We start from the raw sequence: 54,487 nt of genomic DNA on the forward strand, positions 1-54,487 counted from the left end.
CAGACGCTCTACCAACTGAGCTAATCACCCGATAAGCCGACATTAAATCAAAAAATCAGATTACGCGCAAGGTTTTTATTTAAATAAAAATATATCCCATTGAAAGAATATAGAATATTTTATTTAACAATAAAAATAACCGTTATGCCCATCTATCAATCAAAAATCAAATGCCCCAATTTATCCGCCTTGGTATGCAGATAACGCTCATTTTCCACATTTTCGCCGACATGTAATGCAATGCGTTCAACCACATTAATGCCGGAATCTTTCAACGTTTGAATTTTCTCAGGGTTATTAGTCAGCAACCTGACTTCACGAATATGCAGATAATCATAAATCTGCTTGGCCAAAGTAAAGTCGCGCGCATCAACAGGAAGGCCGAGTGCAACATTGGCCTCAACCGTATCCAAGCCTTGGTCTTGCAAACGATACGCACGGATTTTGTTTATCAAACCAATGCCCCTGCCTTCTTGGCGCAAATATACGATAACACCACGCCCTTCTTTCTGAACGGCCTGCATCGCCGCTTGAAGCTGAGGACCGCAATCACATTTCACCGAAAATAAAGCATCGCCGGTCAAGCACTCGGAATGAATACGCGACAACACAGGCAGGCCGTCTGAAACATCGCCCATCGTCAATGCGACATGTTCCTGCCCGCCCTCTTCTTCAAAGCCGTGCATGGTAAATTCGCCCCATTCCGTAGGCAAACGGCATGACGCGACAAACTTCAAGGCCTTACTCATTTTCCGCTTCCTCGTTTTCAGCCACGCCCAAGAGGTTTTTCAAAGGTTCCGCCAAGGCTAATGCAAGGGCAATCCAGGCCACCAATACTTCGTCCGGCGCACCGTCCTTGACATCAAACTCAGCATGTACCACGCCTAAAACCGCACCGCTGGGCATACAGACAGGAACAGAAATCTGGCTCAAGCCGGGATGATTGCGTTCGGCTGACAATTCACCAATTTCCTGCCAATACGCCACATTCTGACAAACATTCATCCAACCGCTTTGCGCCGTACGCACAGCCAAAAAAGCCTGCCCGGTCGGCTCATCGATTGGAATCACATTTTCCAACGGCACGCCCCAACGGCTCAGCCGAACCAGCGACAACGCGCCATCTTTCGGAAACGCAGTATAAACGGCTGCGCTTTTCAAATGCTCGGTGCGCTCGGCAACCGAATCCAAAGCCATAAAAATCTGTTTCAGCAATAATTCATGTTCGGCATCGACATAATCCGCCAATTGCCAACCGTCTTCAGACGGCCACAAAATCGAACGCTCAACCGAAGCATTACCCATTTTAATCACAGCCTGGGCAGTCAAATAAGCAACATGTATCTCATCCGCAGGCAGCTTCAAACCTTGCGTCTGCAAAAAATCTTTAATCAATAAAGCAGGCATCAGCCCTTCCTCACCAAATGGAAAGTTGAGGCCGTCTGAAAACAAACCCTGCTTTCAGACGGCCGGAATAAGTCATTATATAAGGGATAAACCGACAAATTCAAGCAAACAAGACTTTGCGCCCCCATTAATCTTGTGTATAATCCACAACTCAAATTAGTGCGGACGTGGCGAAATTGGTAGACGCACCAGATTTAGGTTCTGGCGCCGCGAGGTGTGAGAGTTCGAGTCTCTCCGTCCGCACCACACTAAAAATAAGCAGCTTTCGGGCTGCTTTTTTTACATCTATTCCACTATATACCCTATTCAAAATCAAAACTGCTTTTAATTTTTTGACCTTTGCAAAAAAGGGTTTATTTGGGGGTATAACAGACGTTTCCATTTTATCTTTCAGACGGCCTATCATTTATGTTGAATCCATCGCAAAAACTTGTCGAATTGGTCCGTATCCTTGAAGAGCGTGCCTATATTTTTCCGGGAGATCCTGTGCAGGCGACGGAAGCGTTGCAACATATTGACGGCGGCAATGAGGAAAAACTGATACGCCGCGCTCAAATTATTGACCGCGACAAGCATTTGAAATATGTGTTGCAACAGGTGGAGACAGGCTCGTTTTGGCTTTGGATTGTTGCGGCGACGTTGTTGTTTACGGTCGGTTTTTCCAGCACTTATCTGTTGATGGACCATCAGGGACTGAACTTTTTTCTGGTGTTGGCCGGAATTTTGGGCATGAATACGGTCATGCTGCTGGTGTGGCTGGCGACTTTATTCCTGCGTTTGAAAAATGTGCACTTTATCAGCAGTCCGGCAACTTGGTTCCGAGGTAAAGACCCGGTCAATCAGGCTATTTTGCGGCTTTATATGGGCGAATGGCGCAAACCGCAAACGCGTTGGCTGATTGGCGCAACCTCACACAGTCTGTGGCTTTGTACGCTGTCGGGGATGTTGGTTTCTGTTTTGCTGCTACTTTTGGTGCGTCAATATACGTTCAACTGGGAAAGTACGCTTTTAAGCAATACGGCATTGGTGAAAACGGTTGAGGCTTTGTCATGGCTGCCGGAACGTTTGGGCTTTCCTGTTCCCGACAGTCAGGCCGTAATTGCAGGCCGTCTGAACAATCATATCGAAGATGCACGCGCTTGGGCGGGTTTACTCATCGGCAGCATTATCTGCTATGGCATTCTGCCGCGCTTGATTGCTTGGCTGGCTTGCAAGATTACTTTAAAAACCCTTCGCGAACGTTTGGATTTGAATCAGCCCTACTATCAAAACATCCTCCGCGCATGGCAAACGAAGATTGTCGATGCCGATGATTTTCAGGAAAACATCGTTCCCGTTTCATCTAAAATTACGCTGAACAATGCGCCTAAATGGGCTGTTACACTGGAAACGGAATGGCCTGAGCCGCTTTGGTTTTCCGGCGTTTTGGCGCAAGAATGGATAGACAAAGGCGTAGTCGCCGGCAGAAAAGATTTGGAACAATTGGAAGCCGAATTGAAACAAACTCCGGCGCAACTTCTCATCGGCGTACGCACGCAAACTGTTCCCGATCGCGGCATTTTGCGTCAAATCAGCCGCTTGGCCGAAGCCACGGATGGCGGTGTTATCATTCAGCTTTTGAATCAAGACAGTTTCTCTGAAGATTTGGATACCAAACTGGATTATTGGCGCGATGCGCTGGCAGAAAGAAACATTGCCTGGCTGGAGCCGACCCGTTTGGCACAAGAAAAACGGCAAAGCGCTATTTGACAGATAAACCGAAGGCCGTCTGAAAACTGATGTTTGGGTTTCAGACGGCCTTATATATTGTTGAGGATTCATCTTAATGAGGTTCGTAGTGATGCTCTTGATGATGTTTGGGCTTAGCTGCGTGGTGTCTGGCTTTAGGTGCAGGTTTTTTCATTTTTTGCGGTTTGGCTTTTTTGTGCATACACTCTTGTTTCGGATGCATGTCGTGCTTGCCATGCGCAGAAGCGACTGGAGTCAAGACCAAACCTGCAGCGGCAACCATCAAAGAGGTCATTTGAATCAGTTTTTTCATATTTATCTTCTTTCAAGAGGTTGATTTGAGGCAAAAATAAGCATTTATTCGCACTCAATCGATGGACAAATATTAATGGCTTTGACTGTCAGCTGCTGTCAACATTCGGCGAAATCTGTTCAAAATTCGACAATAGAAATATGGTAACACGATGATGTAGCAAGGTTTTGAAAGTTTACCGTCAATTTTGACAAAGCGTCTTTACATATTCCCCAAACAACAAAAAGCGCGAACCTTTCGATTCGCGCTTTTTTTCAGACGGCATCAATTATTTTTTGTCGTCTTTTACTTCTTCAAAGTCGGCATCTACAACGTCGTCGTCTTTCTTAGCAGAAGACTCGGCTTGTGCGCCCTCGCCTGCTTGTGCTTCGGCTTGCGCTTGAGCGTAAACCATTTCGCCCAGTTTTTGGCTGGCTGTGCCCAAAGCTTCGGCTTTAGCATCGATAGTGGCTTTGTCGTCGCCTTTAACGGCTTCTTCAGCTTCTTTCAACGCAGCTTCGATTTTTTCTTTCTCGGCAGCATCGAGTTTGTCGCCGTAGTCGGCCAAAGATTTTTTCACGGAGTGAATCAGGGCTTCGGCTTGGTTGCGTGAAGCGACCAATTCAGTCAGTTTTTTATCTTCTTCAGCATTGGCTTCGGCATCTTTCACCATGCGTTCGATTTCTTCTTCGCTCAAACCGGAAGAACCTTGGATGGTGATGTTGGCAGCTTTGCCGGTGCCTTTGTCTTTGGCAGAAACGTGCAAGATACCGTTGGCATCGATGTCGAAAGTAACTTCAATTTGAGGCATACCGCGTGGTGCAGGTGCGATGTCGGTCAAGTTGAACTGACCCAAAGACTTGTTGGCAGAAGCACGTTCGCGTTCGCCTTGCAGCACATGGATGGTTACCGCGCTTTGGTTGTCTTCGGCAGTAGAGAACACTTGAGACGCTTTAGTCGGGATAGTAGTGTTCTTTTGAATCAGCTTGGTCATCACGCCGCCCATGGTTTCGATACCCAAAGACAGAGGCGTTACGTCCAGCAGCAATACGTCGCTGCGGCCGCCGCTCAATACTTCGCCTTGAATTGCTGCACCTACGGCAACGGCTTCGTCAGGGTTCACGTCTTTGCGAGGCTCTTTGCCGAAGAAGGCTTTAACGGCTTCTTGTACTTTCGGCATACGGGACTGACCGCCGACCAAAATCACGTCGTCGATGTCGCTGGTGCTCAAGCCGGCATCTTTCAATGCGATTTTGCAAGGCTCGATAGAACGTTGAATCAAATCTTCAACCAGGCTTTCGAATTTGGCACGGGTAATTTTCATGGCCAAGTGTTTCGGACCGGTTGCGTCCATAGTAATGTACGGCAGGTTGATTTCGGTTTGCTGACCGCTGGACAATTCAATTTTGGCTTTCTCGGCAGCTTCTTTCAGGCGTTGCAGAGCCATGACGTCTTGTTTCAAATCAATGCCTTGTTCTTTTTTGAACTCGTCAATGATGTAGTCGATCAAGCGTTGGTCGAAGTCTTCGCCGCCCAAGAAGGTGTCGCCGTTGGTTGCCAATACTTCGAATTGTTTGTCGCCGTCGATGTTGGCAATTTCGATGATGGAAATATCGAAAGTACCGCCACCCAAGTCATACACGGCAATTTTACGGTCTTTGCTGTCGCCTTTGTCCATACCGAATGCCAAAGCGGCTGCAGTCGGTTCGTTGATGATGCGTTTTACTTCCAAACCTGCGATGCGGCCTGCGTCTTTAGTTGCTTGACGTTGGCTGTCGTTGAAGTAGGCAGGAACGGTAATCACGGCTTCGGTTACTTTTTCGCCCAAGTAAGCTTCGGCTGCTTCTTTCATTTTACGCAAAACTTCTGCGGAAATTTGAGGAGGAGACAGCTCTTTGCCTTGTGCTTTTACCCATGCGTCGCCGTTGTTGGCTTTGATGATTTCGAAAGGCATGGACTCGATGTCGCGTTGTACTTCTTTGTCTTCAAATTTGTGGCCGATCAAACGTTTGGCCGCGTAAATAGTGTTTTTAGCGTTGGTTACCGCTTGGCGTTTTGCAGGTGCGCCGACGAGGATTTCGCCGCCGTCCAAATAAGCGATAACGGAAGGAGTGGTGCGTGCGCCTTCTGCGTTTTCGATTACTTTGGTTTGACCGTTTTCAGAAATGGCCAAACAAGAGTTGGTTGTACCTAAGTCAATACCGATTACTTTTGCCATATTATGTTGCTCCTAAATAAACTTTTCTTAATTAATAATCCTGTGGAACATTTCGTTCCGATGGCTTGTAAATAAGGTTGCTTCATTTTTTTTCAAGGCCTATTTTGAATTTTTTTTAAGATTAAATTCAAGTGCTTGATTTATTTATCCACAAGCCGTTTATTCTTTTTTCAGACGGCCCGGTTTTCATTTTCCGATTCCGGTTTATCGGAATGATTTTCCAATAGCGGAACATCGGGTTTTGAAACCGGATAAGGCCGTCTGAAGATTTTATGCTTGATAAACTGTATCAAGCGATGCCTTCAATCTTCTTTTTTCGCCACGACAACCATTGCAGGACGCAGCACGCGGTCGGCCAATGTATAGCCTTTTTTCATCACGCTGACGATGGTATTCGGCTCTTGCTCGCTGACGACTGCCTGCATCGCTTGATGTTGGTGCGGATCGAGTTTGTCGCCCGGCTGCGGGTTGATTTCTTTAATATGTGTGGCATCAAATGCTTTTTGCAGCTCGTTCAAAGTCATTTGCACGCCCATTTTCAGCGCATCGAAATTGCCGCTTTGGTCCAGCAGCGCCATTTCGAGATAATCTTTAACCGGCAACATTTCTGCTGCAAATTTTTGTCCGGCGAATTTATGGGTGTCGGCGATTTCCTGCTGATGGCGGCGGCGCAGGTTTTGCTCGTTTGCCAGACCGCGCAATTCGCTGTCTTTGAGCTGGCCTTCCAACTCGGCGACACGCGCCTGAAGCTCTTCGTAAGTCGGTTCGGCCTGTTCGGTTTCAACGGTTTCGGCAGTTTCTACGGCTGCCGCTTCTTCTGCTTCGTGTTGATGTTGTTCGTTATGCTCCGTCATTTCTGACATCCTTTTAGCGTGTTGATATTCGATGTTTCATATATAAGGCCGTCTGAAAAAACTTCAAGCATTTGAATGCCGATTATCAAATGCCTTGTTAAAATACGTTGGAAAACGGTAAGATAACCATCTGATTGTATTCTTCAGACGGCCTCAAACATGAAAAAAGACCATTTGAATTCAACTGATTTTAATCTGTGGCACACCATCCGCGAAGAAACCGAAGCCGCCGCCGCGGCCGAGCCGATGCTGGCGAGCTTCCTGCATCAAACCGTATTGCGCCACCAGTCTCTCGATTCGGTATTGGCCTACCATCTTTCCAGCAAGCTCGGCAGTCCGATTATGGACGTACGTGCACTGTTTGAAATTTATCAGCAGGCTTTAAGTGCGGACACCCGCATCAGCAAATGTGTCGAGGCCGACTTGAAAGCCATTTACGAGCGCGACCCGGCTTGTGATGAATATTCGCTGCCGCTGTTGTATTTCAAAGGTTTTCACGCCGTACAGGCGCACCGCATCAACCACTGGCTTTATCAAAACGGCCGCAAAACGCTGGCGTATTTCCTGCAAAACCGCATGTCGGAAGTGTTCGGCGTCGACATTCACCCGGCTGCGCGTTTCGGTCATGGTTTAATGCTCGACCATGCCACCGGTTTTGTGGCCGGTGAAACCGCCGTCTTGGGCAACAATATTTCCATCCTCCACGGCGTAACGCTGGGCGGCTCGGGCAAAGAAAGCGGCGACCGCCACCCGAAAATCGGCGACGGCGTGATGATTGGTGCGAACGCTTCGATTTTGGGCAACATCCGCATCGGCAAAAATGCCAAAATCGGCGCAGGCAGCGTGGTGGTTGCCGACGTACCGTCTTCGATTACCGTTGTCGGCGTACCGGCCAAACCGGTCGGCCGCTCTTCCAAAACCCCGTCTGCCGATATGGATCAAAGCATTCAATTATCATCTACGGATTTTGTGATTTAAACCGTCTGTCATTAAAAAGGCCGTCTGAAAAAACAAATCTTTCAGACGGCCTTTTTATGTTTTGAATCTTGGCGTCAACCGCGTTTGCGCAAGGCTTCCAAATGCGTTTTAACCTGCTTGACTTTCTCCTCGGTAAACAGCTTGGCAATGTTTTTCCAAATGCTGTGATAACCGTAAGGCCCGTGTTGCATTTCGGCTTTTGCCTCTTCCACCGGCCAGCCTTGATAGATGATGCGGTACATTCCGGCAATCAAACCGGTACGGTCCGCGCCATGATAACAATGGATAAGCACTGCGCCGTTTTGCTGTTGTTTTTCAATCAGGTATAGGATTTCCGCAATCTCTTTCGGCTTAATGCTCCATGACAGCAACGGACGGTTTAGCAATTCAAACCATACGCCTTCAAATGGTCGTCATCGTTGCGGTCGAAAAAGCGCAGGTTGATCACGCTTTGAATGCCCAGCTTGACAATGGCTTCGCCATCTTCGGCAACGGGCTGCTCGCTGCGGTAAAGCTTGTCATCGATGCGATAAAGGTTGGCATCGTGTTTAATGGGTGTTGCCCACCGTTTGGACTGAAAGGCTTTGCCGCCGTTATCCGGCGGCGCGGATAAACAGGCAACGGGCAAGCCGGAAGCGAGAAGGCACAATAAAAGACGGCGCATAAAATTCCTGTATGAAAATCAATGGGAAAACAAATATCGAAAGATTTTATCAAAACCCGTCCGGATATTCTATCCGCGCAAACCGCGTTACAATAAAGCCTCTTTTTTCAGACGGCCTTTCATCATGACCTGCCTTGCTTGGAACACCACACCTTCCCTTGCTACCCTTTGCCGCGCCATCGAACAACATACCGCGCCGCTTTATTTGATTGTCTGCCTGCCTGAAAACCATATTCCCGATTTTCCATTATCGAATCGGCCATCCGAGCTTGAAGGCCGTCTGAACAGCCGCCTCGTTCAAGCCATGAAATGCCTTCAGTTCAACAGCGTCAATGTTTTGGAAAACCTCTTGCCTGACGTGCACCTTTGGCTGGTTCCGCCACACCGCGCCGACTGCTTGCACGAACATTTCCCTCATATCGAATGGCAAACCGAAGCCATACCCCAATCCATCCCAACTCCTCTAAAACCTTGGTTCAGACGGCCTGAACATCAAGCCGCGCCCGAACACGTCCTGATTATCGGCGCAGGCATTGCCGGCGCAGCGACCGCACGCAAACTGGCGGAACACGGCGTACGCGTTACCGTTTTAGAGGCCGGAAAAGCGGCGCAGGCAGGCAGCGGCAACCGCCAAGGCTTGCTCTACGCCAAAATCTCGCCGCACGATACCGAACAAACCGAGCTGCTGCTGACAGGCTACGGCTACACGCGCCGATTACTGGAAAACTTGCTGCCCAACTCCGACGCATGGGGAGGCGACGGCGTATTGCATTTGAATTTTGACGACAGCGAACGCAAACGCAATCAAGCCTTGGGTTTGCAACACCAGCATAAGCACCTTTACCGCAGCGTATCCGCCGAAGAGGCTGCGTCCATCGCAGGCATAGACGTATTTTCAGACGGCCTTTACTGGCCGCAAGGCGTATGGCTGAATCCGCCTGCCGTCGTGCATGCCTTATTGAACCATCCGCTGATCGAGTTACACGAACACTCGCCGCTGACCGCCGTATCACATAACGGCGCACAATGGACGGCACACACGCCAAACGCGCATTTCAACGCCAGCCATATCGTTTACTGCATGGGTGCGCACAGCCCGACTGCTGCCGACACCAATGTCTCCGCCCTGCCTTTCCGCCAAATCCGCGGCCAAACCGGCGTTGTGTCCGCCAGCCCGTTTTCACAAAAGCTGCATTGCGCTATTTCCGGCGAAAGCTACATCAGCCCGAGCTGGCAAGGCAGCCACTGCTACGGCGCAACATTTGTCCTCAACAGCAACGATGAAACTTGGTATCCGCACGAAGAAGCCGACAACCGTGCCGCCCTGCACCAGCTCAATCCGCCATTGGCACAATCCCTGTTTGAGCAAAATTCGTTTTCAGACGGCCTTCAAGACACACAAGGCCATGCCGCCCTGCGTTGCGACAGCTTCGACCACTTGCCCGTTGTCGGCGCACTCGGCGACATCGCCGCCATGCAGTCCGCCTACGCCAAACTGGCATTGGACAAGAACTACCGCCTCGACAATATTCCCTGCCCTTACCTGCCCCATGCCTACATCAATACGGCACACGGCACACGCGGCCTGGCGACAGCCCCCATCTGCGCCGCTGCCATTGCAGCCGAAATACTCGGCTTGCCGCATCCGCTATCACAAAGGCTGAGAACCGCACTACACCCCAACCGCGCCATCATCCGCGCGATTGTTCGGCAGCAACCGTTGTTATCCGATTAAGGATTTCGTTTTAACTAAAAAAGGCCGTCTGAAAGTCATCAAAACTTTCAGACGGCCTTTAGCTATCCGTTAACTGCTTAGAATTTCCATTCCAGCGATACGGCGTAATTGCGGCCGGGTGCGCGGTAGCGGTCTAAGCCTTTGCCATCGCGGTCAACCCCGTTGGTGGTGCTGTAGCTGTACAGACCGCGCAGAGAGTCCCAAGTAGTGTATTTTCGGTTGAACACATTATACACGCCCGCGCGCAGGGTCAGGTTTTTCACTGGTTTGTAGAAGCCGTACATATCAAACACATAAGCCGATTTGTTCAGCCATGGGTAATCTACTACTTTTTCTTGCAAAGGCGTACCCCAACCAGTGTTTTCAAACACGGTATATTGAGCGTCTTTGGCCTTTTTCGCTCCCAGATAGGTCAAGCGGGAGAACACACCCCATTTTTCGCTCGGGCTTTCGTAATCGACACCGGCAATCACTTTCAGAGGCTGGGTGGACAGCAGGCTGTTGTTGCCTGACAGTTTGCTCTTCGCGTAACCGACAGAACCAAACAATTTCCAGCCTTCAGGTACAAAAGAAACCACTTGACCTAAATTCAGACGGCCTGTCAGCTCAAGACCACGGATTCGGGCCTTGTCGATGTTTTGCATCTGCCATTCCAGTTTTTCGGAATAAGGATTGCTACAAATACCATAGTAGTAATTCATCTGAGTACAGCCGACATCGCCACTGGTGGTCAGCTTCTGCTCTTCAGACAAGAAGTTGCGGTAATTGCTTTGATACAGGTTCGCATCCAAAGTGCCTTTTTCGCTGCGGCCTTGCAGAGAAAGGGTATGGGTGGTGCTGCGCTCGGCTTTCAGGTTCGGATTAGGCAACCAGGTACCTGAGCCGTGGTTGTAAGTGAAATACACTTCAGACGCATTCGGCACGCGGAAACCGGAAGTTACATCGTAACCCAAACGCCATGTCTGACTCAGCTGTGCAGCCAAGCCGACAAAACCGCTCCAGCCTTTATAAGTGTTGGCTGCAGGTGGTGTTTTGTCACAAGCATGACACTCGGCATTCAGTTGCTGCGGCGTCATTTTGGTGTAGTCGTAACGGATACCTGCGCGGCTGCTGAACACGTCGTTCCATTGGATTTGGTCAGACAGCGAGAAACCATAGTTGTTGGTTTTCACCGGATGCTGAATCGTGCTGGTCGTGCGTAAAATACGGCCGCTGAAGTAGTAGTCGTCGCGGTTTAAGTTTTCAAAATCACGTTGGCTGGCAAACGTTTTGAGGGACAAACGATGTTGACCGCCGAATTGGAACGGCTGGCTGTCCATACGCAATGTAATGCGTTTGAAGGTTGTATCCATGCTGCGGTTGTAGATTTCGTCCAAATCCTTCTGATTGTAGTTGCGCGTCCAGGTAGAATAATCTATCGGGAACGAGCCTTTGTTGTTAACCGCCGCTACTTTGGTTTTCTGATAATCGAAGTCCGCTTTCAACAACGACAACCAATTCGAATCGGGCGTCCACTCGTAAAACAGGTTGGCATTGCGCCGTCTGTTTACGTCATCGGCTTCTCGCCAAGAAGAAGCGGTCAGGTTATAAGACTCTTCGATCGTGTAATTGTGGCCCTGCTGACCGTTGAGAGATGCGCCGATACGGTGGTTGTCGTTGATTTGGTAAGCAATCTTACCCAAAAAGCTGTGGTATTTATGTTTGGACGGGTCAGGAATACCGCGCGCAGAACCACGGATATTCGCTCCGCTGCCGGCGCCCTCTACCGGATAACCACGCTCGCCCGCGCTTTCAGTCTCATGACCGCGACGTTGCGAATACAGCAAAGCGGCATCCACGCGGTCGTTGTTCAAACCGAACCCAAGTGTATTTGTCCATTCGCGGTTGCGGCTGCTGTAACCGTTTTTCATCATCACGCCGAACTGACGCTCAGGCAACAGCAAATCATGGCCTTGCAGGGTTTGGTAATTCACGCCGCCACCCAATGCGCCGCTGCCGGTATTGAAAGAGTCAGCGCCCTTCACGATTTCGATGTTGCGTACGAGTTCGGGGTCGATGGACAGGCGCGAACTGTTGAAGTTGCCATAACGGGCATACAGTGAGTTTTCTTCCGAATCAGGCAGGCTCACGCCGTCAATACTGACACCGACACGGTTGCCTTCCACACCGCGCACGGCAAAGCCTTTTTGATGGCGGCCGCTGTCGCTCAGGCCGACGTCGGTGGAGTAACGCACCAAGTCTTTGTTGTCGCGTATCATTTCCTGTTGAATGCGGCCGAGGTTGACACGTTCCACGGTTGCAGGCGCATTACGCTGGCCTTTAACGCGGACTTCTTTTATCTCTGCTTTAATGGGTGTGGTTTCGGTTGCAGCTTCATCCGCTGCCAAGACTGGATTGCCGAAAATACTGCCGACCAGCGCGGCAATAGGGAGCATTTGTAATGGTTTCATATTATCAACTCAAGATGTAATGGATTGTTCATCCATCAGTTAATGCATAAAAAATTTCTGATAATCATTAATGATTAATAAGACAGCAACCCGTACAACTAAATCTGTGTCGTGTAATTAAAGGTCTCTGCAAACATCCATGCCGAGACCTTGTTTGTTTCATTATTTTTAATGTCTGTGCGGCGTCATGCCTTCGGGGGCTTCTGTGCCTTCCGGCAAACCGAAAGTTTCACGCAGAATCACTTTATAGAAGGCAAACGCTTCCTGCGCGCCTTGAATGGCTTCTGCTTCGGCTTCCGGAGTTAAGTTCAGGGCATTCAGGTGCTCGACGAAGGCGCGCCAGTGTTTGCCGCGGCCGTTGGGATGCGGGGCCAGGTGGCGTGCGCCGTGTTCGCCGTTGTATTCGAGTTTTTGAGCGTGTTTGAACAAGAAAGCGGCGCCCAAATTTGAACCTTCGGCGCAATAGAGCCAGCCGATGGCTTTATTGCCTGTTTCATGCGGCAATTCTTTGTCGAATTTGTAAGGCTCTTCGCCCAAGTCTTTTAGGTCTTGGGTTACGGCATCGTAACGCGCCATGTATTCGAGTTCGGGAATGGCTTTGTTTAATTCGGCATCTTTATAGATGTGATCGACAGCTTTGTGGAAAACTGATTGGAGTTTCAAAAATTTGATGTAGTTTTCTTTGCTGACGAAAGGCTGGACAAACATAACCAAGTTATCAACGCTGTCGTGTGTAACTGTGGTTTGCTCTTTCAAGCGTTTGGCGAAAGTCAGCTCTTGGGTTTCACTCATGATGTTTCCTTTGAATAGGGGACAAACGGCTCCAGACGGCCTCTATTGTGTTGAAATGCCGTCTTCTTTGAAAAAATCGTTTTAAAAATAAAGAATGTAACTTTTTAAATGCTTCCGGCTCAGTGTTGGCGTGCCTTTTGCAATTCAATAAGTCTCATCTTTTTTAAATATAATATATATCATTTCTATTTCAATGACAATAAATTCAATTGGGTCTTATTAATAAAATCTAACGGCCCATAGCCAGCGTCTTCTGAAACCTTTGCTGCCTTTTCAGACGGCCTTCTTATGAAGCAGCCGCCATTCAACCAAATATCTGCTAAATTTGGGCTATCCTGCTGTTTTCCTTTATAATGCGACACTCTTTGCACCTTCTTTATCCCCTGCCGAACCATGAAACGGATTCCTGCCTACCATCGCTGGTGGCGCTACAAGTCTTATCTTCCTGATGCGACGCTGCCTGCACATACGGTGGAATGCCCCGATTGCGGCTGCCGTATGGATATTCCGCGCCTGCGTCAGGGGCAGGAAGCGCATTGTCCGGTGTGCAACCATGAAATCGTGGAGGTGGAAAACAATCCGTATATCGCGCCGATCGCCTATGCGCTGACAACCTTGATTCTGATGGCGTTTGCGTACAATATGGTGTATATCCGCGTCGATTTGTTCGGCGTGACATCGATTTTGTCGCTACCACAAATGATGCGGCTTTTAATTTCGCTGGATTACGGTTTTCTGGCGGAAGTGATGTTTATCCTTACTTTCGGCGCGCCTTTACTGTTTTTGCTGCTCTGCCTTTATGTTTATACGGCTTTGATACGCGAAAAGGCCTACCCTGCGCTGCGCTTTGCGACGCGTGTATTGGTGCGGCTGCGTCATTGGATTATGGTGGATGTGTTTTTCATTTCCACTTTGGTGGCGTATATCAAACTCTCGTCCGTTGCTACGGTAGAGTTCGGCTCGGCGTTTTATCTGATGTTTCCGCTGTCGGTCATGCTGATTCGGACTTCGGTATCGATTCCGCAGCATTGGGTTTATTATAAGATTCATCGTTTAACCGGCGGCCATGCGGTTCAGACGGCCTCTGAAGACAAAATCTGTTGCAGCCGCTGCCTGTATTTCCGCGATAAAGACGAGCAGCCTTGCGGCGTTTGCGGTGCGGACTTATACCGCCGCCGCCCGAAAAGCCTGAGCATTTCGCTGGCGTTTTTAGTGGCGGCGTTTATCCTGTATTTCCCTGCCAACATCCTGCCGATTATGATTTCGTCCAACCCGACGGCTTTGGAGATCAATACGATTTTCAACGGCATTGTTTATATGTGGGACGACGGCGACCGGTTGATTGCGGTGATTATTTTCAGCGCGAGCATTATGGTGCCGGTATTGAAGATTATCGCGATGGCGGTTTTGATTTATTCCGCATACTTCAAGCCTGTAATGAGCGCGGACAAAATGTCGGTTTTGTATCGGATTACCGAATCCATCGGCCGCTGGTCGATGATTGATATTTTTGTGATTATTATTTTGATGAGTTCGTTCCACACCAATATGGCGCGCGTCGTGCCGGGTGGTGCGGCGGTTTACTTCTGCCTGGTCGTTATTTTGACCATGCTTTCGGCCTATTATTTCGATCCCCGTCTGATTTGGGACAAACAACAGCAGCTTTCAGACGGCCTTGATTCTGACCAGACCTTAAAACAATGAAAAAACACGATTCTTCACCCAATTATCACGCCCCGGCGCGTGTCAAGAAAACCAATGTCTTCACTTCTGTCGTGTGGCTGATTCCGCTGATTGCGCTGATTGCCGGCGGCTGGCTTTTGGTTAAAGACATCCGCAACCGCGGCCCTGTCGTTACGCTGTTGATGGATAGCGCCGAAGGCATCGAAGTCAACAACACCGTTATTAAGGTATTGAACGTCGATGTCGGACGCGTTACCCGCATCAAATTGCGCGACGACCAAAAAGGCGTGGAAGTTACCGCCCAACTCAGCGCCGATGCCAAAGACCTTATCCGCAGCGATACCCAATTTTGGGTGGTCAAACCGCGTATCGACCAAAGCGGCGTTACCGGCTTGGGAACCTTGCTTTCCGGCTCTTATATCGCATTTACACCTGGCAAAAGCCAAGAAACCAAAGATGTATTTGTCGTCCAAGACATTCCGCCGATTGCCGCCATCGGTCAAAGCGGCCTGCGCCTGAATTTGATCGGCAAAAACGACCGCATCCTCAATGCCAGCAGCCCGATTTTGTATGAAAACTTTATGGTCGGCCAAGTAGAAAGCGCGCATTTCGACCCGTCCGACCAAAGTGTGCATTACACCATTTTCATCCAAAGCCCCAACGACAAACTGATTAATTCGGAAAGCCGTTTCTGGTTGGAGAACGGCATCAATATCGAAACCACAGGCAGCGGCGTCAAACTCAACTCCGCTCCTCTGCCTGCCCTGCTGTCGGGCGCGATTTCGTTTGATTCGCCGAAAACCAAAAACAGTAAAAACGTCAAAAGCGAAGACAGCTTCACGCTTTATGACAGCCGCAGCGAAGTGGCCAATCTGCCTGACAACCGCTCGCTGTATTACACCGCATTCTTCAAACAATCCGTACGCGGCCTGACTGCCGGTTCGCCCGTCGAATACAAAGGCCTGAATGTCGGCGTGGTTTCCGACGTTCCCTATTTCGACCGCAACGACAGCCTGCATTTGTTTGAAAACGGCTGGATTCCCGTGCGCATCCGCATTGAGCCTTCCCGTTTGGAAATCAATGCCGACGAGCAAAGCAAAGAGCATTGGAAACAACAATTTCAGACGGCCTTAAACAAAGGTCTGACTGCCACCATCTCCAGCAACAACCTGCTGACCGGCAGCAAAATGATTGAGTTGAACGATCAGCCTTCCGCCTCGCCCAAGCTGCGACCGCATACCATTTATGCCGGCGATACCGTTATCGCCACACAAGGCGGTGGTTTGGACGATTTGCAGGCAAAAGTGGCCGATTTGTTAGACAAGTTCAACAACCTGCCATTGGATAAAACCGTTGCCGGCTTGAACGGCTCGCTTGCCGAGCTCAAGTCCACACTCAAATCTGCCAATGCCGCCCTAAGCTCTATTGACAAACTGGTCGGTAAACCGCAGACACAAAACATTCCGAACGAGCTGAACCAAACCCTGAAAGAATTGCGTCAAACCCTGCAAGGTGTATCGCCGCAATCGCCTATCTACGGCGACGTGCAAAATACGCTGCAAAGTTTGGACAAAACCTTAAAAGACGTTCAACCCGTGATTAATACTTTGAAAGAAAAACCCAATGCGCTGATTTTCAACAGCAGCAGCAAAGACCCCATCCCGAAAGGAAGCCGATAATGCGCCTCTTCCCGATTGCCGTCGCCCTGACGCTTGCCGCCTGCGGCACCGCGCAAAGCACACAATATTTCGTCCTGCCCGACAGCCAGTACATCCGTCCGGCTGCACAAGGCAACGAAATCGCGGTCAAAGTCAACCTTGCCGAACCGCTTGCCAACGGCGGCCTCGTTTACCAAACCGACGCCTATCATGTGAATCTGGCGAAAAACCACCTTTGGGCGGCGCCACTCGATGGCGCGTTGGCGGCCAACCTCAGCAACAAGCTCAACCGCCTCAATCCGCGCTATACTTTCGTCCCTGCTTCACGCAGCCAAAGCAGCCAAACCCTGAAAGTCTATATCGAAGCCTTCCAAGGCAGCTATCAGGGGCAGACCACCATCAGCGGTTATGCACAATGGCCGGACGGACGCAGCAAACCGTTTAACGCCATCACGCCACAACAAGGCGACGGCTATACCGCCATGCTTGAATCGTTGGAAAACGGTTTGTCACAGGTTGCCGATACGATTGCCTATTAAACCCAAAGGCCGTCTGAAAGATGTTCAGACGGCCTTTTTTATGTTTCAAACATTCATCACAACGCACGGTCAAAATACAGAGCCACGCCGGATCGCTCGCTCATCGCCAGCAAATAATCCATCAATTTTTGCGGCCATTGAATACCGCGCACAACGGTCAGATTGCGCAAAATAGGGAAAGTCAGGATATCTTCCAAACTGATTTCACCGCCCAAACCCTCGCCTTCGCACACCAGCGTTTTCAGTTCGGCCAAGTCTTGATGCAAACGCTCCAGATACTGCGCCGTTTTGTTCAGATTAGTCTCGAAATTGCCGATATTTTTCTCTTTTTTGTCAATATAGTATTGTTTCGCTTCATCGGTCTCAAATTCGGGCAGGCCGATTTTGACCATGCGCGGCTGTACCAATTTGTTATTGTATTCGCCCACTTTGTCCAACCAAGCCTGAACCTCAGGACGAACCTCTTCTTTCAGACGGCCTTGATCGATATAGCGGACAATATCCAAACTCTCGCCCATAAACGAACCGTCTTCTTTTTGCAAAATCGGCACTTGTTTTGAGCCAATCATGCCAATCGGCGTAGCTTCGTCATCGTTCGCCAAAACAACCTCTTCCACCGCCACATCGCGCAAGCCAAAAATCATCCGCGCACGGACGCAAAATGGGCAATGGTCGTAAATATACAGTTTCATGGCAATGCTCCTTAAAATTTCAAAACGGTTAACCATAACACCCAAGGCCGTCTGAAACAAGGCTTCCTGAAACATAGTGCAGCATTCGCATACAAATCTAGGGCTGCCCGCAATAAACTGTTACAATAGCAACGTTTTTATCAAAAAGAAAAAAACGCACGCCATGACCACTATTCGCCAAACGCCCCAAACATCGAGCGTAACGCTGGAAGGCCTCCTCGCATGGTTCGACGGCTATGTTGCCGCGCTGCCTGATCCCGATAAAAACCTGATTCAGACGGCCTTTGACCTGGCTAAAGAACATTATCCCGCCGATGCCCTAACGACTTACGGCGAGCCTTTAATGGAACATTTTCTCGGCTCGATGCAAATCGTCAGCGAACTAGACCTCTTGCCCGATGCCGTAGCCGCTACGATTTTGTCCGACATCGGCAAATACGTTCCCACTTGGCAAGAATTGGTTGCCGAACGCTGCAACAGCACCGTTTGCGAGCTGGTCAAAGGCGTAGACGAAGTACAAAAACTGACCCAATTCGCACGCGTGGACAGCCTTGCCACGCCGGAAGAGCGCGCCCAACAAGCCGAAACCATGCGTAAAATGCTGTTGGCGATGGTTACCGACATCCGCGTCGTCCTGATCAAACTGGCGATGCGCACGCGCACCCTCCAATTCTTAAGCAACGTTCCCGACAATCCTGAAAAACGCGCCGTTGCCAAAGAAACCCTCGACATTTTTGCCCCGCTCGCCAACCGCTTGGGCGTGTGGCAACTCAAATGGCAGCTCGAAGATTTGGGCTTCCGCCATCAAGAGCCGGAAAAATACCGCGAAATCGCCCTGCTTTTGGACGAAAAGCGCACCGAGCGCCTCGAATATATCGAGAATTTCCTCAATATCCTGCGTACGGAACTGAAAAAATACAATATTCATTTTGAAGTTGCCGGAAGACCGAAGCATATCTACTCCATTTATAAAAAAATGGTGAAGAAAAAGCTCACTTTTGACGGCCTGTTCGACATCCGCGCCGTACGGATTTTGGTCGATACCGTTCCCGAGTGTTACACCACGCTGGGTATCGTCCACAGTCTCTGGCAGCCGATTCCGGGCGAGTTCGACGACTACATCGCCAACCCGAAAGGCAACGGCTACAAAAGTTTGCACACCGTTATCGTCGGCCCGGAAGACAAAGGTGTGGAAGTCCAAATCCGCACCTTCGACATGCACCAATTCAACGAATTCGGTGTCGCCGCCCACTGGCGTTATAAAGAAGGCGGCAAGGGCGATTCCGCCTACGAACAGAAAATCGCCTGGTTGCGCCAACTCTTGGACTGGCGCGAAAACATGGCCGAAAGCGGCAAGGAAGACCTCGCCGCCGCCTTCAAAACCGAACTTTTCAACGACACGATTTATGTTTTGACCCCGCACGGCAAAGTCCTCTCCCTGCCTACGGGCGCGACCCCCATCGACTTTGCCTACGCCCTGCACAGCAGCGTGGGCGACCGTTGCCGCGGTGCAAAAGTTGAAGGACAAATCGTACCGCTGTCCACGCCTTTGGAAAACGGACAACGCGTTGAAATCATTACTGCAAAAGAAGGCAATCCTTCCGTCAACTGGCTCTACGAAGGCTGGGTCAAATCCAACCGCGCCATCAGCAAAATCCGTGCCTTCATCCGCCAGCAAAATGCGGATACCGTGCGCGAAACAGGCCGGGCCCAACTGGACAAACAGTTGTCAAAAATCTTCCCCAAACCCAATCTGCAAGCATTGGCGGAAAAACTCGGCTTCAAAAAAACTGACGAACTCTATACGGCCATCGGTCAGGGCGAAATTTCCAACCGCGCCATCAGTAAGGCCTGCGGTGCTTTGATCGAACCGGCTCCGGTACCGGTTGACGAGACCAATATCGTCAAACAGTCTAAAATCAAAAAAGGCGGCAAAAACGGCATTCTGATTGACGGCGAAGACGGCCTGATGACCACGCTTGCCAAATGCTGCAAACCCGCGCCACCCGATGATATTGTGGGCTTTGTTACCCGCGACCGCGGCATTTCCGTCCACCGCTGCACCTGCCCTTCTTTCCGCCACCTTGCCGAACAGGCTCCGGAAAAAGTGTTGAACGCAAGCTGGGCAGCCTTGCAGGAAGGACAAGTATTTGCCGTCGATGTCGAAATCCGCGCCCAAGACCGCTCCGGTTTGCTGCGCGACGTTTCGGATGCGCTGGCGCGGCACAAACTCAACGTTACCGCGGTGCAAACCCAATCACGCGATTTGGAAGCCAGCATGCGCTTTACCCTTGAAGTCCGCCAAGTCAACGACCTGCCGCGTGTATTGGCCAGTCTGGGCGACATCAAAGGCGTTTTAAGCGTAACGCGCTTATAATTCCCATTCCCCCATCTAAAGGCCGTCTGAAAGTATTGCTTTCAGACGGCCTTTCACACATCGGCTGCCAATATATAACCTACGCTTCTATCCTTACAATCAGCCGTTATTTCCTGTCCGCCATATTCTCAGGCAAACTCGCCATCCGCATGATAAAGAAAGATATTTTTATTCTTATATTAACCTTAAGGAAACTTCATGGATACACGAGACCTGTTCCCTCATGAAATTTTGCAGGACGCCATCGGCAAGAGTTGCGCCAAATCTGAATTCAGCATCAAGATGTTGGTGATTTTGAGTTTCTTAGGCGGCGGTTATGTCGGCTTCGGCTATCTTGCCTGCCTGCGCGTCATCAGCGGCATTCCTGCCGAATGGAACGGTCTGGCCGCCCTGTTGGGCGCATCCGTGTTCCCTATCGCACTGATTTGTATCTTAATCGGCGGCGGCGAGTTGGCAACAGGCAATATGATGATTATGGCCTTGGGTAAGCTGACCGGCCGCGTCAGCACCCACAAACTGGTGCGCAACTGGCTGATTGTCAGCTTGGGCAATCTGGCAGGCGCCGTAGCTATGGCCTATTTCCTTGGCCACTACGTCGGCCTTGCCGAAGGGCCGGCCGCAGCGAAAACCATTGCCATTGCCGAAGCCAAAGTCAATATGGACTTCGGCCGCGCATTCGTCTCCGCCATCGCATGTAACTGGATGGTGTGTATGGGCATCTGGTTTTACTTCGGCGCACGCCATACTTCAGGACGAATCTTGGCCATGTGGTTCCCGGTTATGATCTTCGTATTAATCGGCTTTCAACACTTTGTTGCTAATATGTTCATCATTCCGGCCGGCATTTGGGCGGGCGCAAACGTCAGCTGGGGTCAATTTTTCTACAACATGATTCCTGTTTTCTTAGGCAACGTCCTGGGCGGATCATCCTTTGTCGCGGCCTCTTATCTCTTTGCTTACAAACACTTATTAAAAGACGATTTTTCTATTTAATATAGTCTTTTTCTCTAAAAACCCCCGTATCTGCCCGACACAGATACGGGGTTTCTGCACAAGGCCGTCTGAAAGTCCAAGTCGTTTAATTACTTTTTCTCTTTAATCCCCAAAAAACATCAGGAAAGATAGTTTCACACACTTTCCTTCGTCATCATCGGTAAAAATTTATATATTTTTATGTTTTTAAATGACTTAGCCAAAAGACGGCATCAATTTTGAATAAAGGCAGGGTTCTTCGCTTTGCAAAAGCGACTTTTTACGGTATGCTGGTTTAAATTATTTACAATTTAATGCATTAAGATTTCGTATCTTATTGTATTTGAAAATAATTTATCCTGTCTCTCTCGCAAAAAACAGGATTTTTAAGCTGTATTTTTATTAGAAAAAAGTTTGGGTATGAATTGCTTGCAATTTCAAACCCCTTTTAAAAGTTAGATGAGGAATAAGTACATGAATCCCATGTATATCACTTTCGCGATCTATTTGGTCGCCGTACTACTGATCGGCCTTGCCGCCTATTTTTCAACCCGCAACTTCGACGACTACATCCTCGGCGGCCGCAGCTTGGGCCCGTTCGTGACCGCGATGTCTGCCGGTGCTTCCGATATGTCAGGTTGGCTCTTGATGGGTTTGCCCGGTGCCATTTACCTGAGCGGTTTGAATGAAGCTTGGATTGCCATTGGTCTGATTGTAGGCGCATACTTCAACTGGCTTTTGGTTGCAGGCCGCCTGCGCGTGCATACCGAATACGCCAACAACGCACTGACGCTGCCTGACTACTTCTTCCACCGCTTCGGTGCCGGCGGTCACTTGATGAAAGTGGTTTCCGCACTGATTATCTTGTTCTTCTTCACTATTTACTGTGCTTCAGGCATCGTGGCCGGTGCTACCCTGTTCCAAAGCCTGTTCCACGGTATGTCTTACAATCAAGCCATGTGGCTGGGTGCCGGCGCAACCATCGCCTATACCTTCTTGGGTGGTTTCTTGGCCGTAAGCTGGACCGATACCCTGCAGGCTTCTTTGATGATTTTTGCATTGATCCTGACCCCTGTAATGGTGTACTTGGGCTTGGGCGGTGCAGATCAAATGAATGCCGCTATGCAACAAGTTGCCGCTTCTACCGGTAAAGAATACGGCAGCCTGTTTGCCGGAACGACCGTCATCGGCATTATCTCCACCGCGGCTTGGGGCTTGGGCTATTTCGGCCAACCGCACATTTTGGCCCGCTTCATGGCTGCCGAAAGTGCCAAATCCTTGGTTTCTGCACGCCGCATCGGTATGACTTGGATGATTCTGTGTATGGCCGGTGCCGTGGCTGTCGGCTACTTCGGTATCGCTTACTTCGGTGCCAACCCTGCCCACGTTGATGAAATGAACGGCAACCACGAACGCATCTTCATCGCTTTGGCCACCCTGCTCTTCAACCCTTGGGTTGCCGGTATCATCTTGAGCGCGATTCTCGCCGCCGTAATGTCCACCCTGTCTTGCCAATTGTTGGTTTGCTCCAGCGCGATTACCGAAGACTTCTACAAAGGCTTCCTGCGTAAAAAAGCACAACAAGCCGAGTTGGTATGGATTGGCCGTCTGATGGTTTTGGCGATTGCCGTGATTTCCATCCTGATTGCTTCTGATCCTAACAGCAAAGTATTGGGCTTGGTGGCTTACGCATGGGCAGGTTTTGGTGCCGCATTCGGTCCGGTTGTTATCCTGTCTGTACTGTGGAAACGCATTACTGCCTACGGTGCACTCTCCGGCATGATTGCAGGTGCGCTGACTGTAGTGGTTTGGGCCGAATGGATCAAAAAACCTGCTCTGGCTGCACAAGAAACAGGCTTCTCTACCGTCTATGAAATCGTCCCCGGCTTTATCATTTGCACACTCGTGATTGTTTTGGTGTCCCTGATCGACAAAAAACCTTCACGTGAATTGCAAGAACGCTTTGAAAAAGCAGACGCAGAATACCGCGCCTCTAAATAAGGTGTTTTCAGACGGCCTGCATGATTCCGTGCAGGCCGTTTTTACGACATAAACTGTTTCAAAATAATCTGATACTTATCAGAAAAAACAGCAATTTATGCGGATGCATCTTGTATCCGCATCATAAATTTATTACGATATTACTATCCTTCAGAATACCTGTTTTAGCAATCCTATCCAGGCCGTCTGAAATCATGAAAAAACCTCTGGAGAACTTAAATAATGTTTAACTTTGCTTTTCCAACACAAACTCCTCTGCGCCAAGCGATAACCGATGCCTACCGCCGCGATGAAATCGAAGCCGTACAGGATATGTTGCAACGTGCACAGATGACCGACGAAGAGCGCAACGCCGCTTCCGAGCTTGCCCGTCGTTTGGTTACCCAAGTCCGTGCCAGCCGTACCAAAGCCAGCGGTGTAGATGCCTTGATGCATGAGTTTTCCCTCTCCAGTGAAGAAGGTGTTGCACTGATGTGTCTGGCCGAAGCCCTGCTGCGTATTCCGGACAATGCCACCCGTGACCGCCTGATTGCCGACAAAATCTCTGAAGGCAACTGGAAAAGCCACTTGAACAACAGCCCTTCCCTCTTCGTTAACGCGGCCGCATGGGGTCTGCTGATTACCGGCAAACTGACCGCGACAAACGACAAACAGATGAGTTCCGCATTGAGCCGTCTGATCAGCAAAGGCGGCGCGCCTCTGATCCGTCAAGGCGTTAACTACGCTATGCGCCTGCTGGGCAAACAGTTCGTCACCGGTCAAACCATTGAAGAAGCGCTGCAAAACGGTAAAGAGCGCGAGAAAATGGGTTACCGCTTCTCCTTCGATATGTTGGGTGAAGCCGCCTACACCGAAGAAGATGCCAACCGCTACTACAACGACTACGTTCAAGCCATTCATGCCATCGGTAAAGATGCCGCAGGCCAAGGCGTTTACGAAGGCAACGGTATTTCCGTCAAACTTTCCGCCATCCACCCACGCTACTCACGCGCCCAACACGAACGCGTGATGAGCGAACTGCTGCCGCGCCTGAAAGAATTGTTCCTTTTGGGTAAAAAATACGATATCGGTATCAACATCGATGCCGAAGAGGCCAACCGTCTCGAATTGTCTTTGGACTTGATGGAAGCTTTGGTTTCCGATCCTGACTTGGCCGGCTACAAAGGTATCGGTTTCGTTGTTCAAGCCTACCAAAAACGTTGTCCGTTCGTTATCGACTACCTGATCGACCTGGCCCGCCGCAACAACCAAAAACTGATGATCCGTTTGGTTAAAGGCGCATACTGGGACAGCGAAGTAAAATGGGCTCAAGTAGACGGCATGGAAGGCTATCCGACTTACACCCGTAAAGTCCACACCGACATCTCCTACCTTGCCTGTGCACGCAAACTCTTGGATGCGCAAGATGCCGTGTTCCCACAATTTGCCACCCACAACGCCTACACTTTGGGCGCAATCTACCAAATGGGTAAAGGCAAAGACTTCGAACACCAATGTCTGCACGGCATGGGCGAAACCCTGTATGACCAAGTGGTCGGCCCGCAAAACTTAGGCCGCCGCGTACGCGTGTATGCCCCGGTCGGCACACACGAAACCCTGCTTGCCTACTTGGTACGCCGTCTGCTGGAAAACGGTGCGAACTCTTCTTTCGTGAACCAAATTGTTGACGAAAACATCAGCATCGACCGCCTGATTAAGAGCCCGTTCGACACCATCGCCGAACAAGGCATCCACCTGCATCCGGCCTTGCCTCTGCCGCGCGATTTGTATGGCAAAGGCCGTCTGAACTCCCAAGGCGTCGATTTCAGCAACGAAAACGTATTGCAAAACCTGCAAGAAAAACTCAACCAAGCTTCTTCCGAAGACTTCCACGCCGCGTCTATCGTCAATGGCGAAGCGCGTAACGTGGGCGAAGCGCAACCCGTCCGCAACCCTGCAGACCACAACGATGTTGTCGGCACTGTCAGCTTTGCCGATGCAGCCTTGGCTCAAGAAGCTATTGGCGCAGCCGTTGCCGCCCTGCCGGAGTGGAGCGCCAAACCTGCGTCAGAACGCGCCGACTGCCTGCGCCGTTTTGCCGATTTGTTGGAACAACACACGCCTGCATTGATGATGCTGGCCGTCCGCGAAGCCGGTAAAACCCTGAACAACGCCGTTGCCGAAGTACGCGAAGCCGTTGACTTCTGCCGCTACTATGCCAACGAAGCTGAGAACACCCTGCCTAAAGATGCCAAAGCCGTCGGCGCAATCGTTGCCATCAGCCCATGGAACTTCCCATTGGCCATCTTTACCGGCGAAGTGGTTTCTGCATTGGCAGCCGGTAATACCGTTATCGCCAAACCTGCCGAACAAACCAGCCTGATTGCTACTTACGCCGTTTCCCTGATGCATCAAGCCGGTATTCCGACTTCTGCGCTGCAACTCGTACTCGGCGCAGGCGATGTCGGCTCCGCCCTGACCGGCGATGCCCGCATCGGCGGCGTGATCTTCACCGGTTCTACCGAAGTAGCGCGCCTGATCAACAAAGCGCTGTCCAAACGCGACGACAGCCCTGTCCTGATTGCCGAGACCGGTGGTCAAAACGCGATGATCGTAGACTCTACCGCCCTGCCGGAACAAGTCTGCCTTGATGTATTGAACTCTGCCTTCGACAGCGCAGGCCAACGTTGTTCCGCTCTGCGTATCTTGTGCGTTCAAGAAGATGTTGCCGATAAAATGGTCAACATCATCAAAGGTGCAATGGACGAATTGGTTGTCGGCAAACCGACCCAACTGACCACAGACATCGGCCCTGTCATCGATGCTGAAGCCCAACAAAACCTGTTGGCCCACATCAACCGAATGAAAGGCGTAGCGAAGGCTTACCACGAAGTCAAAACTGCTGCCGACGTTGATAGCAACAACTCTACTTTTGTTCGTCCAATCCTGTTTGAATTGAACAACTTGAACGAGTTGCAACGCGAAGTATTCGGCCCTGTATTGCACGTTGTCCGCTACCGCGCCAGCGAATTGGATCAACTCATCGACCAAATCAACGCCAAAGGCTATGCTTTGACCAGCGGTGTACACAGCCGTATCGAAGGTACTGTCGACCACATCCGCGACCGCATCGAAGCCGGTAACATCTATGTTAACCGCAACATCGTCGGTGCCGTTGTCGGCGTACAACCTTTCGGCGGTCACGGCTTGTCCGGTACCGGTCCAAAAGCAGGCGGTTCATTCTATCTGCAACGCCTGGTCCGTACTCCTGAATGGGTTGCCCCAACCCTCAGCCGCATCGGCCAAGCAGACGAAGACGCGCTCAAACGTTTGGAAACCCTGGTTCACAAACTGCCGTTTAACGCAGAAGAGAAAAAAGCCGCAGCCGCAGCTTTGGGTCACGCCCGCGTCCGTACCCTGCGCAAAGCCGAAACCGTATTGGTCGGCCCGACCGGCGAACGCAACTCATTGAGCTGGCGCTCTCCAAAACGCGTTTGGGTACATGGCGGCAATCTGCTGCAAGCCTTCTCTGCCCTGACCGAGCTGGCAGCCGCAGGCATCCAAACCGTTGTTGAGCCTAACAGCCCGTTGGCTTCCTACTCAGCCGATTTGGACGGTTTGTTGCAAGTCAACAGCAAACCTGAAAACGCAGGCATCAGCCATGTTGCCGCTATCGAACCTTTGAGCAGCGAGCGCAAACAAGAGTTGGCCGGCCGCGACGGTGCGCTCATCCGCATCCTGACTTCCGAACAAGGTCTGGACATTCTGCAAGTATTTGAAGAAATCTCTTGCAGTATCAATACTACCGCTGCCGGTGGTAACGCCAGCCTGATGGCAGTTGCCGACTAATCACAGCCAAATCAAAGGCCGTCTGAAATTCAGACGGCCTTTTTTATCTGTTTTTATTTACAGTTTTGCCGGATATTCGCACAAATCATTAATCAAACATTTGCTGCATTGCGGTTTCAAAGCCTTACATGTATAGCGACCGTGCAAAATCAACCAATGATGGGCATCCATCAAAAATTCTTTGGGAATAAAGCGCATCAGCTTGTCTTCAACTTCACGCACATCCTTGCCCGGCGCGATTTTGGTGCGGTTGGCCACACGGAAAATGTGGGTATCGACTGCCATAACAGGTTGCCCGAATGCAGTATTCAATACCACGTTGGCAGTTTTTCGGCCGACACCGGGCAAAGATTCCAAAGCCTCGCGGTCGGCAGGCACTTCGCCATTGTATTTTTCCAGCAAAATACGGCAAGTCTGCATGATGTGTTTGGATTTGGTTTTGTAGAGGCCTATGGTTTTGGTGTATTCCATCACGCCATCCAGCCCCAAATCCAACATGGCTTGCGGCGTATTGGCAACGGGAAAGAGTTTGGCAGTCGCTTTGTTCACGCCGACATCAGTCGCCTGAGCAGACAATAAAACAGCGATGAGCAGCTCAAACGGCGAGCTGAAATTCAACTCGGTAGTCGGATGAGGATTGGCAGCGCGGAAACGCTCGAAAATTTCTTGGCGGATTTGTTTGTTCATGGTTGGAATTGTTTTTATATGGCGCGGCAATTATATCCGATGGGGCTGTTTTAAACAAAGCAGGCCGTCTGAAACGCATTCAGACGGCCTGATGATCAAACAGCCTACTGTTTATTTTTTACTCAAAGTCAGCCCTGTCCAGCCAAACACCAGCGTCAGAGCCAAGCTCAAGTAGCAGAAGAAGGCGTAAGGCAGGTATTCCCAAACAGGCACGCCCAAAGCATGGCTGATGAATACGCCGCAGACGCTCCAAGGCACCAACGGGTTGATAACCGTACCCGCATCTTCCAGCGTACGGGCAAGGTTGCGCGAATGCAGGCCGAGTTTGTCATAAACCGGCTTAAAGGTTTCGCCGGAAAGCAGAATACTCAAATATTGCTCGCCAATCAGGAAGTTGACACCGACCGATGTCATGGCCACGCTGAAAGTAGCACGTCCGGCATTGGTCAGGAACGCACGAATGGCTTCCAACAAAGACGGAATCACACCAATACTGAACAACAGGCCGCCCAAGCTCATGCCGAGTATCACGATGGTTTGCGTAAAGAACATGCTTTCCAAGCCGCCGCGCGAAATCAAGCGGGCAATGTCTTTGAATGCTTCGCCTTCGAGTTTGTATCCGCTGTAAAACCACGCGCCCAGCTGTTTCAAATCAGGCGTACTGTGGAAGTAAGTCACAATCAGCGCCACCACAACGGTAAACAACATGGCCACAATGGCATTGACGCGCATCAGGGCAAGGATAACCAATAAAGCAAACGGAATCAATGAATAAGCATGCACCAAACCGGTTGCTTCCAATTGTGCGCGGAAAGCCTCGACGCTGTTCATGTCATGCGCGGCCACATTGGGTAAAAGCCACAACATCAAGGCCGCACTGATCAACCACGCAGGCACAGTGGTGTACATCATGTTTTTGATGTGCTCGAACAAATCAATGCCGACAATCGAAGCAGAAATACCGGTCGTATCGGAAAGCGGCGACATTTTATCGCCGAAGAACGCACCCGACACAATCGCACCTGCCGTCATCGCCATATCGGCATGAAACGCAGCCGCCATCCCCATAAATGCCACGCCGACAGTCGCACAAGTCGTCAAACTACTGCCGATGGAAATACCGATGACCGAGCAAAGCGCAAACGCCGAAAAATAAAAATAAGTCGGCGAAATCAATCCGAAACCGTAATACATCAGCGTCGGAATCGCACCGCTCATCATCAGTGCGCTGACCATCAGGCCGATAAAGAAAAACAGATAAATCGCGCCCATGCCCTGCCCGACCGCACCGATCATACCGTTTTGCATGTCTTGATATTTCAAGCCGCGCATCAAACCGTACAAAAGCAAGACCACAATCGCCGTCACAATCGACATATGCGGCAGCCATTCAAGCGAAATAATCGTATAACCCATTGCCGCCACCAAAGCCAAGGCCACCGCAATGGCCTCGAAACGCGGCATATTGAGTAAGGATTTGAAAGCAAACATTGTTCTTTGCCTTTTTAATAAGTATTTAACAGATTTTAGCATAACAGGCCGTCTGAAAAACCAGTTTCAGACGGCCTGCTGATTATTTTAAGAAAACAACGCTCACAAATCCTTGCCATTTTCTTTAAAATAAACAAATTATTTAGAATAAAATATTTTTTAATCAGAATAAATGGTGTTTTATTGCTTTTTAAAATATCCATCATGCAAAAATGCCACCACCTGTCCGGCAGTTTTGCGGTTGAACAGCATACCGCTATGGCTGACCGGCAAAACGACATGATCGCGCATATTCGGACAATGTGTTTCACTGACCAAGACCGTACCATCATGTTCGCCGTGCAAACCTAAAACACGGCCCAGCCCATACGGTTTGTTGCCGGCGATACTGCCCAACTCAACACTTACGGGCAATTCAGGCATACTGCCGTCCAACGCCCCTTTGTAAGAGCCGCCCAATACCGGCTTTTGCAAACCCAAATTGAGCACGCGTTGCGCGGCACGGCTGCCTTGGTGCGGCGTACCCATGGTAACGATACGGCCGCTGACTTTATCCGGATACGCCGCCGCAAAATTGCGTAAAACCAAGCCGCCCAAACTGTGGCCGACAAAGTGCAGCGTTTCATCAGCATGGTTCTCATCAATCCATCGGGCCAAGTCCTCAACATGCCGATTCATCGAGTGCAACACACTGCAATAATCGAACAATGCAACTTCAAAACCTTCTTGTTCCAGCAAATACGCCAGCGGCTTCATGACCCACGAATGCATATGCAAGCCATGCAGCAAAATGATTTTGGCCATTTTTTCCTCCTGTCATTTAAATCATTATGCCACAAAGTCAAAAGGCCGTCTGAAATCCCATAGGGTTTCAGACGGCCTTTTATCATGATGAATTATTCGTCAGCTTTGTAGCCTTTTATAGCAAAGAAGACAATGTATACGTAACAAATCGCTGATACAACGAAAGAAATCATCAAGCCGTAAGTATCCGCTGCCCAACCTTGTACCACAGGCACAACCGCACCGCCGACAATCGCAGTACACAATACGCCGGAAGCGCTGCTGGTAAATCGGCCAAGACCTTTGGTTGCCAAAGAGAAAATCGTTGGGAACATGATGGAGTTGAAGAAGCCGATGGCCAACAATGCCCACATCGCAACATCTGCACTGGCTTTACCTGCCAACATAGCAACGCCCAACAGGGCAACAGCAGCGGTAGCATTGAATGCCAAATAGCGGTTAGGCGCAATTTTCGCCATGATGGCAGAGCCTAAGAAACGGCCGACCATTGCACCGCCCCAGTAGAACGACAGATATTTTGCGGCAGATGCGTGGTCCAAACCTTTCAGATAGCCCAACACGCTGACCAATAAAGAACCGATGGATACTTCCGCACCGACATAACAGAAAATACCGGCCGCACCAAAAACCAAATGACGGTATTGCCAAACACTGTGTTTGCCATCATGGTTATGTTCGCTCTCTTCTTCGGCAATTTTACGCGCATCAGGCAAACGAATCATTTTGACAAACACAGCCAAAATAATCAGTAAACCGGCCAACCCTAAATACGGAATTTGAACAGAAGAAATTTGCTCGGCTTTGCTGACAGTTTGTGTTGCATCAGCCAAAATCATGAATGCGCCGATTTGCGGAGCAATGGTCGTACCCAAAGAGTTAAATGCCTGAACCAAAGTCAGTGTTGCAGATTCTTTACCCGGTTTGGACAGCAAAGTCACATAAGGGTTACCCGCTACTTGCAACAGTGTTACACCTGAAGCCAAAATAAACAGCGCACCCAAGAAAGTAGGATAAGAATGGCTGCCGGCGGCAGGATAGAACAACAGACAGCCGATGGCAGTCAATAAGAAACCGCCGATCACGCCGTTTTTATAGCCGATTTTGCCGACCAAATAACCCATAGGAATCGACATAATCGCGTAAGCGGTAAAGAAACAGAATTGAATCAGCATCGCCTGAACATAAGTCAGGTCGAAAATATCTTTCAAATGCGGAATCAAAATATCGTTCATGCAGGTAATGAAACCCATCATGAAAAAGAGTGTGGTTAGGACAACCAGCGCAGGAGTATGATTTTGTTGTGAATGCGCAGACATGATTTGCCTTTCGTTTTGTTAAGATTCGCTGGGGAAATGAGCTTAAATCAGTTCATTAAACTTAACACCCATTAACAGCCGCCCGTATCATACTGATAATCCGTCACTTTGAAAACTATTTTCTAACAGCCGACTACATTATCCTTCAACCGTTTAATTTTAAAAAATTCAATAATATTGGATTTATCTTTTGATAGATTAAAAAATAAAGGCATAATCCTCTTATTAAGCCTGTTATTTCTTTTTTACAATACTCCTTGATATAACTCAAAATATGCCTCTTCTTTACGCTTACCTTGGCCTGATTGCCTCTGCCTTTACTTCTGCCACACTACTTCCGGGTACATCCGAGGCGGCATACGCCGCATTTGTGTACCAATATCCGCAACATGCCCTCGGCGCATGTTTGTGTGCCGGATTGGCGAATGGCTTGGGCAGTATGGTTTCGTATTACATGGGCAGGATGTTTCCAAATAAAAAAAGGCCGTCTGAAAAAATGTTGGAAAGGCTTAATCATTGGGGAATTTGGCCGCTGTTGTTCGCATGGTTGCCGATTATCGGCGATGCCCTCCCCCTTGCCGCAGGCTGGCTCAGGCTCAATGCCCTGCATTGCGCCATTATTCTGATTGCAGGCAAACTGCTGCGCTATGCTATGATTTATTGGGGGATGAACGCAGTTGCCGGATAAGCTGACAAGTCAAAAATAAAGGCCGTCTGAACGATTCAGACGGCCTTTGCCTTTAATTCGACAATTACAACACTTTTACAATGCTCTCGCACAAATAATCGATATTGTCATCAGTAATGCCGGCAACGTTGATGCGGCCGGAGCGGACGGCATAAATGGCAAACTCGTTTTTCAAACGGTCAACTTGTTCAGGAGTCAAGCCGCTGAAAGAGAACATGCCGTTTTGTTCGATAATGAAATCAAAGTCTTGGCTTGCGCCTTTTGCTTTAAGCAATTCGACAAATTTTTGACGCATGGCTTTGATGCGGCCGCGCATTTCATCGAGTTCAGCAATCCATTGTGCTTTCAAATCATCATTTTTCAACACCAGCGCAATGGTGTTCGCACCGTGTGAAGCCGGGTTGGAATACAAGGTACGGATGATGGTTTTGACTTGGCTGTGGGCGCGGGCTGCAGTTTCTTCATCTTCGGCCACCAAAGTGAACGCGCCGACACGCTCATTGTACATACCGAAGTTTTTGGAATAAGAACTGGCAATCAGCAATTCTTTATTGTATTTCAAGAATACACGCAAGCCGTAGGCATCTTCTTCCAAGCCGTTGCCGAAGCCTTGGTAGGCAAAGTCAAACAGCGGCAACCAGCCTTTTTCAGCAGAAAGTTTAGCCAAAGTTTCCCATTGTTCGGGCGTAGGGTCGATACCGGTAGGATTGTGGCAGCAGCCGTGCAGCAGGACGATGTCGCCTTTTTGCGCTTGGCTCAAGTCTTCAATCATGCCGTCCCAATCCAAACCGTGTTTGGCGGCATCATAGTAGCGATAAGGTTTGTCTTGGATACCGACCGCTTTGGCGATTGCATTGTGGTTTGGCCAAGTCGGATTGGAAATCCAGATGGTTTGCGCGTTCAACTGACGTTTGGCAAACTCGGCCGCAATACGCAATGCGCCTGTACCGCCAAGGCTTTGCGCTGTTTTGGCGCGACGGCTTGCAATGATTTCGTGGTCTTTGCCAAACAGCAGAATTTGGGTTTGTTCGTTGTAGTCGGCAACACCGTCGATGGTCAGGTAGTTTTTGGTTGTTTCACTTTCCAACAGGCGTTTTTCAGCCTCTTTGACGGCTTTGACAATAGGCGTTGCGCCGGATGCGTCTTTGTACACGCCGATGCCGAGATTGACTTTTTCGGGACGGGTTTCGGCTTTAAACGCTTCACCCAAACCTAAAATCGGATCAGCAGGAGCTGCTTCGATATGCTTGAAAAACATGATTTTTCTCTTTACAAGTAGTAAAACGGTTGAAAAAATACAGATTCATGTAATTTTACGCCGTTTCAGGCCGTCTGAAAACGGATTATTACAGGGTTTTAACGCAAGATTGCCAACAAATCCAAAGGCGTGGCAATACGGAAATCGGCAAGCCAGTTTTCGGTTTGGTCTTCGGCAGAAATATAGCCCCAATCGGCAAGCACGGTTGTCATCCCGGCATTCTTGCCTGCCTGCATATCGCGCTCGGCATCGCCGACATAAAAACATCGCTGCGCTTCGACACCCATCTGTTCGCACGCATAAAACATGGGCTTCACGCTGGGCTTGGGTTCATCGCATGTATCGCCGCTGACAATGACGGCAGGATGCACGGTAAACCCGAGCTTAGGCACGAGGACATCGGTAAAGCGCATAGGCTTGTTGGTGATAATGCCCCATTGGATACCGCGTCGAACTAAGGCTTCCAGCATTTCGTTTACGCCGTCGAACAAGATGGTTTGGTCGGCATAGCAGCGGCTGTATTCGTCCAAAAACTCTTTGCGCCATTGCATATAGTCCGGATGCTCGGGCGTAATGCCTGCACCGAGTTTGAGCAAACCGCTCGCACCGTGGCTGGCCTGCGGACGGATTTCATCCATGCTTTTTTCAGGCAAACCGTGTCGGCGCAATACCGTGTTGAGCGCGCCACCCAAATCAAGTGCGGTATCGGCAAGCGTGCCGTCAAGGTCGAATAATACGGCTTGGGTCATAAGTGTTCCTTTGATGATTTTAGAAGGCCGTCTGAACAATCCAACAAGTTTCAGACGGCCTGAATATGGTTAATGGTGATGATGTTCATGCATTTCCTGTGAACACAAGACTTCATCTTTATGCGGGTGCCGTTCGCTTTCAATCTGAATCGTACAATGCCCGATGTTGTGATGCGCCAATTCATGTTCGATGCGGTAGGCGATTTGTTCGGATTCGGCAACCGTCATGCTGCCATCTACGACAATATGGCAGGATAAAACGTGGATATTGCTGGTAATCGTCCAAACATGCAAGTCGTGAACGGATTTTACGCCTTCCGTATTGCGGATCACGCTGAGCAACTCATTGGTATGGATGTTTTCCGGCGCGCCTTCCATCAAAATGTGCAAAGTCTGTTTAAACAGCGTCCAGCCGCTGCGCCCTACCAAAGCCGCCACCAATACGCTGGCAACTGTATCCGCCCATTGCCAGCCATACGCCATTATCAGCACTGCTGCGACAATCGCCCCTATCGAGCCGAACAAATCGCTGATTACATGCAGATACGCGCCGCGCATATTAACGTTTTCTTCGGTATCACTATTTTTCAACATATAAACGGCGACGCCGATGTTGACCAGCAACCCGATAATACTGACCACCAACATGCCGCCCGTCAAAATTTCCGGCGGATAAAACAATCGTTTGACTGCTTCATAAAAAATCATCGCCGCAATCAACACCAGCGACAATCCGTTAAACATTGCCGTCAAAATTTCAAAACGCTTGTAACCGAATGTCTTTTGCAGCGTGGTCTGTTTCTCGCCAAGTTTGAATGCCCACAATGCCATGCCCAACGAAAACGCATCGCTGAACATATGCCCCGCATCGGAAAGCAGGGCCAAAGAATTGGTCAGCCAGCCGCCGACCGCCTCAACCAGCATAAATCCGGCAATGACGAAAAATGAAATGCGCAATACCTGCTTGTTGGCGGTATGCGTATGCGCGTGCGAATGATCGTGATGATGTGCCATGATGGTTTTACCGTTTCAGACGGCCTTTTTATCCTGTTTCAAACTTTTCTCAAAATCTTCCAACATATCCAGCTCGAAACGGCTGAATCCAGCACGTTCCCTCGCTTCGATATTGACGTAACCGCGGAAGATAAACATATCGTAACGCGCAATCAGGCTGCGGAACAGGGCGACCGGTTCCAAACCGCGCTCACGGCAAAGATGCTGATACCAATGATTGCCGATAGCGACATGCCCCACTTCATCGCGGTAAATAATATCCAGCACATCGCAGGTTTCCATATCGCCGCGCTGCGCCACTTTTGCACGAATACCCGGCGTAACATCCAAACCGCGCGCTTCCAACACCCGCGGCACCAAAGCCATGCGTAGCAAAGGATCGTAAGCGGTTTTATACGCCATGTCCCACAAATGCCCGTGCGCTTCAAAATCGCCGTAATCGTAGCCCAAGCTGTTCAGACGGCCACGCATCAAGCCGAAGTGAAACACTTCTTCTTTCGCCACCCTTACCCAATCGCGTACAAACTGAAACGGCATATTGTGGAAACGATACGCCGCATCCAAAGCCAGATTAATCGCGTTAAATTCAATGTGCGCAATCGCATGCAACATCGCCGCATAGCCTTCGACCGTATTCATCTTGCGCGGCGTAACCTCCGAAGGCGCAACCAACCGCGGACGCAACGGATGGCCTGCAAAACGGCAATCCACGGGTTTCGACGCTTCAGCCGTCAAGCCTTCCGCCTCGCCCAACTGCGCAAACAAGGCCTGCGTCAATTTTCCTTTTTCATCCGGATTGTCCGACAGCAAAGCCTGCTCCAATAAAGGATAAGGATTCAGATACATACAAAACCATTGTTTTCAAAAGATAAATATTATAACCGTTTTAAAAAGCAAACAGAAAGACTATAATTTCACGCTTTCCGTAAAATGACATTAAATACCACACCAAGCCCTTATGCGTTTCATTAAAAAAACGTCAAAACCAAATACAGGCCGTCTGAAGAAATAAAATTATTTCAGATACTTGCTTGGATTTTTCATATTTACACAAATTAAACCCGCCCTTCAGCCCCTTGCCTGTTACACCATAACGTCTATACTGAACCCATCTCTCCGAACAAGGAACCAAAACATGAAAACCAACCAACTGTTCACCCTGACCGCTGCCGCGCTGCTTTCTTCAGCCATCGGCTTTGCACAAGCCGGCGCAGTGGACGCCCTGAAAAAATTCAATAATGACGCCGACGGTATCAGCGGCAACTTCAGCCAAACCGTTCACAGCAAAAAGAAAACCCAAACCACATACGGCACATTCAAAATCCTGCGCCCGGGTTTGTTCAAATGGGAATACACCAAACCCTACAAACAAACCATCGTTGGCGACGGCAAAACCATTTGGCTCTATGACGTAGATTTGGCGCAAGTAACCAAGTCCTCACAAGACCAAACCATCGGCGACAGCCCTGCCGCCATTCTCTCCAACAAAACCGCATTGGACAGCAGCTACACGCTGAAAGAAGACGGCTCTGCCAACGGCATCGACTACGTTTTGGCTACGCCTAAGAAAAACAACGCCGGCTACCAATACATCCGCATCGGCTTCAAAGGCGACAACCTTGCCGCCATGCAGCTGAAAGACAGCTTTGGCAACCAAACCAGCATCAGCTTCAGCGGTTTGAACACTAAGCCTAACCTTTCCAGCGGTATGTTCAAATTCACCCCTCCTAAAGGCGTTGATGTCTTGAGCAACTAAGCTTCTAATGAAACACAAAGGCCGTCTGAACAACAGACGGCCTTTTATTTAGTTCAATTCAAAATCAAACACACTGTTACTTTTGACCTTGAATGGCAGCGGCAATTTTTTCTGCGCCTTTTTTCGCCCAGTCCGCCTGTTTGGCTTCCACCATCACACGCACGACAGGCTCGGTACCGGATGCGCGCAAGACCACGCGGCCTTTGCCTTCGAGTTCTTTTTCCACTTCGGCCAAAGCCTCTTTGGAAGCATCCTGCCAGTTTTGGCCTTTTTTGATGCGGACGTTAATCATGGTTTGCGGATACGGCTGCCAATCGGCGCAAACGGTGGCAAGGTCTTGATTCAAGGTTTGCAATGCAGCCAAAACTTGCAGCGCGGAAATGATGCCGTCGCCGGTATTGTGTTTGTCCATGCACAAAATATGACCGCTGGCTTCGCCGCCAATCAGCCAACCGCGTTGATGGAGCTGTTCCAACACATAGCGGTCGCCCACTTTGGCGCGGCAGAAATCAACGCCCTGCTCTTTCAAAGCAACTTCCATCGCCATATTGGTCATTACCGTACCCACAACGCCGCCGATTTCCACGCCTTCGTGCGCGCGTGCTTTGGCAATCACATAAATCAAGCTGTCGCCGTCATACACTTTGCCATTGCGGTCAACCATCATCAAACGGTCGCCGTCGCCATCCAAGGCAATGCCGTAATCAGCTTCATTTTGCAACACAGCGGCTTGCAAAGCTTTCGGATGGGTCGCACCGCATTTTTCATTGATGTTGTAGCCGTTCGGCTCATTACCGATACTGACCACTTGCGCACCCAATTCATGGAATACTTTAGGCGCAACCGCATAGCCCGCACCATTGGCGGTATCGACCACCAATTTCAGACCGCGCAAGTCCAAATGGCTTGGGAAAGTGGATTTACAGAACTCGATATAGCGGTCATCCGCACCATTAATCCGGCGCGCACGGCCAAGACGGCTGGAGGGCTGGGTTTTCATTTCCTCATCGATTTTGGCTTCGATTTCCAACTCGATTTCATCGCTCAGCTTCACACCGCCTTCGGCAAAGAATTTAATGCCGTTGTCGGAATAAACGTTGTGGGAAGCAGAAATCATCACACCGGCAGACAAACGCAAAGCACGGGTCAAATACGCCACGCCCGGAGTCGGCAGAGGGCCGGTTTGAATAACATTAACACCGGCGGCGGTAAAACCGGCAATCAGCGCGGCTTCCAGCATATAGCCTGAAATACGCGTGTCTTTACCGATCAAGACAGTCGGTTTGATTTCGCCTTCGTGCTGCACCAAAACCTGACCTGCCGCATAACCCAATTTCAAGACAAAATCAGGATTGATAGGAAACTGACCGACTTCGCCGCGCACACCGTCAGTACCGAAATATTTTTTTGCCATGAGATAACTCCGTGATTGTTTTGTCGTATGTGAGTATTGTTGAACTTCTTTAAAAGAATCTTGATTGTATTCGAAGGCTGTCTGAATCTTTCAGACGACCCTTGATCATGAGAATAATTTACTACTTCAGTATTATAGCAAGATCCGGATTTCCTGCACGAAAAAAGCGCATCCTTTTGCAGAATGCGCTTTCTATTCGAGATTCAAAATCAAATCTTAGAATTTAGCACCAGACTGATTAGCCATGTAATCAACTGCAGCTTTCACTTCATCATCGCTCAGGCTACCGTTACCGCCTTTGGCAGGCATTGCGTTAAAGCCTTCGAGTGCGTGTTTGTGCAGGGTGTCTTTACCTTGTTTGATACGAGGAGCCCAGTCTTCTTTTTTACCTACATGAGGAACACCTGGAACTGCACCGCCATGACATGCTTGGCAGTTGGCTTCGTAAACTTTTTTACCGTCTGCACCGCCGGCTGCCGGAGCCGCTGCACCTTTGTCATCTGCTTTGGCCGCATCTGCTTTAGGGGCTTCTGCAGGAGCTGCACCTTCAGCCGCCGGAGCTGAAGCGGCTTCGCCGGAAGCGGCTTCGCCGGAAGCGGCTGCATCGGCAGGAGCTGCGGCATCCGGATCAGGGAAGGTACCGCCGCTCTTGTTCGCCATGTAAGTGATGACGCGTTTGAGTTCTTGGTCGGTCAAATCGGCTGCGCCGCCTTTTGCAGGCATGGCGTTAAAGCCGTTCAGAGCGTGTTGGAAAAGGGTATCGAAGCCTTGTGCGATACGGGGAGCCCATTCGCCGTTATTTTCGATTTTCGGCGCGTTGGGGACGGATTTGTCTGCGCCGTGACACTGGATACAGATTTTGTTGAAAATCTGATCGCCTTTGCGTTCGCCTACCGGAATGCCGTCTCCCAAGGTAAGCTGTCCTACGGGTTGGATGCGGGTTTGGGTAGCAGTTTCGGAAGATTGGGCAACGTCTGCATACGAGCCGCTGCCCGCCAATTTGATGAGGAAGTAAATGACTGCAATGGCAATAACGATACCGCTCACAAGGGTAAACAATGCAGAGCCTTGGGCTTTGGAGTCGCGGAGTTGTTTCATTTGGTAGGCCTCGCCGTTAGGTTAGGTTGTGCTGTAAGTTATAGTTTATGTGTTAAACGCAGTTAACAATATTTTGCTGGATTATACTGAATTCGCAAAGGCTTTCCAATCCATCTTGAGAAAAAGATACGCAAAAATCCTCAAAAAGGCCGTCTGATTCTTGTAAACCTTTGTAGTTATTTGAATATTCCACCCATGCAAAAGCGTGACCGCCAATGCCACTTTCTGACACTTTCAAGATAAACTTTGCCAACGGCGCCAATATGCGTTAACCTTACGGCTCTCGCACCCATAGCTCAGTTGGAAGAGTGTCAGTTTCCGAAGCTGGAGGTCACAGGTTCGATCCCTGTTGGGTGCGCCAATTATAAAGAGGCCGTCTGAAAGATGAAAATTTTTCAGACGGCCTTTTGATTTACTTCAAATAAAACTACATTCAATTTCAGATTAAACGGCTATTGCAACACTTTGGCAAATGCTTCGGCCACATAATCGATATTCGATGCATTCAACCCTGCCACACACATCCTGCCCGAATCCAGCAGATAAACGGCAAACTCGTCACGCAGGCAGTATACCTGCTCTACGGTCAGGCCTGTATAGCTGAACATGCCGCGCTGTTTGATAAAATAGCGGAAATCGCGATTGGGGATTTTGGCCGTCAAAACATCATAAAGTTTCTGACGCATGGCACGGATGCGGTCGCGCATGGCGTAAACCTCGTTTTCCCACAAAGCGCGCAAATCATCGCTGTTCATCACATCGGAAGCGATATATGCGCCATGCGCGGCAGGGCTGGAATAAATGCGGCGGACGGTAAATTTCAACTGTCCGAACACCAGCTCTGCTTCTTCCTTATTGGGACACACTGCGCTCAAACCGCCGACGCGCTCGCCGTACAGTGACAGGTTTTTCGAAAAAGAATTGCTGACAAACAAAGGCAGGCCCATTTCAACGGCTTTACGGATTGCATAGGCATCGCTGTCCAAATCCTCGCCGAAACCTTGATAGGCAATATCCATAAACGGAATCAGCTTGTGCGTTTTGATAATATCCAACACTTCATCCCATTGCGCTTGCGACATATCGACGCCGGTTGGGTTTTGACAGCATGGGTGCAAAATCAAGACGCTGTTTTCCGGCAAGGTTTTGAAAAACGCAGTCATTTCTTCAAATTTTACGCCGACGGTTTCAGGGTTGTAATAAGGATACGTCCCCACTTCAAAACCGGCGCCTTCAAAAATACCTTTATGGTTGTCCCAAGTCGGGTCGCTGACATAGGCTTTCGCTTCAGGGAACCAACGGTGCAAAAAGTCGGCACCGACTTTCAACGCCCCTGAGCCGCCCAAAGTCTGTATGGTTGCAACGCGCCCTTCTGCCAGCGCCTGATTATCCTGCCCAAACAGCAAACGCTGAACAGCACTTCGATAAGTGTCCAAACCTTCCATCGGCAGATAAGGCGATGGGCGCGGTACGGCCGCACGCTCTGCTTCTGCCCGGCGGACAGATTCTAAAACCGGCATTTTGCCTTCGTCATCAAAATAAATGCCGATGCTCAAATTGACTTTTTCAGGACGCTCGTCGCGTTTAAAGGTTTCAACCAAACTCAAAATCGGGTCACCCGGATAATACTCGACATGACGGTACATGGTGCTTCCTTTGTTTTTAGACAGAATGGGGAAGATTGTGGCACTAAAAGACCTTATTTGCAAAATCAGGCCGTCTGAAAAAATTCAGACGGCCTGATTATTTTTAAAGGCTACCAATCTACCCGTTTCAAATCGTTTTGCGCCAATACATCCGCATGCTCGCTGCGGCTTTGATATTCCCTGTCCTGCAAAATGCGGCGGGCGACATAATTCAAATGCAGCTTGGCCGCTTCCGCCGCCTCGGCCGGTTTGGCCTGGGCAATGGCTTCAAAAATAGTGCGGTGCTGGGCAATCAGCGTCGGGCGCGGGTCTTCGGTTTGATGGATATAGATAATGCCACTGCGTGTTTGCTGATAAAGCATTTTGAGTAGGCTGCTGGAAAGGTGGCTGAACAGGATATTGTGTGCGGCATCGGCAATGGTTTGATGAAAGCTGACATCCGCCTCTGCTTGATGCTCCAAATTTCCGCTTTCGCAGGCCGCTTCAAATTTCTGCCGCCAAAAATCAATGCGTTTCAAGTCGGCATCAGTCCGTCTTTCAGCGGCCAGCGCCGCCATACAGCCTTCAACGTGACAGCTGAAATCGAATACGTCTGTTTCCCAATTGGTATGTTTGCCGAGCAAATCCTGCCAGCTTTGCAAAAAATCCTGCTGCGGCTTGACGGAAACATAATAGCCATCGCCTTGCCGCGCTTCCAAAACCTGCTTGGCAATTAAAATATTCAACGCCACCCTGACCGACGGACGCGACACGCCGAATTCTTCCGCAAGCGTACGTTCGGGAGGCAATTTACTGCCTTCTTCATAAATGCCGGTCGCGATACGTTCTTCCAAAACGGCTAAAACCTGATCGCTGATTTTTTGCGGACGAACCAATTTCGTCATGTTGTATTCCTGATGATTGAAGGACAGTTTTATTCAGACGGCCATAAATTGGATTGACCAATTGTCCGCCCATTCTAATCAATCCCCTATTTTTTCGTCAAGAAATGCCATTCTCCCCATCGCAAGCAGTTTAATTCAAACACATTCATTTTTATTGACTAACCTCACCAATGCCTTCAAATCAATATTTTGGTATGACCAATCTTAATAAACAACCTATACGCCCAAAACCTAAAAATATTGATTTAGATTAAAATCCCACTGCTTCTATTTTACTAGACTTTATGTATAATACTTAGGTATTAGTTAACATAATTCCTAATAATAGAGAGAAACAATATGAAATACCCACCATTACTTATCTTACCCATTGCCTTAGCCGTATCCCAAGCATGGGCAGAGACTAACCCTACACCTGAAGAAACAGTTACCCTTTCCCCTGTCACCGTCACCGGCACACAACAACAAAAAGCCAATCGCGTTACTTTCAACCCCAAAGCTGCTTTGCAACCCCTCCCTGCCGGAGACGGGGCAGACCTTTTACAATCCGTGCCCAACATGAGCATCATCCGCAAAGGCGGCAGCTCGGGCGATCCGCTGTTCCGTGGTTTGGGCGGCTCGCGCCTCTCCGTCAATGCCGACGACCAGTTTATTTATGGTGGTTGCGGTATGCGCATGGACCCGCCGACTGCCTATATCCACCCCAATTCGTTTGATAAAGTCGTCGTCACCAAAGGCCCGCAAACCGTTACCCAAGGCATGGGCTTGGTCAGCGGCTCGGTGCAATTTATCCGCAAAGACCCTGATTTCACTGAAAAACCTTACAACATCAACGCCACCCTGACAGCAGGCAGCAACGACCGCCGCGACGGCTCGTTGGAAGCCGAGTTCGGCGGCAAATACGGCTACGTCCGTACCAATATTTCCCATAACGAAGCCGACGATTACAAAGACGGCGACGGCAACCGCATTCACTCCAACTTCAAACGCGACAGCCAAATGGTGCAACTGGGCATCACCCCGACCGAAAACACCACCATTGCCGGCACATACGAGCGCAGCAGGGCCAAGGTTGCCTACGCCGACCGCATGATGGACGGCAGCAAATTCGACCGTGATGCGTGGAATATCCGTTTTACCCAACGCAACCTTACCCCATGGTTCAGCGAGTTGGAACTGCGCTACGGTAAAAGCGAAATCGACCACGTGATGGACACATACAGCCTGCGTACCATCTACAATCCTGCCGGCAAGCAGATTAAAAATGCCAACAACCCTAAACGCAATACCGATACAGGCCGTCTGAAAGCCACTTTCGACTGGGACAAGCTCAACCTGCAAACCGGTTTGGATTATTTGGATGACGTCCACGTCGCGCGTCATGAGCGTGGTGGCGACGGTTACAGCCACAAGCCTTACATGCCCAACCAAAGTTTCAAACAATGGGGTATCTTCACCGAAGCCTCTTGGCAGCAAACCGACAATCAACGCTGGGTAGCAGGTTTGCGCCATGATCAAGTCAAAGCGCATTACGATACCGCGCGCGTAACCGACCCCGTTTTGAAACATCAAAAATTCAATTTGAACTCAGGCTTCCTGCGTTGGGAAAGAAATACGGACAACGGCCTGAAATACTATGCCGGCTTCGGTATTGCCGAACGTGCGCCTGACTACTGGGAACGCCTGCGCTCTGAAAACAAAGCCATCCGCGCAGAGCAAAACCGCCAAATCGATGCTGGTGTAATCTGGAAACGTCCTAACCTCCACGCATCCGTATCCGTATTCGGCAGCGACATCAAAGACTTCATCATGATGGAACGCCAAGGCATGAATTTCAACGTGCGCAACATCAACGCTTCACGCTTTGGCGGCGAAGCCGAAGTCAAATGGACATTTGCGCCTAACTGGGAAGTCGGCACCAGCCTCGCCTACACCCACGGCAAAAACCGTACCGACGGCAAACCTTTGGCACAAACGCCGCCGCTCGAGTGGAACAACACCCTTGCCTTTGACAACGGTAAATTCAGCGCAGGCGCATTGTGGCGCATCGTGGCCAAGCAAAACCGTTACAGCAAAGGCCAAGGCAATATCGTCGGCCAAGACATCGGCGCCTCTTCAGGCTTCGGCGTACTCTCGCTCAATGCCGGTTGGAAATTCAGCAAATACGCCACATTGCAAGGCGGCGTGGACAACGTGTTCAACAAAACCTATGCCGAATTCGTCAGCCGCGGCGGCGACCCTTCTGCCGGTACCCAAACCATGCGTGTGAACGAACCCGGCCGCACTGCATGGCTGAGACTGCAAGCGAAGTTCTAACCCAGCATCGCGCATCTATAAAAAGGCCGTCTGAACATTTTTCAGACGGCCTTAATATTTTTCATGATGTTTTAAACAAACAGCCCGAAGTTGCATTGCTTCGCCGGACTGTTTGCTCACTATCGGTTTAAATCAAACCCAAAGAGTTGATGAACACCACAACAATCGCAATCGGCGCAAGATAGCGAAGCGCACCCAGCCACAGGTAAAGCAACTGTTTCGGCACGGTACTGCCCATGCCCGCATCACGCAGGACGGACTGTTTGTCCTGAACCCATGACGTAAACACGGCAACGCTCAATGCGCCAATCGGCATGATGACGGCGGAAATGATGAAATCCCACAAGTCAAAAATGGTTTTGCCGAAAATTTTAAACTCGCTCCATACGCCGAAAGACAGCGCCGAAGGAATACCGACTATGAAAATCGCAATACCGATTATCCAAGTGTGGCTGCTGCGCTTTTTCTCGTCTTGGCGGATGGTTGCCGCAATCACGGTTTCCAGCATAGAGAACGCGGAAGTCAGCGTTGCAAAAACAACCAACAGCATGAATACGGCGAATAAATAAGTCCCCATCGGCATTTTCATGAAAACTGCAGGCAACACGACAAAAATCAGGCCGGGGCCTTGGCCGGGTTCAAAACCGAAAGCAAATACCGCAGGGAAAATCACCAAACCGGCCAGCAATGATACAAACAGGTTCATCCACATAATCGTATGGCCGGAGCGGAACATATCCTGATCCTTACCCAAATACGAAGCATAGGTAATCATCGCAGACACGCCGATACTCAAGGCAAAAAATGCCTGACCCAAAGCAGTCAGCATCGTGCCCGGTTTCAAATACGACCAATCCGGTTTCAACAAGAATGCCACGCCCTCCATTGCGCCGGGCAAGGTCAGCGAACGAACGGCCAGTGCGATAAAGAGGATAAACAAACCCGGCATCAACACGCGGTTTGCCTTTTCAATGCCGTCTGAAATGCCGCCTTTAACCACCCAAATGGTAATCAGCATGAACAAGCCTTGGTAAAACAGCGAACCAAACGGTGAAGAAATCGTGTTGCCGAACAAGGCTTCAAAGTCTGCGCCGGCATGAATTTCACCGGTAAAGCTGTGCACGACGTAGTTCAATACCCAGCCGCCGACCACGCTGTAAAACGACAGCAAAATAAAACACGCGGCCACGCCCATGCGGCCGACCCACGGCCACTGCGAACCCGGGCGCAATACTTTAAAGGAATCAATGGCGTTTTTACCGCCTGTACGGCCGATGTAAAACTCGGCCAGTTGAACCGGCAAAGCCACCAAAATGGTGAAAATCAAAAACAAAAGAAAGAATACGGCGCCGCCGTTGGTACCGGCTGTATAAGGGAATTTCCAAATTGCACCCAAACCGATGGCCGAGCCTGCCGCAGCAAGCACAAAGCCGATTTTGGATGACCAAGACGAATGATTGCTCATGATGTAAGATTAAGAAACGTGAAGATGCCGAATTGTAACAGGGTGAAGTCAAGCCGTGAGTGGCCGGCAGACCGCCGATAAGCAATTCGCACGGATGGTGCGTACTTATCAAGCAAATTGGCATGAATTTTTGATAATTAAGTTTTTAATAGCACAAAACTAATTTTTATATTTTAAATTTGACGATTTGTTTCAAAAATAAGCATATAAAAAGCCGTCTGAAACCTTATTTCCAAGTTTCAGACGGCATTTATCTTTAAACCGCTTTATTTTTTCATGGCATCGGTCAAAACTTTGACATTGTAGCGGTACATGCCGATGTAGCTGTTGGCCGGTGCGCCACCCAGTGCATCGGAATACAAACGTCCGCTGACGTTGACGCCGGTTTCTTTGGCGATACGGTCAATCATGCGCGTGTCTTTGATGTTTTCAGTAAAGACGGCTTTAATGCCCTCGCGTTTGATTTGACGAATGATGGAAGCCACTTGTTTGGCAGACGGCTCGGCTTCGCTGCTCACGCCTTGAGGGGCGATAAATTCAATATTGTAGCGTTTGCCCATGTAAGAGAAGGCATCGTGTCCGGTCAAGACTTTACGCTTAGCGGCAGGTACGGCATTAAAGGCAGCCTGCACATCGCTGTGCAGTTTTTTCAGCTGCATTTGGTAGTTGCCCAAACGTTGCTGATAGTAGGTTTTGCCTTCAGGGTCGGCTTGAATCAAAGCATTGGCAACGTTTTGCGCATAAGTACCCATCAGGACGGGGTCGGTCCAAACGTGCGGGTCAAACTCGCCATGATCGTGATGATGGCCTTCGTGATCGTGGTCATGATGATGACCGCCCTCTTCTGCTTTCAAGGCCTGAATGCCTTTGGTCGCTTCGACGAAAGGCACTTTGCTCTGTTTGACTGCGCGTTGCACATCGGCGGCTTCCAAGCCCAAGCCGTTGAGCAATACCAATTTTGCGCTGCGGATTTTTTTGATGTCGCCGCTGGTCATGTGGTAGGCATGGCTGTCTTGGTTGGCGCCCACCAAGCTTTGAACGGCCACGCGGTCGCCGCCAATCTGTTTGGCCACGTCGCCCAAAATGCTGAAGCTGGTGACAACAGGCAACGGAGCGGCATAAGCGGCACCGGTCAATAATGCGGCAACGATGCCGAGTTTCCAATGTTTCATATTCTCTCCATTGATATAACGTAACATTAACATCATCATAAAACAGACCGCCTGATTATTCAAGCGGCCGTCTGAAAAATCATGCCGTACGGTGTTTCTTGCGGCGCAGCCATTTTGCCAAAATGCCGCCTTCCCAACCGAACACGACGGAAATCAGGTAAAGCGTGCCGCAGCATAAAATAATCGCCGGGCCGGACGGGATTTCGATATGGTAGGAAAACAACAGTCCTGCCAAGCCGCAAAGCAAAGCCAATGCTACAGACAAAATCATCAGCCAACCCATGCTTTTCGCCCACAGTCTGGCGGTAATCGCCGGCAACATCATCAAACCGACCGACATCAGCGTACCCAATGCCTGGAAACCGGCAACCAGATTCATCACGACCAGTACCAAAAACAGCACATGCCAAAAGCCGCCCTTACCACCGACAGCCTTGAGGAACAAAGGGTCTATGCTTTCCAACACCAGCGGGCGGAACATGACCGCCATCAGCAAAATAGTGACGCTCGCAGAAACGGCAATCAGCTGCAAAGCCGGAATATCCACCGCCAACACCGAGCCAAACAGCAAATGCAGCAAATCGACGCTGCTGCCGTTTTTGCTGACCAAAACCACGCCGATGGCGAGGCTGCTCAAATAAAATGCGGCAAAGTTCGCATCTTCTTTCAATGAAGTAAACCGGCTGACCAAACCGGCCAACAAAGCCATCAGCAAACCGGCCGCAAAACCGCCGACACTCATCGCAGGCAAACTCAAGCCGGCAAACATATAGCCAATGGCCGCACCGGGCAAAACCGCATGGCTCAGGGCATCGCCCACCAAACTCATGCGGCGCATCACCAAAAACACACCGACAGGCGCCGCGCTCAATGCTAGGCAGAAAATCGACGCCAGGGCATAGCGCATAAAGTCGAATTCGACGAACGGCGCGACGACCAAATCATATAAATCCATGTTTTATCGCTTTTTTATTAATCTCTGAAAGCCTGAGGCCGTCTGAAAAATACTCACTTTCAGACGGCCTTGTCCATTAAACCGCGCACCAATCGGCCGCTTCCTGCTTCTGCATCATTCGGTTGGCCTGTGCCAAAAATTCATCGGTCAACACATTTTCCGTCGCACCGGCAGCCACTTTTTCACGCGCCAAAAGCAGCGTGTTGGCAAAATATGCCCTGACCTGCTCGTAATCATGCAACACGGCAATCACTGCCTGACCGTCCTGATGGCACTGGCGCAAAACTTCCAACAGCGCATAAGTCGTCCGCGCATCCACTGCGTTAAACGGTTCGTCCAGCAGCAAAAATTTGGCATCCTGCACCAGCATCCGCGCAAACAACACGCGTTGAAACTGGCCATTGGACAAGTGCGCGATTTGGCGCGTGGCAAAATCCTGCATTTCCACGCGTTCCAAAGCCGCCATCACGCGCTTTTTCTGCGCTGCGTTCATACGTCCGAAAAAGCCGATTTCATACCACAGCCCCATCGCCGCCAGTTCAAACACCGTCATCGGCTGGCTGCGGTCAATGTCCGACTGCTGCGGCAGATAGGCAATGTCCTTGCGCGCCATATTTTCATAGCGCACGCTGCCCGTATCCGTCTTCTGCAAACCCATAATGGCTTTGAGCAGGGTCGATTTGCCCGCGCCGTTCGGCCCGAAAATCGTCCACATCTTGCCATCTTCAAACACCATATCGACATGGTGCACCACCGGCCTGCGCTGATAGCTGACCGTCAGATTTTCCACCACGATACTCATGGCGATACCGCCCAAAAATATACAGCCCACAACGCCGCCAATGCGACAAGCGCAATCAGCAGCCTTTGCAGCAATCCGGTCAACAATACAGAATTCATAAGCCTAAAACCGCCCTTGCCCGAATACGGACAACAGGCCGTCTGAAAGAAATTAAAACCCTAAAATGATACTGTATAACGTTAACCCTGTAAATTTCTTTCGTTTTCAGACGGCATCGGGCAAAAGGCCGAATATCGGTTACAATCCGTTTTTTATTTGATGATTGTCCTATGTCTATTCCACTCTTAAACGAAAAACTCAATACCGAAACCGCCCGCATTTCATGGGAAGAGCTGCAACCCCACTTCGCACGCGGTGCCGCCGTCTATGTTGCGCCCGATTTGGATTTGATTGCCGTCGCCCGCCATGTTGCCGAAGATGAAGCCGCGCCATTGAAACAATGGATGGAACAAGGCAAATTCGGTGCCGTCAGCGATGATATGGCGCGTACTTTTCTAGCGGATAATCAGGAAATGTGGGCGGTCGTTGTAGCGCCGTGGGTATTGGTACAGCCTTGCAAAGACTGATAAGGCCGTCTGAAAAAACAAAACCGGAACATTTCCCATGCTCCGGTTTTTCATTTTTCAGACGGCCTATTGCAACGTAAAGCCTGCTTTGAATTCAAGCTTCGGCACCCCGATAACGAAACGTTTGCCGATGCTGTCTTCGAACTCATACGCGCCTTCGATACTGCCCCAAGGCGTGCTGATTTGCGAACCGCTGTTGTACTCATAGGCTTCGCCCGGATACAAAACAGGCTGCTCCTCAATCAGGCCGGCATGACCGACCTGCTCTGTTTCACCGTGTCCGTCGGTGATTTCCCAAAAACGCTGACGCAAAGTAATGATTTCATCGCTGCGGTTGCAGATGGTAATCAGATAATTGAAGGCGTAGCGGTCGCGATAGACGTCGCTTTGGCCGGCCATATAACGCGGCTCCACGTTAATCTCGATTTCGTTCATAATTGTTCACCCGTATATTTATTTTATTTAAAACCGGATAATTCCGGCGTGCCCGCCCTATTTTTGCAAAGGGTCGAAACACTTAAAACACATCACGCAATCCAATGAAACAGCCCCAAGACCAATAAAGTCATCACAGCCGCAATCAAATCATCAAGCATAATGCCCAAACCTCCATGAATCCGCCGGTCAAACCATTTGATCGGCCATGGTTTTAACGCATCAAACAAGCGGAAAATAACAAAAGCCGCCAGCCACCAGCTCCATTTAAACGGAATCAGCGACAGCACCAGCAGCATCGCGACAATTTCATCCCAAACGATACCGCCGTAATCCTGAATGCCCAGTTCCCTCTCGGTATAACCGCAAATGCGGATACCCCAGAAAAACAGGGCGATACACAATAAAAGCAATATCCAGCCGTCTATGCCCAACAGGCACAATACAAAAGCCAAGGGTAATGCGGCCAGCGTTCCTGCCGTACCCGGCGCAACCGGCGATAAGCCGCTGCCAAAACCAAATCCTAAAAAACACAATGGTTTGTGCAACAGCCAAGAAAAAGTAGGTTTACGTTCAGCCAAAATGATCAAATCCTAAAGAAGTCAGTTCCAATACGCCGCCTTCGGCATCCAAAATATTCAGACGGCCTGAGTCAGTCATTTTACCAATTCGGGCGACCGGTACGCCACTTTGTTCCGCCGCCTGACAAACACGTTCCCTGTCTTCTGGAGCAGCAGTAAAAATCAGTTCGTAATCATCGCCGCCGGCCAATACTGCCGACAACCATTGCTCGCGCGACAAAACGTTTTTCAATTCAGGCAACGACGGCACACAATCGGCAAAGATTTCCGCCCCGACAGCAGAGGCTTTTAAAATATGCCCCACATCTTGAGCCAGGCCGTCTGAAACATCTTGCGCAGCATGGGCAAACGGCAGCAATGCCAGCCCCAATGAAACGCGCGGCTCCGGACGGAGCAATTTATCATCGCAAACCGCCATGATTTCAGACGGCAATTGATAATGCCCCAGATATTGGTTCAAAGCAGCGGCAGCCAAACCCAAGCAGCCCGATACCCAAATATCGTCGCCGACTTCGGCCCCATCACGCCTCAGGGCACGCCCTGTCGGAACTTCGCCGACTATCGTTACATTAAAGACCAAATCGCCTTTGGTGGTATCGCCACCAATCAACACTGTATCAAAACGCGCGGCCAAAGCAAAAAAGCTATCGCAAAAGCGTTTGAGCCAATCTTGATTCAATTCAGGCAACGCAGCACTGAGCAACACCCAACGCGGCTTGGCACCCATAGCGGCCATATCAGATAAATTTACTGCAAGCATTTTCCATGCCAAATCTTCGGGCAAAACATCTTCAAAAAAATGTCTACCCTTAACCAACATATCAGCGCTAAAACATAAATCAAATCCGCTACTTGGGCGAATAATAGCGGCATCGTCCCCTATGCCCAAAATCAGACCTTCCGATTTTTGTCGCTGCAAATATTGTCTGATAAAGTCAAATTCCGTCATATTTATCCAATATAACTATAACTTAGATTACTATATCTAATTTTGTGCCAGCCTGATGTTTGCCTACTAACACGTCAAACATCAAACTTCCATATTATTTAGATATAAAACTCAATAAGTTAAAGGCCGTCTAAAAATACAGATTTCAGACGGCCTCATGTTTTCAAACCACTCTGAGCAGGTAGATTTACAGATAGACGATTTCGCCTGTCCGCCCCCTGCTCTCTCGGCTTGCCCACCAAATAAATTGCGGCAGGACATCTTCGTAGTTTTTACGTTCGCTTTTCGATTCGCCCGGATGGGATTTGATGCGTTGCGGCGAATTGATGGCACCCGGCACCAAAACATTGGCACGCAGGTTGTCAAAACGTTCCCACTCGTCCGCAGCCACTTTACACAAATAATTAAGCGCGGCTTTAGAAGCTCCGAAACCGCCCCAATAGGCTTGCGGTTTTTCGCCGTGGCTTTCGCCGACAAAAATCACAGAAGCGTCTTCGGATTGCTTCAACAATGGGAACAGCGCACGGGTCAAACCCATAGGCGCAACGGTATTGATGCGGTATTGGTTGACCCATTCCGATACGGTTTGGAAATCCAACGGCGACAAAGCATAGAAATAGCTGGCGCAATGCACCACGCCATCCAATTTTCCGCCGGTAGCTTCATCAATGGTTTCCGCAAACTGTTTAAATTCTTTTTCCTCAGCGCTCATCAAATCAAAGCAGATGGCAAACGGCTCTGGGCTGCCCGCAGCCACAATGGCATCATATACTTTTTCCAAACGCTTTTGATGACGCGCCACCAAAATGACAGTCGCTCCGGCCGCCGCATAGGCTTTGGCAACCTGCTCGCCCAAGCCTTGGGATGCGCCGGTAACCAAGATGGTTTTGTCCGCTAATGTCGTCATGACTTTTCCTTGAACTTTATGGTTTTAGATATTGTATCGGCTTGGTAAGTTTTGTAAAGTCAAAAAGGCCGTCTGAACATTCAGACGGCCTCAGTTTATTCAAACCGCAAATCCAGCATAAGCTTTTCAGCCGCGGCAAAACCTGACTGAACCGCCGCTTCCAATGTTGCCGGATAGCGAGGATGGAGGTAGTCGCCGGCCGGATAAATACGGCGATGGTGCAGCCATGAGAAATCAGATTGTACAAAATCAACCGTTGCCGCCGTAGTCGCGCGTTTTTCCGTAATAATGCGTATAGCTTCGGGTTTATCCAAATCCGGACAAACCCGCTTAATGTCCGTATGAATTTTCTCGGCTAAATCTTTGTCCTTCCAAGCCTCGACATAATCGGAAACGCTGATAGCGACTGCGACTTCATTATCCGGCAAACCCAACACCCCCCGATGCAGCACCCACTGCGCCGTACCATCGGCAAACCCGGTTAAAGGCGCAGGCAGCTTGACTGCTTGGGCATAACGCAAATAAACCGTAGTAATCGCATGGTAATGCAACGATTGATAGGCCGTCTGAATATAGTCAGGTGTATCTTCAGGCAAAAGCGCGTCAACATGATATGGCGAAACAGCCAAAATCACCGCATCAAATACTTCGCCATTGATTTCAATTCGGCCATCGATATGATGGTTTAAATGTGTAATACGGGTTTCAAGATTTATTTTTGCACCATGTTTGTGTAGAAAATCTAAAGCCGGTTCGGCTACGATCCGCCCTAAATCCTGCTTAGGCAAAAGATAATCGCTGTTCGCCTTTTCAGACCACACGCCATCATTCAATACATTGCATAAAATGCGTAACGATGCCTGTTCTAACGGCGTATTTAAAGCACCCCATACCAAAGGTTGCCAAAACTGGCCAAGCAGGCTGCGGGGAACATTTCGTGTTCTCAACCACTTTGCAACGGTCAAATCAGTTTTATGATGGCCTGCCCAACGTTGCAATGCCGACATATCCGACAGCAATTTGATTTTCAATGAAAAGGAAAGATTTTTCGCACGCAGGATACCGACAAGCAAATGCCACGGTGCAGGCAGAGAGGCCGTCTGAAACTGCAATCCCTCATGGATGTACCATTGCAAAGGCTGGCGTAAAAAGGCTGATTCAGGTTGAACGCCAATATGTCGCATCAAAGTTTGGACACCATGATACGCGCCCAACAAGATATGCTGCCCATTATCCAAAAAGCTGAATCCATCATTTTTCCCGGCTAAGGCACGCGCCCTACCGCCAGCCTGCCTCCCGGCCTCAAACAAGGCAATATCAGCTCGTTGAATCAGGGAAACCGCCGCAGACAAACCTGCCCAACCGGCACCAATCACAGCAATTTTTGGACGCTGAGTATTCATGGTTTAAATCCAAACAGCCAAGTTTTCAAAGCAATCCGTTTTTTACGGGGAGAAGGAATCGCAATTTTGTAAGTCAAAACATTTTGCGCACCATCACGGTCGATTTCATTCAACAACGCATAATAAATGGCCGCCATAATCAGGCCGACTTTTTGCGATTTCTTATCCTCAGCCGGCAAAAGCAACATCGCTTCACGATAAGTTTCACGCGCCCTATTCACTTGAAATTGCATCAATTTTGCAAAATTATCTGTCGGTTTGCACTGCATGATTACATTGGCAGGTACATCAAACTTCTGCATTTCCTCTATCGGCAGATAAATTCTTCCCTGCCGCGCATCTTCGCCCACATCGCGAATAATGTTCGTCAACTGCAAAGCCAAGCCCATTTTGTCCGCATATTCCAAAGTTTTCGGATTGGAAAAACCTAAAATCCGTGCAATAAGACGCCCCACAACTCCGGCAACACGGTGGCAATACAGCTTTAATTCATCAAAACTACCATAACGAGCCTGCTCCAAATCCATCTGCATCCCATCAATCAAAGCTTCAAATTCATTCTTCGGCAAATCAAAACTTGCCCGAATATCTTTTAAAGCTTGATGAACAGGATGCTCAGGCATCTCATTATTAAACACTTTCTCCAAATCACTGCGCCACCAATTCAAGGTAATCTGAGCTACATTCAGATCGGTACAGCCATCAACCACATCATCCAGTTCGCGACAAAAAGCATATAAAACAGTGATCGCATTTCGTTTTTCTACTGATAAAAAACGAAAACCGGATAAAAAACTGGAATGGCTTTCCGCAGCCTTTTGACGACAATAATCTAAAGCAAGCACTGTGTATCCTAAAAATATTGTTATAAATAATTAGCAGGGATTTTATCCGTATTTAAAAAAGTACGCCAATATCAAAACCCATCTTACGACAAGGCCGTCTGAAAGCTGATTTCAGCATCTTTCAGACGGCCTAAGACTCTTACGATAATATAAAGTTACTAAAATTTTCTGATTTTCCAACTTTTGTTCAAGATGAGGAAGATTTTAGTCAATTGAAAATTTATGGCGCATTTTTATGCATTAAATGTCGTTAAAAGACTATTTTTATAAAGGTCTCAACCTGAAACCTATTTTGTAGATTCTATTTCATTTCCCCTACTCATTGTCCTTTCCCAACAACCGTTTTTTAATGCAATATCGTCAAATCCCCCTTGCCTCTTACCTTATTACCCAACGGAAGCCCCCACTGGTTCAAGCT

The 54,487-nt window shown here is 49.5% G+C and carries 44 protein-coding genes, 2 tRNA genes and 1 pseudogene; 16 read left to right on the forward strand and 31 right to left on the reverse strand.

What is annotated here, in order from left to right; translation table 11 throughout:
- Positions 1 to 155 precede the first annotated feature (155 nt).
- Positions 156 to 749: a GTP cyclohydrolase II gene (gene ribA / locus HMPREF2711_RS02860; protein ID WP_003747497.1), complete on the reverse strand. Its 594-nt coding sequence runs from the start codon at positions 747 to 749 to the stop codon at positions 156 to 158.
- On the reverse strand, positions 742 to 1,407 hold the full coding sequence (locus HMPREF2711_RS02865; RefSeq protein ID WP_003747499.1) for a hypothetical protein: 666 nt from the start codon (positions 1,405 to 1,407) through the stop codon (positions 742 to 744). Before HMPREF2711_RS02865 ends, ribA begins: the two co-directional genes overlap by 8 nt.
- Before the next feature lie 161 nt (positions 1,408 to 1,568).
- On the opposite strand from HMPREF2711_RS02865, the gene HMPREF2711_RS02870 reads away from it, so the two are divergent.
- Together HMPREF2711_RS02870 and HMPREF2711_RS02875 are read left to right on the forward strand one after the other, a co-directional pair.
- Positions 1,569 to 1,653 (forward strand) — tRNA-Leu (locus HMPREF2711_RS02870).
- A gap of 162 nt (positions 1,654 to 1,815) precedes the next feature.
- Complete coding sequence (locus HMPREF2711_RS02875) at positions 1,816 to 3,156, forward strand: DUF2868 domain-containing protein (RefSeq protein WP_003747501.1); 1,341 nt, start codon at positions 1,816 to 1,818, stop codon at positions 3,154 to 3,156.
- Between the two features lie 73 nt (positions 3,157 to 3,229).
- Here the strand turns inward: HMPREF2711_RS02875 and HMPREF2711_RS02880 are convergent, their stop codons facing one another.
- From HMPREF2711_RS02880 to grpE, 3 genes are all read right to left on the reverse strand, one after another.
- Complete coding sequence (locus HMPREF2711_RS02880; protein ID WP_070615430.1) at positions 3,230 to 3,448, reverse strand: hypothetical protein; 219 nt, start codon at positions 3,446 to 3,448, stop codon at positions 3,230 to 3,232.
- Positions 3,449 to 3,716: 268 nt separating this feature from the next.
- Entirely contained in the window at positions 3,717 to 5,645 is a 1,929-nt protein-coding gene (dnaK, locus tag HMPREF2711_RS02885) for a molecular chaperone DnaK (protein WP_003747505.1), read from the reverse strand.
- A 302-nt stretch (positions 5,646 to 5,947) separates the two neighbouring features.
- A complete protein-coding gene (grpE, locus tag HMPREF2711_RS02890; RefSeq protein WP_003747507.1) occupies positions 5,948 to 6,508 on the reverse strand; it encodes a nucleotide exchange factor GrpE in 561 nt (186 codons plus the stop codon).
- A 150-nt stretch (positions 6,509 to 6,658) separates the two neighbouring features.
- Between grpE and cysE the strand changes: the two genes are divergently transcribed.
- Complete coding sequence (cysE, locus tag HMPREF2711_RS02895) at positions 6,659 to 7,477, forward strand: serine O-acetyltransferase (protein WP_003747509.1); 819 nt, start codon at positions 6,659 to 6,661, stop codon at positions 7,475 to 7,477.
- Between the two features lie 74 nt (positions 7,478 to 7,551).
- Here the strand turns inward: cysE and HMPREF2711_RS11005 are convergent.
- Positions 7,552 to 8,141: pseudogene (locus HMPREF2711_RS11005) on the reverse strand (tyrosine-protein phosphatase).
- A 124-nt stretch (positions 8,142 to 8,265) separates the two neighbouring features.
- On the opposite strand from HMPREF2711_RS11005, the gene mnmC reads away from it, so the two are divergent.
- Positions 8,266 to 9,876: an FAD-dependent 5-carboxymethylaminomethyl-2-thiouridine(34) oxidoreductase MnmC1 gene (gene mnmC / locus HMPREF2711_RS02905; RefSeq protein ID WP_003747515.1), complete on the forward strand. Its 1,611-nt coding sequence runs from the start codon at positions 8,266 to 8,268 to the stop codon at positions 9,874 to 9,876.
- Positions 9,877 to 9,953: 77 nt separating this feature from the next.
- Here mnmC and HMPREF2711_RS02910 read toward each other — a convergent pair whose 3' ends face one another.
- Positions 9,954 to 12,326, reverse strand: a complete 2,373-nt coding sequence (locus HMPREF2711_RS02910; RefSeq protein WP_003747517.1) for a TonB-dependent hemoglobin/transferrin/lactoferrin family receptor — start codon at positions 12,324 to 12,326, stop codon at positions 9,954 to 9,956.
- Between the two features lie 168 nt (positions 12,327 to 12,494).
- The gene (locus HMPREF2711_RS02915) at positions 12,495 to 13,118 is read right to left on the reverse strand and encodes a biliverdin-producing heme oxygenase (protein WP_003747519.1); all 624 of its coding nucleotides are present in this window, start codon (positions 13,116 to 13,118) and stop codon (positions 12,495 to 12,497) included.
- 393 nt (positions 13,119 to 13,511) lie between these two features.
- Between HMPREF2711_RS02915 and HMPREF2711_RS02925 the strand changes: the two genes are divergently transcribed.
- From HMPREF2711_RS02925 to HMPREF2711_RS02935, 3 genes are read left to right on the forward strand one after another with little or no spacing between them, the layout of a single operon-like run.
- Positions 13,512 to 14,822: a paraquat-inducible protein A gene (locus HMPREF2711_RS02925; protein WP_003747521.1), complete on the forward strand. Its 1,311-nt coding sequence runs from the start codon at positions 13,512 to 13,514 to the stop codon at positions 14,820 to 14,822.
- Positions 14,819 to 16,480, forward strand: a complete 1,662-nt coding sequence (gene pqiB / locus HMPREF2711_RS02930; protein WP_070615433.1) for an intermembrane transport protein PqiB — start codon at positions 14,819 to 14,821, stop codon at positions 16,478 to 16,480. Before HMPREF2711_RS02925 ends, pqiB begins: the two co-directional genes overlap by 4 nt.
- Positions 16,480 to 16,998, forward strand: a complete 519-nt coding sequence (locus tag HMPREF2711_RS02935; protein ID WP_003747525.1) for a PqiC family protein — start codon at positions 16,480 to 16,482, stop codon at positions 16,996 to 16,998. Before pqiB ends, HMPREF2711_RS02935 begins: the two co-directional genes overlap by 1 nt.
- 56 nt (positions 16,999 to 17,054) lie before the next feature.
- On the opposite strand, the gene grxB is transcribed toward HMPREF2711_RS02935, so the two are convergent.
- On the reverse strand, positions 17,055 to 17,765 hold the full coding sequence (grxB, locus tag HMPREF2711_RS02940; protein WP_003747527.1) for a GrxB family glutaredoxin: 711 nt from the start codon (positions 17,763 to 17,765) through the stop codon (positions 17,055 to 17,057).
- Between the two features lie 88 nt (positions 17,766 to 17,853).
- On the opposite strand from grxB, the gene HMPREF2711_RS02945 reads away from it, so the two are divergent.
- The 4 genes from HMPREF2711_RS02945 (at position 17,854) to putA (ending at position 26,868) form a co-directional block, all read left to right on the forward strand.
- Positions 17,854 to 20,067, forward strand: coding sequence for a RelA/SpoT family protein (locus HMPREF2711_RS02945; RefSeq protein ID WP_003747529.1), 2,214 nt, complete (start codon positions 17,854 to 17,856; stop codon positions 20,065 to 20,067).
- Between the two features lie 198 nt (positions 20,068 to 20,265).
- Positions 20,266 to 21,060: a formate/nitrite transporter family protein gene (locus HMPREF2711_RS02950; RefSeq protein ID WP_003747533.1), complete on the forward strand. Its 795-nt coding sequence runs from the start codon at positions 20,266 to 20,268 to the stop codon at positions 21,058 to 21,060.
- A 453-nt stretch (positions 21,061 to 21,513) separates the two neighbouring features.
- Positions 21,514 to 23,040: a sodium/proline symporter PutP gene (gene putP / locus HMPREF2711_RS02955; protein WP_003747535.1), complete on the forward strand. Its 1,527-nt coding sequence runs from the start codon at positions 21,514 to 21,516 to the stop codon at positions 23,038 to 23,040.
- A 222-nt stretch (positions 23,041 to 23,262) separates the two neighbouring features.
- On the forward strand, positions 23,263 to 26,868 hold the full coding sequence (gene putA, locus HMPREF2711_RS02960; protein WP_070615436.1) for a bifunctional proline dehydrogenase/L-glutamate gamma-semialdehyde dehydrogenase PutA: 3,606 nt from the start codon (positions 23,263 to 23,265) through the stop codon (positions 26,866 to 26,868).
- 57 nt (positions 26,869 to 26,925) lie between these two features.
- Here the strand turns inward: putA and nth are convergent, their stop codons facing one another.
- The 4 genes from nth to HMPREF2711_RS02980 all read right to left on the reverse strand — a co-directional run bounded on the left by nth (position 26,926) and on the right by HMPREF2711_RS02980 (position 31,166).
- Positions 26,926 to 27,555: an endonuclease III gene (nth, locus tag HMPREF2711_RS02965; RefSeq protein ID WP_003747538.1), complete on the reverse strand. Its 630-nt coding sequence runs from the start codon at positions 27,553 to 27,555 to the stop codon at positions 26,926 to 26,928.
- A 111-nt stretch (positions 27,556 to 27,666) separates the two neighbouring features.
- Positions 27,667 to 29,046, reverse strand: coding sequence for a Na+/H+ antiporter NhaC (gene nhaC, locus HMPREF2711_RS02970; protein WP_003747540.1), 1,380 nt, complete (start codon positions 29,044 to 29,046; stop codon positions 27,667 to 27,669).
- A 180-nt stretch (positions 29,047 to 29,226) separates the two neighbouring features.
- Positions 29,227 to 29,850: an alpha/beta fold hydrolase gene (locus HMPREF2711_RS02975; protein WP_070615439.1), complete on the reverse strand. Its 624-nt coding sequence runs from the start codon at positions 29,848 to 29,850 to the stop codon at positions 29,227 to 29,229.
- A gap of 92 nt (positions 29,851 to 29,942) precedes the next feature.
- Positions 29,943 to 31,166 carry a sugar MFS transporter gene (locus HMPREF2711_RS02980; protein ID WP_070615442.1) on the reverse strand — a complete coding sequence of 408 codons (1,224 nt, stop codon included), beginning with the start codon at positions 31,164 to 31,166 and terminating at the stop codon, positions 29,943 to 29,945.
- A 274-nt stretch (positions 31,167 to 31,440) separates the two neighbouring features.
- Between HMPREF2711_RS02980 and HMPREF2711_RS02985 the strand changes: the two genes are divergently transcribed.
- Positions 31,441 to 31,854 carry a YqaA family protein gene (locus tag HMPREF2711_RS02985; RefSeq protein WP_003747545.1) on the forward strand — a complete coding sequence of 138 codons (414 nt, stop codon included), beginning with the start codon at positions 31,441 to 31,443 and terminating at the stop codon, positions 31,852 to 31,854.
- Between the two features lie 64 nt (positions 31,855 to 31,918).
- Here the strand turns inward: HMPREF2711_RS02985 and HMPREF2711_RS02990 are convergent, their stop codons facing one another.
- The 4 genes from HMPREF2711_RS02990 to HMPREF2711_RS03005 form a co-directional block, all read right to left on the reverse strand.
- Positions 31,919 to 33,112 carry an amino acid aminotransferase gene (locus HMPREF2711_RS02990; protein ID WP_003747548.1) on the reverse strand — a complete coding sequence of 398 codons (1,194 nt, stop codon included), beginning with the start codon at positions 33,110 to 33,112 and terminating at the stop codon, positions 31,919 to 31,921.
- A gap of 98 nt (positions 33,113 to 33,210) precedes the next feature.
- Positions 33,211 to 33,861 (reverse strand): HAD family hydrolase, encoded by a 651-nt coding sequence (locus tag HMPREF2711_RS02995; protein ID WP_003747550.1) that lies wholly within the window; start codon positions 33,859 to 33,861, stop codon positions 33,211 to 33,213.
- Between the two features lie 69 nt (positions 33,862 to 33,930).
- Positions 33,931 to 34,875 (reverse strand): cation diffusion facilitator family transporter, encoded by a 945-nt coding sequence (locus HMPREF2711_RS03000; protein WP_003747552.1) that lies wholly within the window; start codon positions 34,873 to 34,875, stop codon positions 33,931 to 33,933.
- 15 nt (positions 34,876 to 34,890) lie between these two features.
- Positions 34,891 to 35,721: a ferritin-like domain-containing protein gene (locus tag HMPREF2711_RS03005; protein ID WP_003747554.1), complete on the reverse strand. Its 831-nt coding sequence runs from the start codon at positions 35,719 to 35,721 to the stop codon at positions 34,891 to 34,893.
- A gap of 289 nt (positions 35,722 to 36,010) precedes the next feature.
- Here HMPREF2711_RS03005 and lolA point away from each other — a divergent pair, with 289 nt between their 5' ends.
- A complete protein-coding gene (gene lolA, locus HMPREF2711_RS03010; RefSeq protein ID WP_003747555.1) occupies positions 36,011 to 36,631 on the forward strand; it encodes an outer membrane lipoprotein periplasmic chaperone LolA in 621 nt (206 codons plus the stop codon).
- Between the two features lie 76 nt (positions 36,632 to 36,707).
- Here the strand turns inward: lolA and glmM are convergent, their stop codons facing one another.
- Both glmM and HMPREF2711_RS03020 read right to left on the reverse strand, forming a co-directional pair.
- Positions 36,708 to 38,045 (reverse strand): phosphoglucosamine mutase, encoded by a 1,338-nt coding sequence (gene glmM / locus HMPREF2711_RS03015; protein ID WP_003747557.1) that lies wholly within the window; start codon positions 38,043 to 38,045, stop codon positions 36,708 to 36,710.
- 216 nt (positions 38,046 to 38,261) lie between these two features.
- Positions 38,262 to 39,143 (reverse strand): c-type cytochrome, encoded by an 882-nt coding sequence (locus tag HMPREF2711_RS03020; RefSeq protein ID WP_070615445.1) that lies wholly within the window; start codon positions 39,141 to 39,143, stop codon positions 38,262 to 38,264.
- Between the two features lie 285 nt (positions 39,144 to 39,428).
- On the opposite strand from HMPREF2711_RS03020, the gene HMPREF2711_RS03030 reads away from it, so the two are divergent.
- Positions 39,429 to 39,504, forward strand: a tRNA-Arg gene (locus HMPREF2711_RS03030).
- A gap of 91 nt (positions 39,505 to 39,595) precedes the next feature.
- On the opposite strand, the gene HMPREF2711_RS03035 is transcribed toward HMPREF2711_RS03030, so the two are convergent.
- Both HMPREF2711_RS03035 and HMPREF2711_RS03040 read right to left on the reverse strand, forming a co-directional pair.
- The gene (locus HMPREF2711_RS03035) at positions 39,596 to 40,789 is read right to left on the reverse strand and encodes an amino acid aminotransferase (protein WP_003747563.1); all 1,194 of its coding nucleotides are present in this window, start codon (positions 40,787 to 40,789) and stop codon (positions 39,596 to 39,598) included.
- Between the two features lie 110 nt (positions 40,790 to 40,899).
- Complete coding sequence (locus tag HMPREF2711_RS03040; protein WP_003747565.1) at positions 40,900 to 41,673, reverse strand: FadR/GntR family transcriptional regulator; 774 nt, start codon at positions 41,671 to 41,673, stop codon at positions 40,900 to 40,902.
- Positions 41,674 to 42,012: 339 nt separating this feature from the next.
- Here HMPREF2711_RS03040 and HMPREF2711_RS03045 point away from each other — a divergent pair, with 339 nt between their 5' ends.
- On the forward strand, positions 42,013 to 43,989 hold the full coding sequence (locus HMPREF2711_RS03045) for a TonB-dependent copper receptor (RefSeq protein ID WP_003747567.1): 1,977 nt from the start codon (positions 42,013 to 42,015) through the stop codon (positions 43,987 to 43,989).
- A 127-nt stretch (positions 43,990 to 44,116) separates the two neighbouring features.
- Here the strand turns inward: HMPREF2711_RS03045 and HMPREF2711_RS03050 are convergent, their stop codons facing one another.
- The 4 genes from HMPREF2711_RS03050 to HMPREF2711_RS03065 form a co-directional block, all read right to left on the reverse strand.
- Positions 44,117 to 45,454, reverse strand: a complete 1,338-nt coding sequence (locus HMPREF2711_RS03050) for a sodium-dependent transporter (RefSeq protein ID WP_003747569.1) — start codon at positions 45,452 to 45,454, stop codon at positions 44,117 to 44,119.
- Positions 45,455 to 45,720: 266 nt separating this feature from the next.
- The gene (locus HMPREF2711_RS03055; RefSeq protein WP_141745645.1) at positions 45,721 to 46,626 is read right to left on the reverse strand and encodes a metal ABC transporter solute-binding protein, Zn/Mn family; all 906 of its coding nucleotides are present in this window, start codon (positions 46,624 to 46,626) and stop codon (positions 45,721 to 45,723) included.
- A gap of 79 nt (positions 46,627 to 46,705) precedes the next feature.
- Positions 46,706 to 47,581, reverse strand: a complete 876-nt coding sequence (locus tag HMPREF2711_RS03060; protein WP_003747573.1) for a metal ABC transporter permease — start codon at positions 47,579 to 47,581, stop codon at positions 46,706 to 46,708.
- A 76-nt stretch (positions 47,582 to 47,657) separates the two neighbouring features.
- On the reverse strand, positions 47,658 to 48,383 hold the full coding sequence (locus HMPREF2711_RS03065; RefSeq protein WP_172884834.1) for a metal ABC transporter ATP-binding protein: 726 nt from the start codon (positions 48,381 to 48,383) through the stop codon (positions 47,658 to 47,660).
- Positions 48,384 to 48,652: 269 nt separating this feature from the next.
- On the opposite strand from HMPREF2711_RS03065, the gene HMPREF2711_RS03070 reads away from it, so the two are divergent.
- Positions 48,653 to 48,949, forward strand: coding sequence for a DUF2288 domain-containing protein (locus tag HMPREF2711_RS03070; protein ID WP_003747577.1), 297 nt, complete (start codon positions 48,653 to 48,655; stop codon positions 48,947 to 48,949).
- Between the two features lie 66 nt (positions 48,950 to 49,015).
- Here the strand turns inward: HMPREF2711_RS03070 and apaG are convergent, their stop codons facing one another.
- The 6 genes from apaG to hpnD form a co-directional block, all read right to left on the reverse strand.
- Positions 49,016 to 49,384 carry a Co2+/Mg2+ efflux protein ApaG gene (gene apaG / locus HMPREF2711_RS03075; RefSeq protein WP_003682575.1) on the reverse strand — a complete coding sequence of 123 codons (369 nt, stop codon included), beginning with the start codon at positions 49,382 to 49,384 and terminating at the stop codon, positions 49,016 to 49,018.
- Positions 49,385 to 49,476: 92 nt separating this feature from the next.
- Complete coding sequence (locus HMPREF2711_RS03080) at positions 49,477 to 49,965, reverse strand: phosphatidylglycerophosphatase A family protein (RefSeq protein WP_003747579.1); 489 nt, start codon at positions 49,963 to 49,965, stop codon at positions 49,477 to 49,479.
- Entirely contained in the window at positions 49,958 to 50,914 is a 957-nt protein-coding gene (gene thiL / locus HMPREF2711_RS03085) for a thiamine-phosphate kinase (RefSeq protein ID WP_003747582.1), read from the reverse strand. Before thiL ends, HMPREF2711_RS03080 begins: the two co-directional genes overlap by 8 nt.
- Before the next feature lie 187 nt (positions 50,915 to 51,101).
- Complete coding sequence (locus tag HMPREF2711_RS03090; RefSeq protein WP_003747583.1) at positions 51,102 to 51,821, reverse strand: SDR family oxidoreductase; 720 nt, start codon at positions 51,819 to 51,821, stop codon at positions 51,102 to 51,104.
- A gap of 95 nt (positions 51,822 to 51,916) precedes the next feature.
- Positions 51,917 to 53,224 (reverse strand): hydroxysqualene dehydroxylase HpnE, encoded by a 1,308-nt coding sequence (hpnE, locus tag HMPREF2711_RS03095; RefSeq protein WP_003747585.1) that lies wholly within the window; start codon positions 53,222 to 53,224, stop codon positions 51,917 to 51,919.
- The gene (hpnD, locus tag HMPREF2711_RS03100) at positions 53,221 to 54,069 is read right to left on the reverse strand and encodes a presqualene diphosphate synthase HpnD (protein WP_003747587.1); all 849 of its coding nucleotides are present in this window, start codon (positions 54,067 to 54,069) and stop codon (positions 53,221 to 53,223) included. The genes hpnE and hpnD overlap by 4 nt, the downstream gene beginning before the upstream one ends.
- Between the last annotated feature and the right edge of the window lie 418 nt (positions 54,070 to 54,487).

This window comes from Neisseria sp. HMSC070A01, from assembly GCF_001810165.1.
GTDB lineage: Bacteria > Pseudomonadota > Gammaproteobacteria > Burkholderiales > Neisseriaceae > Neisseria.

Excerpts from the sequence above, each read along its gene's own strand:
- ribA (WP_003747497.1), bottom strand. The coding sequence starts at position 749 with ATGAGTAAGGCCTTGAAGTTTGTCGCGTCATGCCGTTTGCCTACGGAA.
- HMPREF2711_RS02865 (WP_003747499.1), bottom strand. The coding sequence starts at position 1,407 with ATGCCTGCTTTATTGATTAAAGATTTTTTGCAGACGCAAGGTTTGAAG.
- HMPREF2711_RS02875 (WP_003747501.1), top strand. The coding sequence starts at position 1,816 with ATGTTGAATCCATCGCAAAAACTTGTCGAATTGGTCCGTATCCTTGAA.
- HMPREF2711_RS02880 (WP_070615430.1), bottom strand. The coding sequence starts at position 3,448 with ATGAAAAAACTGATTCAAATGACCTCTTTGATGGTTGCCGCTGCAGGT.
- dnaK (WP_003747505.1), bottom strand. The coding sequence starts at position 5,645 with ATGGCAAAAGTAATCGGTATTGACTTAGGTACAACCAACTCTTGTTTG.
- grpE (WP_003747507.1), bottom strand. The coding sequence starts at position 6,508 with ATGTCAGAAATGACGGAGCATAACGAACAACATCAACACGAAGCAGAA.
- cysE (WP_003747509.1), top strand. The coding sequence starts at position 6,659 with ATGAAAAAAGACCATTTGAATTCAACTGATTTTAATCTGTGGCACACC.
- mnmC (WP_003747515.1), top strand. The coding sequence starts at position 8,266 with ATGACCTGCCTTGCTTGGAACACCACACCTTCCCTTGCTACCCTTTGC.
- HMPREF2711_RS02910 (WP_003747517.1), bottom strand. The coding sequence starts at position 12,326 with ATGAAACCATTACAAATGCTCCCTATTGCCGCGCTGGTCGGCAGTATT.
- HMPREF2711_RS02915 (WP_003747519.1), bottom strand. The coding sequence starts at position 13,118 with ATGAGTGAAACCCAAGAGCTGACTTTCGCCAAACGCTTGAAAGAGCAA.
- HMPREF2711_RS02925 (WP_003747521.1), top strand. The coding sequence starts at position 13,512 with ATGAAACGGATTCCTGCCTACCATCGCTGGTGGCGCTACAAGTCTTAT.
- pqiB (WP_070615433.1), top strand. The coding sequence starts at position 14,819 with ATGAAAAAACACGATTCTTCACCCAATTATCACGCCCCGGCGCGTGTC.
- HMPREF2711_RS02935 (WP_003747525.1), top strand. The coding sequence starts at position 16,480 with ATGCGCCTCTTCCCGATTGCCGTCGCCCTGACGCTTGCCGCCTGCGGC.
- grxB (WP_003747527.1), bottom strand. The coding sequence starts at position 17,765 with ATGTTTCAGGAAGCCTTGTTTCAGACGGCCTTGGGTGTTATGGTTAAC.
- HMPREF2711_RS02945 (WP_003747529.1), top strand. The coding sequence starts at position 17,854 with ATGACCACTATTCGCCAAACGCCCCAAACATCGAGCGTAACGCTGGAA.
- HMPREF2711_RS02950 (WP_003747533.1), top strand. The coding sequence starts at position 20,266 with ATGGATACACGAGACCTGTTCCCTCATGAAATTTTGCAGGACGCCATC.
- putP (WP_003747535.1), top strand. The coding sequence starts at position 21,514 with ATGAATCCCATGTATATCACTTTCGCGATCTATTTGGTCGCCGTACTA.
- putA (WP_070615436.1), top strand. The coding sequence starts at position 23,263 with ATGTTTAACTTTGCTTTTCCAACACAAACTCCTCTGCGCCAAGCGATA.
- nth (WP_003747538.1), bottom strand. The coding sequence starts at position 27,555 with ATGAACAAACAAATCCGCCAAGAAATTTTCGAGCGTTTCCGCGCTGCC.
- nhaC (WP_003747540.1), bottom strand. The coding sequence starts at position 29,046 with ATGTTTGCTTTCAAATCCTTACTCAATATGCCGCGTTTCGAGGCCATT.
- HMPREF2711_RS02975 (WP_070615439.1), bottom strand. The coding sequence starts at position 29,850 with ATGGCCAAAATCATTTTGCTGCATGGCTTGCATATGCATTCGTGGGTC.
- HMPREF2711_RS02980 (WP_070615442.1), bottom strand. The coding sequence starts at position 31,166 with ATGTCTGCGCATTCACAACAAAATCATACTCCTGCGCTGGTTGTCCTA.
- HMPREF2711_RS02985 (WP_003747545.1), top strand. The coding sequence starts at position 31,441 with ATGCCTCTTCTTTACGCTTACCTTGGCCTGATTGCCTCTGCCTTTACT.
- HMPREF2711_RS02990 (WP_003747548.1), bottom strand. The coding sequence starts at position 33,112 with ATGTTTTTCAAGCATATCGAAGCAGCTCCTGCTGATCCGATTTTAGGT.
- HMPREF2711_RS02995 (WP_003747550.1), bottom strand. The coding sequence starts at position 33,861 with ATGACCCAAGCCGTATTATTCGACCTTGACGGCACGCTTGCCGATACC.
- HMPREF2711_RS03000 (WP_003747552.1), bottom strand. The coding sequence starts at position 34,875 with ATGGCACATCATCACGATCATTCGCACGCGCATACGCATACCGCCAAC.
- HMPREF2711_RS03005 (WP_003747554.1), bottom strand. The coding sequence starts at position 35,721 with ATGTATCTGAATCCTTATCCTTTATTGGAGCAGGCTTTGCTGTCGGAC.
- lolA (WP_003747555.1), top strand. The coding sequence starts at position 36,011 with ATGAAAACCAACCAACTGTTCACCCTGACCGCTGCCGCGCTGCTTTCT.
- glmM (WP_003747557.1), bottom strand. The coding sequence starts at position 38,045 with ATGGCAAAAAAATATTTCGGTACTGACGGTGTGCGCGGCGAAGTCGGT.
- HMPREF2711_RS03020 (WP_070615445.1), bottom strand. The coding sequence starts at position 39,143 with ATGAAACAACTCCGCGACTCCAAAGCCCAAGGCTCTGCATTGTTTACC.
- HMPREF2711_RS03035 (WP_003747563.1), bottom strand. The coding sequence starts at position 40,789 with ATGTACCGTCATGTCGAGTATTATCCGGGTGACCCGATTTTGAGTTTG.
- HMPREF2711_RS03040 (WP_003747565.1), bottom strand. The coding sequence starts at position 41,673 with ATGACGAAATTGGTTCGTCCGCAAAAAATCAGCGATCAGGTTTTAGCC.
- HMPREF2711_RS03045 (WP_003747567.1), top strand. The coding sequence starts at position 42,013 with ATGAAATACCCACCATTACTTATCTTACCCATTGCCTTAGCCGTATCC.
- HMPREF2711_RS03050 (WP_003747569.1), bottom strand. The coding sequence starts at position 45,454 with ATGAGCAATCATTCGTCTTGGTCATCCAAAATCGGCTTTGTGCTTGCT.
- HMPREF2711_RS03055 (WP_141745645.1), bottom strand. The coding sequence starts at position 46,626 with ATGAAACATTGGAAACTCGGCATCGTTGCCGCATTATTGACCGGTGCC.
- HMPREF2711_RS03060 (WP_003747573.1), bottom strand. The coding sequence starts at position 47,581 with ATGGATTTATATGATTTGGTCGTCGCGCCGTTCGTCGAATTCGACTTT.
- HMPREF2711_RS03065 (WP_172884834.1), bottom strand. The coding sequence starts at position 48,383 with ATGAGTATCGTGGTGGAAAATCTGACGGTCAGCTATCAGCGCAGGCCG.
- HMPREF2711_RS03070 (WP_003747577.1), top strand. The coding sequence starts at position 48,653 with ATGTCTATTCCACTCTTAAACGAAAAACTCAATACCGAAACCGCCCGC.
- apaG (WP_003682575.1), bottom strand. The coding sequence starts at position 49,384 with ATGAACGAAATCGAGATTAACGTGGAGCCGCGTTATATGGCCGGCCAA.
- thiL (WP_003747582.1), bottom strand. The coding sequence starts at position 50,914 with ATGACGGAATTTGACTTTATCAGACAATATTTGCAGCGACAAAAATCG.
- HMPREF2711_RS03090 (WP_003747583.1), bottom strand. The coding sequence starts at position 51,821 with ATGACGACATTAGCGGACAAAACCATCTTGGTTACCGGCGCATCCCAA.
- hpnE (WP_003747585.1), bottom strand. The coding sequence starts at position 53,224 with ATGAATACTCAGCGTCCAAAAATTGCTGTGATTGGTGCCGGTTGGGCA.